Source organism: Micromonospora sp. NPDC049240, assembly GCF_040647835.1.
Classification (GTDB): domain Bacteria; phylum Actinomycetota; class Actinomycetes; order Mycobacteriales; family Micromonosporaceae; genus Micromonospora.
In genome coordinates, this window is sequence record NZ_JBEZCX010000006.1 from 229,937 (window position 1) to 287,607 (window position 57,671).

The following is a 57,671-nucleotide window of genomic DNA, read 5'->3' on the forward strand; positions in this document are numbered from 1 at the left end:
CGGCCGGCCCCCTGTCACCGGCCGGTCCCGGCCCGGTGGAGCGGCCCGGCCCGCGGCCCTGATCGCACCGTCACGCCGGGTCGCCACCGGGGGCCGGCCTCGGCCTCGTACGCGCCGCACGCGGACCGCGAGGCCCCGGTGGTCCCGGGTCGACGCCGGCGGCCGGACCGTGGCCGGGATCCGGCGCGGCGGGACACCCGTACCCGGGCGGATCCGCCGGTGCGGACATTCGCCGTCACTGCCGTTCGATCAGGAACGCGCCGCCATCTGACGGTCGGCGCAGAAGTCGCATTCCCATCCGCCCCCGACGTGATTCGGATCGCCTGCTCCGTGCCGATGACCGGCGCCATCGGGCGCGGCAACACCGAAGATGCAGCGATGTGGTCGCGGTGCGATTGTCGTTACGTCGGCAGCCGCTGTCCGCGCCCGAATACGCCGACGCCCACCCCTCACGCCACGGCCGAACGAGCCGCCACCGGCCTCATGGAAGCGAGAACTGCATGACGACGAATTCCGCACCGACCGGCGCCAAGACCGCGGACCAGGACGCGGACCAGGCCGAGATCGCCGCCCTCCCCGCCCGCATGATCAAGACGTGGGCGGCGCATGACGCCGACGGTTTCGCCGATCTGTTCGTCGAGGACGGAACGCTCATCCTGCCCGGCGTGTACAAGAAGGGCCGCGCGGAGATCCTGGAGTTCATGGCGGCCGGATTCGCGGGCCCCTACAAGGGCACCCGGGTGACCGGTCAGCCCATCGACATGAAGCCGCTCGGCCCCGGCGCGGTCGCCCTGATCAGTCAGGGTGGCGTCATTCCGGCCGGCGAGACGGAACTCCCGGACACGGCCGCGATCCGCGCCTCGTGGATTGTCGTGAAGCGCGACGGCCAGTGGCGTCTCGCCGTCTACCAGAACTGCCCGCGCAACCGTCCGGAGTAGCACGACCGAGCCCGGGTGTCGCGGCTGCCGGCGCGGTACGTCCCTCGGCCGACCGCTGCCGTCCGGCGTCCCGCCCCGGGCTCCCCGCAAAGTCGAAGTTGCGGCCCGTGCCGCGCCGCTGGGACGCTGACCCGAGCCAACTTCTCGTCACCATAAGAATTGACCCACAACGATAATGACGGAGGGTTGACATATGGCCAAGAAGACCGGTATCAGCGTGTGGTTGAGCGATCCCGCCAGTTACCGGATGGCGGATCAGCCGGACATCGCGGTGGCCGCTGCCCGCGAATTCAACGAGAAGCACCCGGAATATCTGGTCGAAATCAAGCCCCACGACTTCTACACGATGCCCGAGGCCGTGACCCGAGCCGTGGAGGAGGGGAATCCGCCCGACGTCGCGGAATTCCACTTCACGTTGACGCGGACCATGATGGACACGCTCAAGAGCGACGGCACGCCGCTGTTCACGTCCATCGACCAGGCCATCGCGGGGCGGACCGAGATCCTCGGCGAACCGGTCATGTTCGACGACATGCTGCCCACGGCGCGGGAGTTCTTCCGCTACGCCGGCGAGCTGGTCTCCGTGCCCCGGACGGCGTCCACCCTGGTGCTCTACGCCAACATGAGCATTCTCAACCGCGCCGGCGTGACCAAGCCCCCGCGCACCTGGCGCGAGGTGGAGGCCGCGTGCGAGGCGGTGGCGAAACTCCCCGACGGGCCCTCGCACGGCATCGCCTGGCCGAACTGCTACTGGTTCTTCCTGCAGTCCGTCGCCCAGCAGGGCGGCCTGATCGCCGACCACGACAACGGCCGTTCGGCGCGGCCGGAGAAGGTGAACCTCGCCTCGGACGAGATGATGGCCTACGTCGAGTGGTGGCGACGCCTCCACCGGAACGGCCACTATCTCTACACCGGGACGGCAGGTGACTTCCTCGGTTGCTTCAAGGCGTTCGAGAACCAGGAGATCGCGCTGCTCATCACGTCATCCGTCGACGCCACCCACCTGATCCAGCGAGGTGAGCGGCACGGGTTCACCGTCGCGGCCGGCCGCATGCCGTACAACGACGAGGTCCCCTTCGCGGGCAACAGCCTCGGCGGGTTCTCGCTCTTCCTCGCCTCGGGTCTCAGCAAGGAGAAGCAGGACGGCGCGCTGGCCTTCATGCAGTACCTGAACAGCCCGCGCTACGTCGCGGAATGGGCCAAGCTGCACTGGCGCATCCCCATCACCAAGCCGGCGCTCGACGCACTCGCCGCCGAGGACTGGTTCGCCCGCAACCCTAACCTGCTACCGGCCAGTGAGCAGGCGGCGGAGACGGACGGCTCGCCGGCGTCGCTCGGACCCCTCATGGGCGACCACGCCGCGATCGTCGCCAAGCTGGTCTCCGCGATGCAGGACGTCCTGGTCGACGACGCCGACCCGGCCGTCGCGTTCGCCAAGGCGAGCGAGGAGGCTCAGCAGATTCTTGAGGCCTACCACGCGTACGTCGACGGGCCGCCGCGTCGGACCCCGCGCGACTACACCGTCAGCATCTGATTTCGCGCCACCGTCGCAGCCGCCGGGCAGCATCGCAGACGAGTCGCCACCTTCCAGATATCCGGAGGGTGGCGACGGCGCTTTCACCGATCGACCGGGTCACCGGAGCCGGCCGGCCGGCGGCCGCGATGTCACCCGGCCACCCCGGCGCCGCTCGACAATTCCCGCACGGTCGGAGATGCCCGCCGGCGATGTTGCGGCTGGACTGAGATAGCACGTCGAAACCGTGAAAGGAGCTTCCACAATGACGACGTCGCTGGGGAGCCTCTCCACCCGCGTGCGACCGATCGTCGCACCACCCTGAGTGGACCCTGGGACACGGACACCACAGTGGATGGTGCCCGGCCCGCCCCTGACGCGCCGGCGTGCCGAGCGGGGGCACGTCGACATCCGAGCAACGGATCCACACCCATCCGGCCGCGGCGCGGCCTCGACCAACGAGGGAAGTCAGCATCGATGATTCTCGAGGACCAGTACTTTCTTGGCTACCGGAGCGCGGAGCACGATCGCCTGCGGGCGCAGGCGGAGGACTTCCGGTCCGAGGCGGCATGGTTGTTCGACCAGGTCGGTCCGCTCGACGGTAAGCACGTCGTGGAGCTCGGCGTGGGACCCCGTGGCTGCCTGGACGAGTTGGCCCGACGGGTGGGACCGACCGGGTCCGTCATCGGCGTCGAGCGCGACGCGGAGTCGGTCGAGCTCGCGCGCAAGTTCGTGGTGGACCGCACGCTTGACAACGTCGAGGTGCGCCACGGCGACGCGCGTGCGACGGGCCTCCCCGGCGACAGCTTCGACCTCGTCACCGAGCGACTGATCCTGCACAACGTGCCTCGGCCCGAGGAGATCGTCACCGAGGCGGTACGGCTCGCCCGCCCGGGCGGCTGGGTCGCGTTCCACGAGGGCGACCGGGTGGGGCAGGTGTGCGACCCGCCCGCCGAGTCGTGGACCCGGCTCATGGAGGTCTCCCAGCGGTACGCCGACCTCAACAAGATCAACCTGTTCGTGGGCAGGCGGATGCCCAACCTGCTCCGCCGCGCCGGCCTCGTCGACGTCCAGGTGCGGCCCGTCGTCTACATCGACCACGAGCCCGGACACGAGCGGCGGATGGTCCTCGCCGACTTCGCCGAGAACCTGCGGGACCGGCTCATCGCGAGTGAGCTCATCACCCGGGAAGAGTTCGACGAGCTGCACACGGCGTTGAGCAGTCACCTCGCCGATCCCGGCACCAGCGTGATCTCTCACCTGTACGTGCAGGCCTGGGGCCGCAAGCCCGAGTGACCGCGTCCTGGTCCAGCGGAAGCCGGCCCGCGACGGCCCCGCTGGACCATCCCGGGCGTCCCCGCACGGTAGAAGATGACCACCGGCGGTGTTGCGGCTGGACTGGGGTGGCGCGCCGACGCCCCGAGAGGAGCTGCCACCATGACCACGCCGCTGGAGAATCTCTCCACCGAGACGCGAACCTTCGCCCCACCACCTGACCTGGCCGCCCGAGCCAACGTCACGGCGGACACCTACGACGACGCCGCCGCCGACCCGCCGGCGTTCTGGGCCCGGCAGGCGGAGCGGCTCACCTGGGCGCGGGAATGGGAGCAGGTCCTCGACTGGAGCAATCCGCCGTTCGCCAAGTGGTTCGTCGGCGGTGCGCTCAACATCGCCTACAACTGCGTGGACCGCCACGTCGAGGCGGGCCGGGGCGACAAGGTCGCCATCCACTGGGTGGGCGAGCCCGGCGACACCCGCACGATCACCTATGCGGACCTGCTCAAGAGCGTCAGCCAGGCGGCGAACACGCTGACCGAACTCGGTGTGACGGCCGGCGACCGGGTGGCCATCTACCTGCCGATGATCCCGGAGGCCGTGGTCGCGATGCTGGCCTGCGCCCGCGTCGGCGCCCCCCACAGCGTCGTCTTCGGGGGCTACTCGGTGGACGCGCTGGCCACCCGGATCGAGGACGCGGGCGCGAAGGTCGTCATCACCGCGGACGGTGGCTACCGGCGCGGGGAGCCGTCGGCGCTCAAGCCCATCGTCGACGACGCCGTCGCCCGGTGCGCCAGCGTCGAGCACGTGCTCGTCGTCCGCCGGACCGGGGAGGACGTCACCTGGGGCGAGAAGGACCTGTGGTGGCACGAGACGGTCGAGCAGGCCGACGACAGGCACGAGCCGCAGGCGTTCGACTCCGAGCACCCGCTCTTCATCCTCTACACCTCGGGGACCACGGGTAAGCCGAAGGGCATCCTGCACACCAGCGGTGGTTACCTGACCCAGGTCTCGTACACCCACTGGGCCGTCTTCGACCTCAAGGCCGACACCGACGTGCACTGGTGCGCCGCCGACATCGGCTGGATCACCGGGCACTCGCACATGGTCTACGGTCCACTGTCGAACGGCGCCACCGAGGTCATGTACGAGGGCACCCCGGACACCCCGCACCCGGGCCGGTTCTGGGAGATCGTCGACAGGTACAAGGTCAGCGTCCTCTACACCGCGCCCACCCTGATCCGCACCATGATGAAGTGGGGCAGCGACATCCCGGCCAAGTACGACCTGTCGTCGCTGCGCATCCTCGGCAGCGTCGGCGAGCCGATCAACCCCGAGGCGTGGATGTGGTACCGCGAGCACATCGGGCACGACCGGACCCCGGTCGTGGACACCTGGTGGCAGACCGAGACCGGCGGGATGATGATTTCGCCGCTGCCCGGCGTGACCGCCACGAAGCCCGGCTCGGCGATGGGACCGCTGCCGGGCATCTCCGCCGACGTGGTCAACGACGACGCCGAGTCGGTGCCGAACGGTGGGGGCGGCTTCCTGGTGCTCCGCAAGCCGTGGCCGGCGATGCTGCGGACCATCTGGGGCGACGACAAACGCTTCGTCGACACCTACTGGTCCCAGTTCGGCGCCGGCGCCAACGCCGGTGACGAGTGGGTCTACTTCGCCGGTGACGGCGCGAAGCGCGACGAGGACGGCGCCCTGTGGCTGCTCGGCCGGGTCGACGACATCATGGTCATCTCCGGCCACAACATCTCCACCACCGAGGTCGAATCCGCGCTGGTGTCGCACCCGGCGGTCGCGGAGGCGGCCGTGGTGGGCGCGGCCGATCCCACCACCGGCCAGGCCATCGCCGCCTTCGTCATCGCCCGCAGCACCGTGGAGACCGCCGGCGAGAGTGGTGACCAGCTCAAGGCCGACCTGCGCAACCATGTCGCCAGGACGCTCAGCCCGATCGCGAAACCCCGTTCGATCATCTTCGTGGGCGAGCTGCCCAAGACCCGTTCCGGCAAGATCATGCGACGCCTGCTGAAGGACGTCGCCGAGAATCGCACGCTGGGCGACGTCAGCACGCTGATGGACTCGACGGTCATGGACATGATCCGGGCGGGGTCCGGAACCGCCGAGGACTGAGCCGGAACCCGTACGACGCGCCGTCGAGGCGCTCCGCGCCACCGGCGCCGGCGGTATCGCCGGCGCCGGTGCGCCGCGTGGACCTCAGCCGGCCGGGAGCGCGGCGGAAGCCGGGAGGGCGCCGGCCGCGGCGGGAACCGGAACGATCTCCGTCCCGTCCAGGATCCTGGACGGGACGGAGATCGCGGACCGGGCGCCCCGGCCGTGGTGACCGGGCGGGCGTCCCGCCCGAACGCTCAGCGTCCCCGCCAGACCGGGTCCCGCCGCTGGGTGAAGGCGAGCGGGCCCTCGGTCGCGTCGGCACTGTGCATGCGCTGCTCCTCCCAGGCGTAGCGGGTGGCGAAGGCGTCGGCGAGGCTCCGGGTCGCGGCGGTGGCCGCGGCCTCCTTGATCGCCCGCACCGACAGCGGGGCACAGCGCAGGATGTCCTCGACCCAGCTCGCCACGCTCGCGTCGAGTTCGGCGGCCGGCACCACCTCGTTGACCAGTCCGAGCTCGTAGGCGCGGGCGGCGTCGAACCGGCGACCGGTGATCAGGTGCCCGACCGCGACCCGGTAGGGCACCTGACGGGTCAGCCGGAAGACTCCGCCCGCCCCGGGGATCAGACCGAACCTGGCCTCGGTGAGCCCGAAGACCGACCGGTCCGAGGCGATGATGACGTCACAGGCCAGGGCCAGCTCGCAACCACCGCCGAGGGCGTACCCGTCGACCCGGGCGACCAGCGGTTTGGCGAGGCCGAACCGCTCGGTCAGCCGGGGCCAGCCCGGCTTGCCCCGGCTGCCGAAGGTGGACGGCGTGGCCCGGCCCTGCTCGGTCAGGGCCACCAGTTCCTTGAGGTCCTGACCGACCGAGAAGGCGCGCTCACCCGCTCCGGAGAGCACGCCGACCCAGATGTCGTCATCGGCTTCGAAATCGTCCCAGATCTCGGCGAGTTCCTCATGCGTACGCAGGTCCAGCGCGTTCAACACATGTGGCCGGTCCAGCGTGATGTAGGCGACCCGCTCCTGTTTCCGGTACCGAACGGTCACCTCGGCACAATCGACAGAGCGTGGTGGAACACGTTCCGCGGGTCGTACCGCTTCTTGATCTGCTGCAGACGCGGGTAGTTGGACTTGTAGTAGAGCTCCGCCCACGACGTCCCGGACGTGTTCCAGGCCGGGTCAGCGAGATCGGCGTCGATGTAGTTGATGTAGCTGCCGCCATTGATCGCGTTCGGCACCGGCACGCCGCCCGTCTCCGAGAAGACGTCCCGGTAGAACTCGCGAATCCACTTGATGTTCTTCGCGTCGTCGGCGGGCGAGGTCCACCGGCCACCGGTGAAGTACACCCGCAGGACGCAGTCGCGGTCCGCCGTCGCGGTCGCGTCCTTGGCCACCGCGTTGATTCTGCCGCCGTACCCGGACATGGTGAGCGCGGCGCCCGCGTTCGTGGGCTCCGGGTCGGTCAGCCGACGGTAGATGGTCGCGAGCTGGCTGTCCGAGAATCCCTTGCGCAGGTTGGCAGCCTTGTCCTTGGAACGCGAATCCGGCTCGCTCTGCCAGTTCCGGTCGTCCAGGTACGGCGCGAACTCGGTGGTGTCCGACGCGGGCTGCACGCCCACCCCGGACATGACCGCCTCGACGTGTGCGTCGACGAGGGCCTGCGCATTCGGCACCCCGCTGTCGACACCCACGATGAAACCGACCGGCCCGGCCGACTTGTGGAAGGTGAAGAACCCACCCCACAGATTCGCGTACGGCGAGTCGGGCGCGCTGTTCTGCTCGTACCAGTTGGTGTAGTTCCGGAAGAACTTCAGGAACGAGGTGCGGTCCAACTGGTCCCAGGACATCACGACCGCTCGCCGGATCATGGTCGCGGGCGCCCGGGGCAGCAGGTCGGCGGGGTCGGTGGAGTCCGTGCCCGGACGTCGCATCCAGTAGCGCGTCACGACGCCGAAGTTCCCGCCCCCGCCACCGGTGTGCGCCCACCAGAGGTCCCGGTTGGGGTCACCCTCGTCACGCGTCGCGACGACGATCCGGGGCTTGCCCGACTTGTCGACGGTCACGACCTCCACGGCGTACAGGTAGTCGGCCGCGAGACCGTACCGACGCGACAGGAAGCCGTAGCCGCCGCCGGCGATGTGGCCACCGACGCCCACGCCGGGGCAGATTCCGCCCGGAATGGTGACCGCCCACCCCTTGACGAGGGTGTCGTACACCTTGCCCAGCGTCGCGCCGCTCTCGATGGCGAACGCCCGCCGCTTGGGGTCGTAGTAGACATCCGACATCTGCGAGAGGTCGATCAGTTCCTGAATGTCAGGAGAGGAGGTGAGATTCTCGAAGGAATGGCCGCCGCTGCGAACCGCAAATCGCTTGTTCGCGGCGACCGCAGCGCCGACGACCTCGGCGACCTGCTTCGCGTTGTAGACCAGGTGCACATTCTGCGGGCTGCCCTCGAAACGCCTGTTCCACGGCGTGATGAGGCTCGGATAACGCGGGTCGTTGGTCCCGACCACCACCGCGTCGGGCGACGCGCACTGCGCACTCGTTGACGATCCTGCGTGGATAGCCGGCGGTGCCGCACTCGCGCTGGTCCCGTTCAGCCCAACGGTGATCCCCCCGGCAACCGCACCTGCTAGCAGCCCACGGCGACTTAAATCCGCCATCTTCAGTTCCCCCAATCGTCACAGTGACGGGGTACATGAGAACAGCGAGGTCACACAGGGGTCTACTTCAAAATTGCTCTATGCGGCGATTCAGGTAGCTCTTTTGGAGGTGTATCGCGAAGGGCCGGCCTGCGACAGTGACATGCACAAGTGGCTTCTGACGTGTGCCCCGACGCCCAATTAAGGCCGAATGCGAAGGAGTCGGGCGGCTGTGACACCGAGCATCAATGACCGGGTGACGCCCGACCAGCCGTCGCGCCCCGACACCCACCACCCGGCGCCGGCTTGACCACCAGTTCGTTGAACGCTAATCCACCCTCTAAGGAGCGGGCATGACGCAGCGAGAAGACCTGCGAAGCGACCCCAACGGGGCACTCTCAACGGACGAGCACCCGCGCGGCGAGACAGAGAGCACCATCGCGCGGATATTCGGCGAGATGCTCGGCATTTCCAGCCTGCCGCGCATGGCGTCCTTCTTCGATCTGGGCCTTGACTCCGTAGCGGTGACCGTCGCGTGCGCCCGGTTGGAACAGGCGACCGGGATCCGGGTCCGGTTCACCCAGCTCTTCCGGACCCCGACCGTCGCGCAGCTGGCGACGTGGATCGACGCCCACGACAGCGGGAACGGCGCGCCCCGCACCTCGGTCGCGCCACCGGCCGAGCGCAACGCCGAGCTCGTGGCGATCACCCCCATGCAGGCGCACACCGTTCCGATGGACATCGTGCCGCGGTTCGCCTGGTGGTTCGACGGCCAGGTCGACGACGTGGCGCTCGCCGCCGCCGCCACCGACGTGCACCGCCGTCACCAGGCCCTGCACGCCAAGTACCTCTACGAGCCGGATCTCGGCCTGGCCGAGGTGCCGGCCGATCCGGGCCAGGCGCGGTTCCAGCGGCTGCCGGAGCAGGACGACGACGGCGCGGCCGGCGACGCGCTCTGGGAGGCGCTGGAGCACCCGCTGCACATCGACCAGGGTGAGGTCTGGCGGTGCGTGATCGTGCACAGCAGGCAGAGCAATCGCACCCTGTTCGGGGTGGCCGCGCACCACGCCGCGTTCGACGGCCGTTCGCTGGAGATCATGACGGCGGAGCTGTCGGCGGCCTACTCCGCCCGCGCGGCCGGGAGGGCGCCGCAGTGGTCCGGCAGAACCGCGACGCTCGCCGAGATGGCCGCGGACTACCGTCACCAGCTCAGGACGCAGGACGCCGAGGCCCAGCGCCGGTACTGGCTCAACGAACTCCGCGACCTCCCGCCCTGTCGCCTTCCCGGGCGCAAGGACGGGCCGACGGAGCCGAGCGGACCCGCGGCCGACTTCTCCTTCACCGTGTCGAAGACGCGGCTGCGGGCCTGGGACGACTACGCCAGCGCCAACGGCATGCCGCCGTCGGTGGGGATGGTGGCGGTGTACGTCCAGTCCCTCATCCGGGCGGGCGCCCCGCACGACCTCGGCCTGATGGTGTCGATCGGGAACAAGGCCGGCGCGATGATCGACGCGACGATCACCACCCGGGTCGGCAACATCCTGCTGCGGCCGAACGGGCCGTTCCGGTCGGGCCCGCACCTCCTCGCCCGCATCCGTGACTCGTACCTCCAGGGCATGGCCGCGCGCGACGTCCTGCTGGACATGAAGCAGATGGCCAGCATCCTGGGCGCGTTCGGCGGGCTGGAGGCCATGTTCATCGGCAAGCCGGCCGTGGTCTACAACTCCGTGCCGACGCTCAGCCTCGGCAGCGTCCCCGGCGTGATGGATTCCCGGAACGACGACTGGACGGCGTCCGTGCACGACTTCGTGCTCGAGGTCCTGCCCGTCCCCGACGGCCTGGAGATGCACCTGGTGGTGCGGACCGACCTCTACGAGGGCAGCCTCGCCAACGAACTCGGCAAGCACTTCGCCGACATCATCGACAACGGGCCGAAGCAGCTCGAAGTGGAGACCGCGGGCTGACCGACGTCCCGAGGTCGGGCGCCACGTGCCGGTGGCCGCTCGACGCCGAGGTCTCCGGTCGCGGGGTCATCGACGAAGATGAACCCCGCCACCGGAGACCTCGTGGCATGCACGGGGGTGGCGAACGGCACGACCTGGTGCACGGCCCCCGGGTGCGACCGGCCGGGCCGTCCCGCCCGGGCCCGCGCCTCCCACGCCCCCGAACCTGGCGGTGCCGCCGGCGGGCCCGAAGGGCTCCGCCGGCGGCCGACCACCTACGTGGGGACGACGCCTAACCGATCAACTCCGGTATCACCTTGCCGGCGAACAGGTCCATGCTCGTCCGGTCGTAGGCGGCGTCCGCGAAGTAGGCGATCACGTAGCCGACCCCGGCGTCGGCAGCCTTGCGCAACCGCTCGACGATCTGCTCGGGGGTCCCGACCAGACCACGGCGGAACTCGCCGAGCCAGGATTCGAGCGCCTCGGGCGGCATCAGCGGCTCGTAGTGGGACCTCATCCGCGCCATGCTGTCGGCGACGTCCTTCTCGGTCTCGCCGATGGTCACGAGGTAGTAGGCCGAGCGGGTGATCGCGTCGAAGTCGGTGCCCACGTCCTTGCAGTGCTGGGCCAGGACCCGGGACTTGTGCGCGAACTCGTCCAGGCTCAACGTCCCGAAGTTCGTGTACTGCGCGTACTTCGCCGCGGTCCGCAGCGTCTTCTTCTCGCCGGAGCCGCCGATCCACAACGGGATCCCACCGGCCTGAAGCGGAAGCGGATTGCTGACCGCACCATCGAGCTGGTAGTGGCGTCCCGCCAGCGTGGCCGTGCCGGTCGTCCACAACTGCCGCATGATCTGCGCGCCCTCGTCGAGCATGCCGAGCCGATCGGCGACGCTGGGGAAACCGTAGCCGTAGCCACGCCATTCGTCCTCGAACCAGCCCGCGCCGAGGCCGACGTCCAACCGGCCGCCGCTCATCACGTCGACGCAGGCCGCCATCTTGGCCAGGTACGCCGGATTCCGGAAACCTATGCACGTGCACAACTGCCCGAGCCGCACCCGGGACGTGCAGACCGCGAACGCGGCCATCATCGACCACGCTTCGAACGCCGACTCGTTGCTCGGCGCCGGAATGGTGAGAAAGTGGTCGCTGACCCAGATCGAATCGTACGGCCCGGCGTCGGCGGCCTGGGCGATGTCACGAATCGTGGACCACTGCTCGGCCACCGGTATGTTGACGAGGTCGAGACTGTAGCCCTGCGGCAAGTGCACACCAAATCGCATGTTCAGACCCTTTCTATCGACATACCCGGATGCTGTCCCCGCGCGCCGGGGTCCCACGGCCGCCCTCACCCGTTGAGCGTCCGGTCCCGCACCTCGTGGAGATCGTCGAACGACGACAGGTCGGGCACCGTCCAACCGTCCAGGTCGTACTCGGAGAGGCACTCCTGCGCGAAGGCCTTGTAGTCGTCGATCTCACCGCTCGCGAGCTGCGCCGAGAGCAGCTCGACCCGGGTGTTCTCGTGATTGCCCGCGTAGTTGCGCTCGTAGAGCTCGTGCCGCCCGCCGAACTCGGTGCCGACGGCGTCCCACAACAGCTTCATGACCTTCATGCGCTCGACCGCGTCGCTGCCGTCGGAGCCGCGGAGATACTGGTCCAGGTACGGCCGGATCTCCGGGTTCTTGAAGTCCTCGGCGCTGGAGTTGATGTAGATCAACCCGCTGGCGACATCCTGCTGGATGATCTCCTTGATCCTCGGATAGCCGATCTGCATGAACCACCGGTATGCCATCCCGTACCGCGGGTTGGGCAGGACCGCGCCGTTGTGCCAGGGCACCGGGTTGCGGGCCGCCGCGTCCGAGAACGCCCAGAACAGGTTGCGCCAGGCCAGCACCTCGCCGATCCGGGTCTGCACGCCACGGAAGTCCTTGGCGCCGGTGAGTTCCACCGCCCGCGCGAGCAGGCCGGCGATGAACTCGAGTTTCACCGCCAGGCGGGTGCAGCCCTGGAACGTGAACCGCTCGGAGAAGCCCGACCGGCTGGGGAACAGTTGGACCTTTCCCAGATGGCCGTAGATGAACACGTTCTCCCACGGGATGAGCACCTTGTCCATCACGAGAATCGTGTCGTTCTCGTCCAGCCGGGAGGAGAGCGGGTAGTCGAACGGGCTGCCCATCAGTGCCGCGCTGGCCGTGTAGGACGGACGGCAGATCAGCTTCAGCCCGGGCGCCCCCATCGGAACGGTCGCCACGAGCGCGAACTTCTTGTCCTTGATCGGCAGGCCGTAGTGCGCGATGAAGTTGTAGTGCGTCAGCGCCGAGCCGGTGGCGACCACCTTGGCGCCGCTCACGACGAGCCCGGCGTCGGTCTCCTTCTCCACGTGCACGAAGACGTCACCGACCTCGTCCGGGGAGCGGTTCCGGTCGACCGGCGGATGCGCGATCGCGTGGTTCCAGTAGAGGACCTTCTCCTGGGACTCCGCGTACCACCGCCGCGCGTTCTCGTCGAACGGCTTGTAGAAGTCGGCGTTCGCACCGAGCGTGCCGAGGAAGGCGGCCTTGTAGTCGGGGCTGCGCCCCATCCAGCCGTAGCTCATCCGGGCCCAGGCGGCGATGGCCTGCTGGTGCTCGACCAGGTCCTCCGCCGAGCGGGGTGTGGTGAAGAACTTGTGGGTGAAGCCGTCGCTGCCCGTGTCGGTGGGCGAGGTGAGCACGTCACGCGTGCGCGGGTCGTGCAACGCGTCGTAGAGCCGCGCGGTCATCCGTACCGGGTTGTAGAACGCAGGATGACTGGTCATGTCCTTCACGCGATCACCGTAAAGATACAGACAGCGGTCGTCACGCAGCGATTCGATGTATTCGGCGCCGGTCATCGGCCGCGTTTTCCGCGGTTCATGCATCTTCTCTTGATCCGCCATTTCGTTCCTCCGAACAGGCGATCGACGACTGAGCATCAGGGCGTGAGGAAACTGCGTGCTGGGCGGCTTTTTACGCTCGAACGGGCGCTCCTCGGATCGGCAGGCGAGACGGCAGGAACCGGCTCTCTCGCACCAGTGGGGAGCCGGCCGCGCGGTCAGACGTCGGAAATGACGGCCACACCGCCGATTCTTCGCGAACTTTCGGGTAAGCGCATCTTCTGTGTTGCAGAGTGCTGCCCCGAAGCGCCGGCCACCGGAAAAATCCGGGTCGGCAGCGGAGAAGTAGTCCGCGCCCCGGTCGCCGGGTATGCTGCGCTGATTCGAGTCGGGAACGCCGGCCGAGGGCTCGCACCCGCATACCTCGTCCACCATTGTGTTGCCCCGGGGCGCAGCCCCGCACACTCGGCCGCCTTCATCGCGCACGAGACAACGCGTGGCCGCCCGGCTTCCCGGCCCGGTGTGCTCGGGAGTGTCCACCAGGCTGCACCGGCGACGCGGCGGCCCGCGCCGGTCAGCGAAGCCGGGCCCTCGCCCTGACGGTTTCAGGGCTCGCCCGGTTGGTTCACGTCAGCCGCCACCTCGGCGATCGGCTGGTCTGTCTCGCGGACGACCCGGGCGTCCCGCACGGGACTCCCGGGTCGAACCGCCACCTCTTCTCCAGGGACCGTGATCAGGTCGCCGGATCGTGCACTTCTGGCCGGATCAGATCACCTCAGTCGGCTACGGCCGGCGCTACCTCCGGAGCAGCCGGCGCGGCCTTCTCCTCCGACGGCTTCTCCTCCGACTCGGGCCTGGTCCGCTCGCCCCACCGCGCCACGGCGGGCGCCAACAGGCCCACCAGGGCGAAGAACACGCCGATGCCGACCAGACCCGGCCGGCCGAGGGTCAGGATGAAGCTGAGGAACAGCAGCGGGGCGAACGCCTCGCCGATGCCGGAGCCGATCCCGAGGAAGCCCATGTACTGCCCCTGTGCGTGCGCCGGCGGCAGGCCGAAGTTGAGGGCGAAGGAGCCCGCCATGTACCACAGCTCGCCGTAGGTGTGCACGAGGACGGCCGCGACCAGCAGGAGCACCGCGGCCCAGCCGGGAAGCCCGCTCGCGAAACCCATCCCGGCACAGCTGAACAGGAGGAGCGCACCGGCGCGCCGGATCGCGACGCCACCCTGCCGGATCGTCTTCACCTTGTTGCCGACGCGAACCATGAACAAGACGATCAACGTGTTGTTGATGATGTAGAAGACCGCAACCGTCCAGGTCGGAGCATTGGTGGCATCGACCACCCACAGCGGCAGCAGCATATTGATCATGAAGAGCTGGAGGTTCATGGCACCGGCGATCGCCGTCCACGCGACGAAGGGCCGGTCGGACAGCACACCCCAGCGGGACGCGGTTTCCGGCTTCGGCAACGGCTCGTAGTCGGGCAGCCGGGTGAAGACCAGCAAGGCGCCCAGGAAGCTGAGCGCGTCGAGGGCGATCATCAGGTGGTACGCGGTCGGCGTACCGATCTGGATCACGACGGCACACCCGGCGGTGCCCAGGCCCATGGCGACGAACTGGATCGCGTGCACCTGGGCGCGGAAGCCGACCGCCTCGTCGCCGGCCACCCGACGCAGCAGCGATTCGGACGCCGCCACGGACGCCTTCATCGCCAGCATGTCGAGGGTGGCGGCGATGACAAGTTGGGTGAAGTTGTCGATGAAGATGAATGTGGTAGCCGTCAGGGCCTGGATCACCAGCATGACCTTGACGGTCTTCACCGGACTCCACCGGTCGGCCAGGTTGCCGACCGGGACACCGCTGATCAGGCTGATGGCGACGCCGATGGTGAGGGCGAGACCCACCTGCGAGGCGGGCAGCCCCACGATTCGGGTGAAATACAGGCTCATACTGACGACCAGCAGCCCGAACCCGAACATGTTGATAAAGGTGCCCAGCGCGTAAAACCGCTTCGGCCCAGCCTCGGGAACAAGGGAGCGAAGCTCCTTGATCGGGTTAAACCTCGGCATGCAGTACCACCATCTCTCGCCGTCCGCCAGCGGATGCTACCTATTGGAACCAGACCTTACTACCTTTTAGGCACGGAACCTTCGGCACAACTTCCAGATTGCTCTCCCCAACAGACGAAACGCTCTCCGGTTTGCCTCCCGTCTATTGCGCGGCGGCCTCCCCGAGCAAGCCGCTGACCTGGAAGAAGACAAAGGAGAGTGGCGGGATTCCCACCCATCCGACGCTTCTCCCCTTTGGGGGGCGCCCGACTCGACCTCGTCGCGACCGCCCGGCGCGGCGGCGAGTCGGGCGCGCCGGGCGGGTTGACACACCGCCCGAAATCCGACAAAAAACCTAAGCTTCTGCATACACTCATCCCACCCAAGTAGTAAATATGGGGGGCAACTCCGGCACGTCCACCGCGCCTCATCAATGGGGCCGGCGGAGGGGCGCGACCGGAGGTCCCGAGTGGATCCCGAGTGCCGGCGCACCCATGGCGAGGGTTCGCGCCAGACGCGCACCAGATGGACGCCGCGCCGACGGAGGTCCGGGTGGTGGCAACCGATCATCGAGAGGTGGAGCATGGCAAAGCTGATCTACGTGACGAACGTGTCGCTCGACGGCTACATCGAGGACGAACGCGGCGACTTCAACCTGTTTCCGGTCGATGACGAGGTGTTCGTGTGCTACACCGACATCGTGCGGTCGGCGGGCACCTTCCTCTACGGACGGCGGCAGTACGAGGCGATGGCCGTCTGGGAGACCAATGACGCGCTGGCCGCGCAGTCCGACCTCACCGCCGACTTCGCCAACGCCTGGCAGGCTGCGAGCAAGGTCGTCTACTCCGGGAGCATCTCCTCGGCGTCAACCGCCGACACCACTGTCGAACGTCGTTTCGACCCCGGCGCGGTCAAGGAGATGAAGGCCGCGGCCGACAGCGACCTCACCATCGGAGGCGCCAATCTCGCGACGCAGGCCTTCAAGGCCGGGCTGGTCGACGAGTGCCAGCTGTTCGTCCTGCCCGTCGCCGTCGGTGGGGGCAAGCCGGGACTGCCGACCGGGATGCGTACCGACCTCGATCTCGTCGACGAGCGTCGGTTCCGCAACGGCGTCGTGCACCTGCGCTACCGCCCTCGCGAACAGGAAGCGACAGCCCGATCCGCACGGTGACCCACCGGCGTGGCCACACAGTCGTACGGTCGGGGTCGACGCGGACGCCCTCAGCGTCACCCTCGTCGACCCCGACCGCTCCGCCGGCCCGCTCCACGACCCGGCGGCTACCGACAGACGATCAGTGGACCGCGGCCGGAGCCTCGGTTGGTCGGGTTCGTCCCGGCCGGCCCCACCGCCGCATCACCGGACGCTCCACCAGGGAGTACAGGAGCCAGGCGACGAGCACACAGGCCAGATAGGAGCCGATGAGGAACGCTATCGCGGGCAACGTGGCGAACGGTCGCGAGGTGAACATCCCGCCCAGGCCCCACTGGTGGTTGAACGCGGCCTGAAGGGAGAAGAACACCGTGATGTGGACGAGGTAGAAGGCGTACGAGATCTCGCCCAGGAAGACCATGACGCGGGTGTTGAACAGCGTCCGGCGCCCGCCGAGGTCCGCCGCGGCCGTGCCGGTGATCGCCAGGGCGAGCGGGATGAGGAACGCCGTCTGGTACCCCTCCTCGAACAGCTTGAGCGGCAGGGTCGCCACGTACGCCGCCGCCACCACCGCCGCGATGAGCGACGGCCGGATGTTCGGCCAGCGGCCCGTGATCAGGATCCTGGCCATGACCATCCCGACCACGAACTCGAACATCCGGGTGACCGGGAAGTAGTAGATGAACCACAGCTGGGGCCAGGAGAGCGAGGCGGAGATGGGCGTCGCCGGGCTGTCGGGCAGGAGCAGCCGCGAGACCACCGGCATGAGCAGGGCGGCCAGGGCGGCCAGCCCGGCGTACAGCCACAGCCGGCCGGGCCGGATCCGGTTGATCACGATCAGCAGGAGCGGGAAGCACAGGTAGAACAGCAGCTCCACCGACAACGTCCAGGTCGGCGGGTTCACCGCGAGGAGCTGGTAGTCGAAGCTCGGCACCCACGCCTGCATGAGCGGGAGGTTGGCCAGCGCCTCGGGCCACAGGATGGTGCGCCCGGCCACGAACATCAGGACCAGCAGAATGGCGTAGACCACGAGGTGGTTCGGGAAGATCTTGAAAAACCTACGTCGGTAGTAGTTCTTCAGGCCGTCGCGCGGCTTGCCCGACCAGGTGAGGATGAAGCCGCTCAGCACGAAGAAGAACATGACGCTCAGCGGACCCAGGTTGCGGGAGAACTCGTTGTAGGCGTTCTGCACGCCCTGGTCGGAGAAGAGCGGCTGGAACATCGCGTGGTGGATGAACACCAGGGTCGCGGCCACGGTCCGCATCGCCGTCAGGGAGGGGAGTCTGATGCCCGGAGGTGTCGGGGAATCCGTTGCCCCGTCCACCCTTTCTTGCACTGTCATCGGCGGCTGTCCTTTCGCTCCGGCCGAGGATCCCACGCGTCCGTCGCGACCACGTCTTCGTAAATGCGTTCATGTCAGCGCGCGGGCGAGGCCGGGGCGGCGGGCCGACGAACGTGACGTGGATCGATGCCGGTCATCCGATCGGCGCGGCACTCGCCGACCCCGCGGGTCACGCCCGGATGACCGGCCCGTCGTCCCCTCGACTACGTCAGCGCATCCGTACCCGGGTGAGTTCCCGCACGGCCACCGTCGGCAGCAGGACGGAGATGCCCCCGTGACTGTGCAACATGGACATGTCGCGCCAGACGCGCTCGAGCCGTTCGCCGTGCCGGACCGAACTCGCGCCGGCGGTCGGCATCAGGTAGTTCGCCACCGCGTCCCAGCAGAGCTGGATCACGTGTCGGCAGATCGCCGAGATCCGCAGGTCCTCTTCCCGGGTGACCGCCGCGGGGCCACGGACACAGTTGTCGTGCCACTGCTGAACTCCGTTCAGCAACGCGGCCTCGGCGGTGCCGATCATGCCGACGGCGTCGCCGTACCAGAACTGGTAGTCGGGGTCGTGGTGTCGGGCCACGATCGGCGGGACCAGGGTCGTCCGCTCCCGTAGCAGGATCTCGTAGATGTCGAGCGCTCCCCGCGCGATGCCCACGGCCAGGGCCGCGTTGCCCAGATTCGTGAAGGAGAGCGGCCCGCCGCCGTACTCCGGATTTCCGTGCAGGTCCCGGCCCGGTGTGCCACCAGAGACGTTGGCCTCCATGATCTGCACGCCGGGCAGGGCAAGGTGCTCCGGAACGTAGGCGTTCTCCATGGTGATGCTGTGTGACCCGCTGCCGCGCAGGCCCAACTGCCGGCCCCAGTCGTCCAGCCGCGTCCACTGACTGCGTGGCGCGAGGAAGAACAGGGGTTTCGGCGACGCCCCGTTCACACCGGCGATCAGGGCGTGTCCGAGGAAATGCGTCGCGTAGGGCGACCCGGAGCAGTAGGACCACTTGCCGCTGATCGTCCAGCCGCCGTCCGCGGCGCGTTCGGCGGACCCGCTGGGAACGGCGGTGCCGGGGCAGATGAAGTCGCCGACGCCGAACACCTCCGATTGCGCCCGCTCACCGAACATCGTGGCGACAACCTGCGTGTGCATGGCCCCGAGGGTGAACATCCAGCCGGTCGACGGGCATCCGCGCAGCAGCGTCGTGGAGACCCGCACGAAAGTGTCGAGGCCGAATTCGTAGCCGCCGTAACGACGGGGCTGGAGAATTCGGTAGAAGCCGTTCCGGGCGAATTTCTCGTGGATGTCCTCGGCGTAGAAGCTGCGTTCCTCGACCTCTGCCTGACGGTCGACGAGCTCGGGGATCATCGCCTCGGCCCGCGCCACCATCTGGGCCGGGGTGAGGTCCGGCTCGACCGGGGCAGGAAGGTCGTGTTCGGCGGTGCCGCTGATTCGTGTCACGGTGCACGATCCTTTCGGCTGCTGACGGTTCTCCCGGTCAGATGCAGCGTGTCGGAGTCCAGTCCGCAGACGATCCTTATCGCCGAGATGGAGCTGATGCCACCTCGACAGCCTCGTCGAGTGTCCCAACTCCGACGGCCTGCCACATCTTTACGATTGCTGATCGACATCGACGCTCGTCGACGATTTGTAGCGCAGTCCTGAAGGCGAAATCGATCAGCGCCGGCGGTACGTTCCCTCTTGTCAGGTCGGGTCTGCGGACGAGTGGACGGAGATGAGGCGGCATGGGTTCCAGGTCCATCCAGGAGCAGTTCGCCAGGCAGGTGGCCCGGACACCAGACGCGCCGGCGCTGACCGGAGGGAGCGTACGGCTGACCTATCGCCAGCTCGACGAGCGCGCCAACCAGTTGGCGCATCGACTGATCGGCCTCGGCGTGCGGCCCGGCGAGCCGGTCGGGGTGCTGATCACGCGCTCACCCGAGCTGATCGTGGCGACCCTGGGCGTGCTCAAGGCCGGCGCGGTCTACCTGCCGTTGCACCACTCCCATCCGCTGGAGGCCAAGCAGCGGGTCATGGACAACGCCGGCCGGCCGGTGCTGCTGGCCGACGAGGAGACCCACCGCGCCGGCCTACCGGTCGGCAGGCGGACCGTGCTCGTCGACCCGGCCCCCGCGCGCCAGGACCCGCCGGTCGCCGCCCCGGACATCGACGTACGACCGGACGACATCGCGTGCGTCATCCACACCTCCGGGTCGTCGGGGCTGCCGCGGGGCGTCTGCGTGACCCACCGGGGCGTGCTGAGCGTCGCCCTGGACTCGTGCTGGGACAGCAGTCCCCAGGACCGGGTGCTCATGGTGGCGCCGTACGCGGCGGCGGTGTCGACGTACGAGATGTGGGTTCCCCTGCTGCGCGGCGGTCACCTGGTCCTGGCACCGCACGGTCGTCTGGACCTCGGCACGCTCCGGCGGCTGATCCGGGACCACGAGATCACCTCCGTCCAGCTCACCAGCGGCCTGTTCCGGGTGGTCGCCGACCAGGCGCCGGACTGCCTCGCCACCGTCGGTGAGGTCTCGACCGGTGGGGACGTCATCTCGCCGGGCGCCGTCGAGCGGGTGCTGAAGGCGTGCCCCGGCATCACGGTGCGACCCACCTACGGGGCGACCGAGGTCACGCTGTTCGCCACCACCACCACGGTGAGGGCGCCGTTCGTTCCCGCGACGCGGGTGCCGGTCGGCCGTTCGCTGGACAACGGCGAGCTGTTCGTGCTCGACGAGCGGCTCCGGCCGGTCGGCCCCGGCCAGGTCGGGGAGCTGTACGTCGCGAGCGAGCGCCTGGCGCGCGGCTACCTCGGCCGGCCGGGCCTGACCGCGGAGCGCTTCGTGGCGAACCGGTTCGGCGGCGCCGGGACGCGCATGTACCGGACCGGCGACCTGGTCCGCTGGGCCACCGACGACATGATCGAGTTCGTCGGCCGGGCGAACGACCAGGTGAAGATCCGTGGATTCCGGGTCGGTACCGCCGAGGTCGAGGCAGCGCTGACCGCCTACCCGGAGATCTCCGAGGCGATCGTCGTGGCCCGGCCGACCGACGACGGCGACCACCGCCTCGTCGGGTACGTCGTCGGCGAGACCGACGCGGTGGACCTCGCGGCGCTCCGCAGGCACGCGGAGAAGGTGCTGCCCGACTACTCGGTCCCCGCCGCGTTCGTGGTGCTCGACTCGCTCCCGCTCACGCCGAACGGCAAGGTGGACCGTCGGGCGCTGCCCGAACCGGTCCTCGCCGGTTCGTCGACCCACACGTCCCCCGGCACCCCGCAGCAGGAGATCCTGTGCGCCGCCTTCGCCAGCGCCCTGGGCGTCGCGGAGGTGGGACTCGACGACAGCTTCTTCGAACTCGGCGGGCAGTCGCTGAGCGGGATCCGGCTGGTTCAGACGGTCAACGAGGCGCTCGGTGTGGAGCTCACTCTTGACGACCTGTTCGAGCTGCCCACCGTCACCGAGCTGGACCAGTACCTCCTGGAACAAGCGGAACCAGTTGATAGGAGCCGGGATGAGCCCCACTAGGACCACAGGCGTCGACGCGCCGGAGACGATCCCGCTGTCGCTGAATCACCAGTTCGTCGACGTGTTCGACCACGGTGACGACGACGGCCCGTTCGGTCCCCGGTACCACGTGGTGGACGCGTGGCGCGTGACGGGCGGGCCGATCGACGTCGCCGCGCTGCGCGACGCGCTGCAGGACGTCGTCACGCGGCACGAGGCACTCCGGACGCGGATCGTCGGTACGACGGGGAATCGGCACCAGGAGATCTCGCCGCCCGGTCCGGTGCGCGTGGAGATCCGCGACCTCCCGGAGACGCCGGAGGCGGCGCGCGCGGCGCGCGCCGACGAGCTGCGGCAGGAGGTCGAGGACGAGACGATCGGCGTGGACGAGACGCCCGCCCTGCGGGTGGTGCTGGGCAGGTTCGACGACCAGGACACGGTCCTGGTCGTGATGATCCACCACATCGTCTCGGACGGCATGTCCATGGAGGTGGTCATTCGCGACCTGGTCAACCGGTACGTCGCGAGGACGGGTCAGACCGTCCCGGACCTGCCGGCGGCACCGCAGTTCCGCGAGTTCGCCGACTGGCAGCGGACCGGGGCCGGTGCGGGCACGGAGGCGAAGCGCGAATACTGGCGCCGCAAGCTCGACGGCGGTCTGTTCTCGGCGCTCCCCACGGACATCCCGCGATCCGCGAACCTGCCCGAGTCGACCGCGGCGCACTGGTTCCGGATCCCGGACGACGTGTTCTCGACCATCGACCGGCTGGCCAGAGCCCACCGCGCCACGCGGTTCATGGTCCTGGTCGCGATGTACAAGCTGCTCGTGCATCGGCGGACCGGCGCCACGGACGTCGTCATCGCGACGTTCACGCCGGGGCGTGGCGGGCAGCTGTTCGAAAACACCGTGGGCCCGCTCTTCAACTTCCTGCCGCTGCGCACCGACCTTGCCGGCTGCGCGTCGTTCGGGGACCTGCTCAAGCGGACCCGGACCACCTGCCTCGAAGCGTTCTCGCACGAGATGCCGACGCTGGAGATCTTCGGGCAGGCCCCGGAGCTGATGCGGACGGCCGCCTCCGACGACCACGCGGCGGCGGTGTTCCAGGCGGTGCCCGATCAGCGGCAGTACATCGAGGTGCCGGGAGAGGTGAAGTTCGGCCGGATCCCGCGGGCGACGGGCCTACAGCCGCGGAAGTCCGCCGTGCCGGACGGCGCGCTGTGGACGCTGACCAGGGAACCGTCGGGTGACGCCTCGGTGTGCCTCTCCTTCAAGCGCAACCTGTTCCGTGAGGAGACCATCGCCTCGATGGCCGCGGACTTCGCGGAGATCGCCCGGACCTTCAGTGCCTCGCCGGACGCGCCGCTGGGGCTGGCCTGACAAGGTTTTTTTCTACCACCGCGATTCCACCAGTCACCCGGAAGGACTGTCATGACGAACCCCTTCGAGAACGAGGACGCCACCTACCTGGTGCTGGTCAACGAGGAGAACCAGCACTCGCTGTGGCCGGCGGAGGTCGACGTGCCCGAGGGCTGGCGAACCGTGGTCGAGGCCAGTTCCCGTCAGGAGTGCCTGGCGTACGTGGAGGAGAACTGGACGGACATGCGCCCGACCAGCCTCATCGCGGCCACCGAGGCGGCCGGCTCCGCATCGGGCCGGTGAGGCACCCGCTCCGTCCGTCTCCACCGTCGGACATCTGACCGTCTCGCCACCCCCGCCCGCCTCGCCCGTCGGCATCGGTCTCGGCCACCGCGCCGAGCACGATGCCGACGTCGGCGACGTCCCGCCCGGCCTTCTGCGCGCCGGCTCGGGGACGCTCACGGATCGCGGGGCAACGCCCGGAAACCCGCCTGGTCCGCCACCGGTATTTTCGCTGCGATTATCGCGCATCGGGGCACGTCAGCGACGTATAGCCCGGCCGGAAACCTGAGCGCTATCGAAATATTCGGCGGAACGTTCCGTTCGGACGCCCGGTTCGTCGCTGCTGTCCGGCATTGCCCTGCCGTTTCTCCACCCTCCTCCGCAAACAGTGGGAATGCGGCGTCAATGAGCTGCGCCCACCCGGCGGACCGGGGCATGCCACCGGGGTCCCACGTCATCGCGTTTTGTCGGACCTGTCTGAACAGCCCAAACGCAACGATCCGCACGGTCTTCTGTTTCGGGCCTTGAATCACAGATCCCTGTCGTGCATGATCACCGCGAATGTGCGACGCGCGCCCGTCCCGGCGGACAGTCGGGCTAATTCCGCATGCGTGAGGAAGGCTCAGCAGTGTGTGGTTAGTCAAAAGCGGACCGATGATTCTCGACCCGGAGCTGGTCGGCCACAAGTTCGCCAGACAGGCGGAACTGGCCCGTGACGGATTTGCCGTACCGCCGTTACGGTGCGTGCCCGCGACCGTGTTCGACCAGGTCGTCGGCCCTCTCCTGACCGATATCCGCGCCGACACGGCCGGGTCGGCCCAAGCGCTGCTCAGCCACGCGGAAGCGCTTCGGCAGAGAGTCCGGTACCTGACAATTCCATCAGAACTCCTCGATGAAATAGACGCGCACTTCGACGAGATCGCCGGACCGGACGGACTGGTGGCGGTGCGTGCGTGTGCGGTACCCCGACCCAATCAGCAGGAGTCGGGCGAGGATTCGGCGGAGGATCCGTTCGCCGGGCTCAGTGACAGTTTCCTGTACGTTGGGCGGGCCGGTCTCGCCGAACGACTCGTCGCCTGCTGGGCGTCGGCGTTCAACCCGGAAGCGGTGCTCTACCGCGCCCGCCGGGGCCACGCCCCGTTCGCCGCGCGAATCGCGGTCGGGATTCAACGAATGGCCATGGGCACCCGGTCATTCGTCGCGTTCACCCGCGATCCGCGCGACGGCGCGGCCCGCCTGGTGATCGCCGCCGCCTATGGCATTGGCGAAGGGGTGGTTCAGGAAAAGGCCGATGTCGACCACTATTTCGTGGACCCGGCGACCGGCGCGGTCGAGCCCCACGTGACGGTCAAGACCAGGGCGGTCGGGTGGGATCCGGCCCGCGCCGACCAGGGACCGGTCGACCTGCCGGTACCCCCGGAACTGGCCACCGAGCCGGTGCTCACGGACGCCGACCTGGCGGCGATCGCGGAACTGGCGGCGCGGGTCGAGGCCCGCTTCCACGCACCCCAGGACATCGAGGGCACGATCACCGAGGACGGCGCGATCCACCTGGTCCAGGCGCGCCCGGTCGCCACGCCGGCACGCCCCCCGGACGAGGTGGGAAGCCCGGCCCTGCTCTGGGACAACAACAACGTCACCGAGAGCTTCCCGGGCATCAGCTGCGCCCTGACCTACTCGGTGGCCCGGGAGCTGTACGAGGTGGGGTTCACCGACCTCTACCGGCGGATGGGCGTGCCCGCCCGCACGCTGCGACGCGAGCGACCGACCCTGCGTCGGATGATCGGGCACCTGGACGGCCGGATCTACTACCAACTCGACTGCTGGTACCACCTGCACGGCCTGATCCGGTGCTTCCGCCCGCTCTGGTCCACCTGGGAACGGTCCCTCGGCCTGGCCGCGACCGGCAGCACCGGGCGGGACGGGACGACGGCCCGGCACGACGGCGTACCCGGCGGACGGCGCGGCTCCCGACTCACCGACGTACTCGACGTGCTGGAGATCCTCGCCCGGCTGGTCGCGCACCCGTGGCGGGTCCGCCGCTTCCTCCGCTGGTGGGACGGGTACCACGCGGGCCTCGCCGACGTGGCGGCCCGACGTCCGCACGAGATGGTCGACGCGTACCGGGCGCTGTGGGTGCAGGTGGCCCGGCGGTGGGGGGTCACCCTGGTCAACGGGATCTTCCTGTTCACCGCCACCCGGGCGACCGACGGGCTGCTGCGCCGGTGGGTGCCGGGGGCGGACCGGAGCCTGCTCAACGGGTTGCTGTGCGGCGGTCCGGAGAACCGCTCCACCGCGGCGCTGCACTCGGCGATCGCGCTGGCGGCGACCGCCGCGGAGGACCCGGACACGCGGGCGGCGCTGCGGTCCGGCGCGGACCCGCGGCGGATCTGGGACGACCTGGTCGCCGGCCGGCACGGCGCCCGGTTCCTGGCGGCGCTGCGGGAACACCTCCGTGACCACGGCGACCGGGGCATGCACGACCTCAAGCTGGAGACGCCCGCCCCGCGGGACGAACCGTGGACCGTCCTCCAGCCGGTGCGGGCCTACCTGGCCCGGGGACTCACCGTGTCGGCCAGCCGCGCCGCCGGGCGCCAGGCGCACGACCAGTCCGTACGCGAGTTGCGCGAGCGGTGCCGCAACCCGGTGAAACGGGCCGTGCTGCGCGGGCTGGGCCGGACGATGCGTACGCTGATCAATGTTCGGGAGAACACCCGGTTCTGCCGCAGCCAACTCTTCGGCGACTCCCGGGTGCTGCTCACCCGCCTCGGTGCGGAGCTGGCCGCGCGGGGCCGCCTGGACCGGCCGGGCGACGTCGTCGACCTCACCGTCGACGAGGTGCTGGGCGCCTTCGACGGCACCCTGGCCGGGGCCGACCTGCGCGGGCTGGCGGCGGTCCGGGCCGCCGAGCGGGCCCGCTGGACGGACGCCGACCCGCTGCCCACCCGGCTGCGCACCGATGCCGACCTGCCGCTCGCGGTGGCGCTGGCCGGGGCACGCGTCGCCGGCGGGGCCGCCGCACCCGGGCCGGGAGCACCCGTCGGACCGGACGCGGCCGTCCTCACCGGGTTGGCCTCCAGCTCGGGCGTCGTCCGCGGCCCGGCCAAGGTCGTGCTCGATCCGTCGATCGACGCCGAGCAGTGCCGCGACCACGTCCTGGTCGCCCGGGAGACCGATCCCGGCTGGCTCTACCTGATGCTCTCGGCGAGGGCGCTGGTGGTGGAACGGGGCACCCTGCTGTCGCACACCGCCATCACCGGACGCATGCTCGGCATCCCCACCGTGGTCGCGGTGGACCGGGCCACCGACCGGATCACCGACGGCAGTCTCATCGAGGTGGACGGCACGGCCGGCACGGTGCGGATGCTGGACGGAGTCCGATGACCGGCCGCTGGGGCCGGTACGTGGCCGCCGCGTACCCGCCGGCGGTGCACGTGCCGTTCATGCTCTCCTGGGCGATCGGCCTGACCGCCCTCTTCGCGGCGGTCGGCGGGGTGCCGCGCTGGCGGCCCGACGGCGGGCTCGCCGTCACCGCGGTCACGCTTGTGGTCGGCATGCTGCTGCTGCGGGCCATGGACGACATCCGGGACCACGAGTACGACCGCCGGCACAACCCGCACCGGCCGTTGCCCGCCGGGGTGGTCCGGGAGCGGGACCTGATGGTCCTCGTCGTCCTCGGCGCCGCCGCCCTGCTGCTGCTCAACGCCGGCCGGGGCGTGGTCCTGGCGGCGCTGGCCGGGCAACTCGGCTACACGGCAGTGGTGATCACCCTGGACCGGGTGTACGGCTGGCCCGCCGGCGACCGGTTGGCCCTGCACCTCGCCGTGAACCTGCCGATCCAGCCGCTGCTCAGCATCTACGTGTACACCGCCTTCCTGCACGCCGAGGGGCGGCGGCCGGACCTGGGCGGGGTGCTCGCCATCGTGGCGGTCACGCTCAGCGGGGTGTGCCTGGAGTTCGGCCGCAAGGCCACCCGCCGGCCCCGACCCGGGGAGCGGACGTACAGCACGGTCCTCGGCCCGTGGGGGACCACGGCCGTCGCGCTCGGCGCCGCCGTGCTCGCCACCGGCATCGTGCTGGTACTGCTGCGGCCGTGGCAGTCCGGCGCCGGACACGCCTGGGGCTGGCTGGCGCTGGTGCCGCTGGCGTGGTCGGTGGCCGCGGCGTCCCGGTTCGTCACCGGCGCGCCCCGCTGGCCGGTGGGCCTCACCATCGCCTACATCCCGGTGACGTACGCGAGTTATCTCGCGGTCGGGTGGCTGACGAAGGGAGCACCGGCGTGAGCCGCTCCGACGGCACCGGGTTCTGGGCCCTGCTCGGGCCGGACCTCGCCGGCAAGTCGACGGTGTTGCGCCGGCTGCACGACGAGCACGGCTGGCGGGTCGTCTCCTACGACGACCGGTATCTCGGGCCGTACCCGCTGATCCATCAGCTGCGCAGGAGCTGGATCACCGACGCGTTCGGGTGGGCCGGGGAGCGCTACTCCCCCGAGCTCGTGGTGTCGGTGCTGACCCCGATCGTGCTGCACCTGCGGGAGGAACTGGCGCGGGCCGCCGACGCGGACCGGGTCATCATCGACTCGTACTACTACAAGCTCCTGGTCAAGTGTCGGCTGCTCGGGGTGGAGCACACCCCCACGTTCGACTACTGGCGCTCGTTCCCGCAGCCCGGCCGCGTGCTCTACCTGGACGTGCCGGCGGAGACGGCCTGGGCGCGCAGCGGCGACGGTGCGCGGGTCAACCGGTTCGAACACTACGGGCCGGCCGTCGACCGAGCCGATTTCGTCAGGTTGCAGACGGACCTGCGCGCGGCGCTGCTGGCCGAGGTCCGCGACCTGCCGGTGCGGATCGTCGACGGCGCGGCGCCACCGGACGAGGTGGTCGCGGCGGTGCTGACGACGACCAGTGAGTCCACTATGGACTCCGTGGCGCACCGGGCGGCGTCCCCGGCGGTGGACCGGTGAGCGCCCCGGTGGACCTCGACGGCGCACCGTCGGAGAGCCGGCTGGCCGAACTCCTCGCCGCACGCGCCGCCTGGGTGGGCGCCGAGCCGCACCGCGCCGCCGACGACACCGGGGGTTGCACCGTGCTGGTGCTGCTGCGCAGCGTCGACCTCGACGACCTGGTACGCGGCGCCCGGTGCTTCGCCGCCGGGCTGTCCGACGGGGAGGCGGACGCCTGGCGCCGGTCCTGGACCCGGACCCGCTTCCTGTTCGGCAACTCCGCCAACCTCACCGCCCGGAACCCGGCCCGGGTCGTCGCCCCGACGGGCAGCGCGGCCTGGTTGGGTCCCTTCCCGGCGGGCCGGCTACCGGGGCTGAGCCGCCTGCTCAAGCCGGTGACCGGGGTGCTGCCGGCCCTGCCGGCGGAGCTCGACCTCCCGCCGGTCGCCGGGCCGGCGTCGGCCCACCCCGGCGCTCCCCGCGAACTGCACGTGGCCGTCCGGGCGCTGACCCTGGCCGAGTACCTCGTGCACCTGCACCACACCCTGGCCGAATCGGTCCTGCGCGGCAGCCTGCGCGCCGACGAGCCACTCCGCCTGATCCACCGGACCGACCTCGACGCCCGACTGGTCCGCACCGAGCCCGGCTACGCGCGGGTCCACCACGCGCGCGGCGACTCCCCGGCCCTTCGCCTGTTCACCTGGCTCTCCCCCGAGCCGAGGCGATAGGGCGCCCGACCAAATGAAGAGGACCCACATGGACACACCGGACTTCACCGCGGCCGACCTGTCCCGCCTGGCGTTGTCCGCGCGGTTGCAGGCCCTGTCCGAGGCGCTGCGCCTGGCGGTCGCCGCCCCCGACGGGGAGGAGCCGCTGGCCCCGAGGCTGTGGAGCCTGCTCGGCACCGAGGTCCCGGAGTTGCACGACGCGATCGTCGGCTACCTGCGCGACACCGGCGGATCCTGGCGGGACGTGGCCGACCTGAGCGGCCTGACCGACGAGCAGGCCCGGGAACGCTGGGCCGACGCCGCGACCCCGCACCTCACCGATCCGGCCGCGACCGCCGCCGAACTCGACGCCTGGTACAGCCGGCACGCCCAGCTGGAGCCGCTGGCCCGGGTCCGCGACCCGTTCACCCGGCTGCTCAGCGGGCGCACGCCCCAGGAGCGCCAGTGCCTCGTCTGCGCCAAGTACGCCGGCCTGCCGGTGCCCGCCTGGGCCGGCTTCCCGGTGCCGCCCGGCGGGCACCTCGTCGACGACGGCATCTGGCGGGTGGGCCACGGGCCCACGCCGTACTGGCCGGTCGGCACCCTGCTCATCGAGTCCCACCGGCACTTCCTCGACTACGCCGACTTCACCGACGAGGAGGCGGCCGGCATCGGCACGCTGGTCCGGCGGTTCACCGGCCCGCTCAAGGAGGTGACCGGGGCGCCGCGGATCCACATCTTCTCCTGCATGGAGGGCACCGAACACTTCCACCTGTGGCTGGTGCCCCGCACCGTCGGCGGCGTGGCCGGGCGTACCTTCATCGCGGACCCCGGCTACTGCACGCCGGTGGAGGCCGAGGAGGTGGTCGGCCGCCTCCGGAAGGCGCTGGCGGAGTCGGCGGCGGCCCGATGACCCACCCGATCCCGCCCGGCGCCGGATCGCGGATCCTGCTGGCGCCGGTCACGGTCAGCCCCACCAAGCCGTTGACGCCGACCCACCTGAAGTACCTGCTCTCCCTGGACGTGATCGTCCGGGTCAGCGCGGTCCTCGCCGACGTGACCGTCGCCTACCAGCACGGGGCGTACGCGGGCAGCCAGCAGGTGGCGGGATTCTGGGACCACCTCGACCGGCACCACCCCGGGACGGCGTACGCCGGACTGGACGAGGTCGAGATCGGCGAGCTGTACGTCGCGTACCACCGGACCCCCCGGCTGCCGTTCGCCGCGATCGAACCGACGGTACGACGTGCCGAGGCCGGTTGGCTCCACCCGGCCAGCGCCCGGCTCCTGGACATCTGGCGGGGCCACTACGAGCTGCTGGGGATGTTCGACCCGGACCTCGGCCGGCACGGGCCCGAGCTGATGGCCGAGGCGGACCTGCTGGACCTGCTCGTCCGCCGGAACCTCTGCATCGACGGCCGTCCGGTGGGCGCTCCGGTGTACCTGGACGCGACCGCGGCGGGCCACCCGCTGCGGGTCGTCCTCGGCGCGGACGGACAACCCAACTACCTGCTCTATCTGCTCCGGGAGCTGGTGCCGCTGCTGGCCGACCACGACCTGGTGGTGCTGGCCCACGACGAGCAGTTGCGCGCCGACTACCAGACGGTGGGCCACGTCCTCACCGCGCTCGGCGCCCGGGTGGTCCGGTTCGAGGTGCCCCGGGTGCCGATCGACGGCGTCAGCACGTCCACCCGTTTCGGCGGCTGGCAGGGGTACACCCTGGACGCCATCGCCGACCGGTTCGTCGACGACCACGGCGTCGACGCGTTCCGGCTCGGCCTGCGGCTGTACCTGATCGCCGGCCTCGGGCGCACCGCCCGGGAGAGCTACTCGGCGCACCAACTCAGCCGGTGGATCCGACGCGCGCGGCGACTGCTCGACGTCCACGCCGGTGCGGACGACCACGACGCCGGGGAGCGGTTCCCGGCCGAGCTGTGGGGCACGCTGGTCGCCCGGCGCGGCTACGCGGACCCGTACCGGGTGGCCACCATGCTGATGAGCCGGCAACCCACCGTGCCGGTGGGCGCGCTGCTGGACGTGGTGACCGGCCCGGTCCGCACCCGGGCGACCGTGGGCGGTGCGCGGTGACCGGGACCGCCGGGGCGACCGCCACCGGCGAGCGGGAGCTGCTGGCCGCCGCGGAGTCGCTGGACTTCGCGCGTACCGTCGACCGGTCCGTGGTGCACCGGCGGAACCTGACCGAGGTGTTCCTGACCGACGTCCGACCGGTCGGCCCGCACGGTTTCGTCGCCGCCGCGCTGCTGCCGGCCGGCCACCCGCACTACACCGGACACACCGGGGCGGCCAACCGGCGGCTCGATCCGCTGCTGCTCGTCGAGTGCTGCCGGCAGGCCGAGACGTACGCCGCCCACGTGCTCTTCGACGTCGAGCCGCGCGCGGCCTTCGTGCTGCGGGGCTGGTCCGCCGAGCTGTTCCGGCCCGGGTTCGCGGCGGTGGTCCGGGACGCGACGTCCGGCCCGACCGAGCTGCGGATGACGGTGACCACCGGTGTCCCCCGTCGGGTGGGGGGCCGGGTGCGGGGGTTGGACTACGAGTTCACCCTCCGGGTCGCCGGTCACCGGATCGGCGTGGTGCGCCTGGCGGTCGGCTACCTGGCCCCGGAGGCGTACACGGTGGTCCGGTCCCGGGGGCGCGGCGGCCCGCCGCCGACGTCGTCCCGGCTGGGCCCGGCGGCCGTCGTCGGCGGGCTGACGGCGCCGGACCGCGTCGGCCGTCGCCGCGCCACCGACACCGTGCTGCTCGACGTGCGGACCGCCGAGCGGGCGGTCACCGCCGGCCTGCGGGTGCCGGTGGAGAACATCAGCTTCTTCGACCACGACCACGACCACGTGCCGGGGATGGTGCTCCTGGAGGCCGCGCGGCAGGTGGCCACGCTGGCCACGGCGCACTGGGGCGGCGACGCGCCGGACCGCACCGTGATGTCCCGGATGGCCGCGTCGTTCGCGGCCTACGCGGAACTCGACCAGCCGGTGACGCTGACGGCGGTACCGGCGGACGCGGCGGACGCGGCCGGGCCGGCGGCGGAACCGGACCGGGCCGGCGGGTCACCCCGACCGGTCGACGTGACGTTCCACCAGGGCGGCGCCGAGATCGCGCGGATGGGTCTCACCGTGGCGCCCGACGCCGACGGCACCGCGACGACGGACCGGGAGCGGGTGGCCTGATGGGGCGAGCGGCGGTGGTCGCCGGGCTGGGCGCCTGGGTGCCCCCGAGGGTCGTCACCAACGGGGATCTCGCGGCGCGCCTGGGCGTCGACGAGGACTGGATCGTCACCCGCACCGGCGTCCGGCAACGCCACGTCATCGCGCCGGGCGAGGCCACCAGCGACCTCGCGGTCGAGGCGGGCCGCCGGGCCCTGGCGTCCGCCGGCGCCGCCGGCGCCGACGTGGTCGTGGTCGCGACCAGCACACCGGACCGGCCCTGCCCGGCGACCGCACCCGAGGTGGCCAGTCGACTCGGCCTGGGCGGCGTACCGGCGTTCGACGTCGCGGCGGTCTGCGCGGGGTTCGTCTACGCCCTGGCGACCGGGGCGGGCCTGATCGCCGCCGGCACCGCGTCGAGTGTGCTGGTCATCGGCGCGGACACGTTCTCCACCATCCTCGACCCGGACGACCGGACGACCCGGGCCGTCTTCGGGGACGGGGCGGGCGCGGTGCTGCTGCGCAGCGGCGCCGCCGACGAGCCGGGCGCCCTGCACGGGTTGAGCCTGGGCAGCGACGGCAGCCGCAGCGACCTCATCGAGGTACGCGCGGGGGGATCGCGCCAACGGTCCACCGGGCTGCCGGTCAAGCCGGAGGACACCTACTTCGAGATGCAGGGGCGGGCGGCCTTCGCCGAGGCGGTACGCCACATGTCGGCCTCGATCGGACGGACCACCGCACTCGGCGGCTGGGCGACGGCCGACGTCGACCGGTTCGTGCTGCACCAGGCCAACCTGCGGATCATCGCCGCGGTCGCGACCCGGCTCGGGCGGTCGGTCGACCGGTTCGTCACCAACATCGACCGGGTGGGCAACACGGTGGCCGCGTCCATCCCCCTGGCCCTGGCCGACGGTGTCGCGGCCGGCACGGTACGCCCCGGGCACCGGGTGGTGCTCGCCAGCTTCGGGGGCGGACTCACCTGGGGGTCGGTGGCGCTCGTCTGGCCGGAGTGCCGGGCGGTACCACCTCACGGAACTGACCACAGCTAGCGGGAGCACACGGATGAAGGCAATCGAAGACCGGATCATCGACGTTCTGGCGACCCAGTTGAAGCTGGTGCCGGACGGCATCGAGCCGGACATGACGTTCGAGTCACTCGACATCGACTCGCTGGTGATCGTGGAACTCGGGCTGTTGCTCGACGGCGTGTTCGACATCGCCATCGACGACGGCGAACTCACCAACGAGATGACGATCCGGGACGCGGCGCGGCTGGTCGAGACCAAACAGGCGGTCGCCTGATGGCCGAGCACCCGGACGCCTTCGGCGTGGCGGTCACCGGGCTCGGCCTGGTGACGCCGGCCGGCATCGGCGTGGCGGCGAACTGGGAGCGGATCCGGTCGGGCCTGAGCTGCGCGCGGGCCGACGACACCCTCCGTGGCACGCCGACCGCCCTGAGCTGCCGGGTGCCCGGATTCGAGCCGGAGGCCGCGCTCGGCGGCTTCGCGTCCTGGCAACTGGAACGGTTCGCGCAGCTGGCGATCGTGGCCGCCCGGGCCGCCGCCGAGGACGCCGGCTGGCAGCCCGGCGGTTGGGACGGCGCCCGGGTCGGCGTGGTCCTCGGCAACTCGCTCGGCGGGGCCGGCGCCCTGGAACGGCAGCACACCGCGCTGACCGGGGGCGGGCCGCGAAAGGTGTCCCCGTTCCTGATTCCGATGTACATGGTCAACATGGCCGCCGGGTACGTCGCGCTGGACCTGGACGCCCGCGGTCCCAGCCTGGTCACCGCCACCGCCTGCGCGTCGGGGACGACGGCGGTCGGCGTGGCGCGGGACCTGCTCCGCGCCGGGGCCTGCGACATCGTGCTCGCCGGCGGCGCCGAGTCGGCACTGACCCCGCTGGTCGTCGCCGGGCTCGGCCGGATGGGCGCGCTGTCGCGGCGGGCGGACGCGCCGGCCGAGGCGTCCCGGCCGTTCGACGCCGACCGGGACGGGTTCGTGGTCGCGGAGGGCGCGGGCGTGCTCGTCCTGGAACGGATCGAGGACGCCCGGGCCCGGGCCGCCCGGACCCGGGCGGTGGTGCGCGGCTACGGCGCCGCGACCGACGCCTACCACGCCACCGCGCCGGATCCGCGGGGACGCGGGATCGAGCAGGCGTTGCGGGCCGCGCTGGCCGACGCGGGGCTCGGCCCCACCGACGTCGACCACGTCAACGCCCACGGCACCTCGACCCCCCTCAACGACGTCACCGAGGGTCGGATGCTGCACCGGGTGCTCGGTGACCGGCCGCTGGTGACCTCCACCAAGGGGGTGACCGGACACACCCTGGCGGCAGCCGGCGCGATCGAGGCCGGGTACACCGCGCTCGCCATCGAACACGGCAGCGTCCCACCCACCGCGAACCTCGGCCGGCTGGACCCGGAACTCGACATCGACGTGGTCAGCGGGGCGCCGCGACCGGCCCGGATCGACGTGGCGGTGAGCACGTCGCTGGGCTTCGGCGGGCACAACGCCGCACTCGTGCTGACCGCGGCGTGACCGCCGCCCGACCGCACCGACCGACCCATCGGACCGACCGTCTGGAGAAGAAGTGAGCAAACTGGACAAGATCCGCCTCGTCGCGCTCGACAGCGACGGAGTGGTGCTGAACGACACCTACAGCCCGGTGATCGAGAGCTTCGTGACCATGCACGGCGGGGCGTACACCGCCCACGTCGAACGGCACGTCTGGGGTTCGCCGCAACTGGCTGCCGGCCAGAACATGGCCCTGGCCTGCAAGCTTCCCTGGACGGCGAAGGAGACCATCGCGGCGTTCTTCGCGCACCGGGAGGAGTACCTGAGGACGCACCCGGTCGAGGTGACCGAGGGCGCCGAGGAACTGCTCGCCACGCTGCGGGAGGTCGACGTGCGCGTGGTGTGCTACGGCGGCCGGAACCGCGAGTACACGTTCGACAGGTACCTCGGCCACCTCGCCGGCTACTTCGACGCGGAGATCCCGTACGTCGACGTGAACGACGTCCGGCCCGGCACCAAGGAGATCGTCCGGGACATCTTCGGCTACGAGTTCGACGAGGTCGTCTTCGTCGACGACATCAACCGGGTGGCCGAGGTCACCAGGGCGCTGGGCGCCGGCTTCATCGGCGTACCGGCCAGCATGCCGCACAACTTCCAGCGGGAGGAGATGGTGGCCACCGGGGTGCGACACCTGGTCGACGACATCCGGAAGATCGACGTCGACCTGCTCCACACCGTCGACCAGGAACTCGCCGCCGGCACGCACTGGTCGGGCCGATGACCCGATGACGGAACGGACGCTGCGGCCGGTCGCCCTGGGCGCCGCCGGCCCACCGGTCGGCGCGCAGGGACTCGGTTGCATGGGCATGAGCGAGTTCTACGGCCCGAGCGACGTCGAGGAGTCGCGGCGGACCCTCGACCGGGCGCTGGAGCTCGGGGTGACGCTCTTCGACACCGCCGACGCGTACGGGTACGGCCGGAACGAGGAGCTGCTCGGGCCGTTCGTCCGGGCCAACCGGGACCGGGTCGTCATCGCCACCAAGTTCGGCCTGGTCCGCAGCGTGGACGATCCCCGGCACCGGCGCATCGACAACTCGCCCGGTTACCTCCGCCGCGCCGTGGAGGCGAGCCTGCGCCGTCTCGGTGTCGACGTCATCGACCTCTACCACGTGCACCGGGTCGCCCCGGCGACGCCGGTCGAGGAGACCGTCGGCGCCCTGGCCGAGCTGGTCGACCGGGGCAAGGTCCGGCACCTGGGGCTCTCCGAGGTCACCGGGGCACAGCTACGGGCCGCGCACGCGGTGCACCCGATCGCCGCCGTGCAGTCGGAATGGTCGATCTTCTCCCGGGACGTGGAGACGACAGTCGTCCCGACGGCGGCGGAACTCGGCGTGGCGCTGGTGCCGTACGCGCCGTTGGGCCGCGGCTTCCTGACCGGCGCCGTCACCGGCGTCGACCGGCTCGCCCCGGACGACTCCCGTCGGCACATGCCGCGCTTCACCGGTGACCGGGCCCGGCACAACGCCGCGCTGCTCAGCCCGATCCACCGGATCGCCGCCGCCCGCTCCGTCACGCCGGCACAGGTCGCGTTGGCCTGGGTGCACCAGCGGGCGGTCGTGCACGGCCTGCCGGTGGTGCCGATCCCCGGCACCCGGAGCCCGGCCCGGCTCGCGGAGAACGTGGCCGCGGCCGGTCTCGTGCTCACCGGGGCGGAACTGGCCGAGCTGGAGCCGATCGCCGCCCGGGTGGCCGGTTCCCGGGACGCCGGGCTGACCATGTCGGCGGTCCGCCGGGACTGACCCTGTGCCGGCTCCCCGACCCGTCGGGCGGCCGGCCACCGCCACCGCACCCGTCGGCGCTGACGGGTGCGGTGGGGTGGATCCGGCCGGCGACGCGGTCACGCCGGACGGGCTCCGCGCCGCCGGGCGCTGTGGCCGGCGGCCGGGAATCACCAGGTCACGGGCAGCTTCGACACGCCGTAGACGGCCGCCTCACGCTGGAAGGGAAGCTGGTCGAGCGGCACGGCCAGCCGCAGGTCCGGAATCCGGCGCAGCAGCGTCTCGATGACCGCCTCCATCTGGATCTTGACCACGTGCTGCCCGAGGCACCGGTGCAGTCCGTGCCCGAACGACACGTTGCCGGCGTGGGTCCGGCGCATGTCGAGCGAGTCCGGGTCGTCGTACCACTGCGGATCGAAGTTCGCCGTCGGCAGGTAGACCAGCACCGCCTCGCCGGTCTTGATCTCCTGCCCCCCGATCCGGGTGTCGCCGACCGCGATCCGGGGCAGCCCGGTGTGGAAGTTGGTGCTGTAGCGGAGCAGCTCGCCCAGGCCGCCCGCGATCAGGCTCGGGTCCTCGCGCAGCAACGCCAACTGGTCCGGGTTGAAGAACAGCGCGGCCAGGCCGAGGGAGACGCCGTGCACCGCCGGCTCGTACCCGGCGACGATCAGCACGCGGGCCATGCCGATGATGTCGGCGCGGGTGAGCGCGCCGTTCGCCTCCTGCTCGGTGATGAGGCGGCTGAGCAGGTCGTCGCCGGGATTCGCGGCCTTGGCCTCGAGGACCTCGACGATGACGTCGGTCAGCTCGTCGCTGGCCCCGTCGAGCTTGTCCTGGCCGACGTAGTGGTCGGCGAACGTCGAGGCGACCCGCAGGAAGAGGTCCTTCTCGTACGGGATGTCGAGGATCAGGCACATCACCTGCGCCGCCAGCGGCTCGGCCAGTTCGGCGACCAGGTCGGCGGGCGGCGACTTCGCCAGCAGGTCGTCCACCAGCCGGTCGACGATCTGCTGGATCCGCGGCCGCCACCGGGCCGACGAGCGCTGCGTGAAGTCGGCGTTGACCATGGCCCGCTGCCGGGTGTGCTCCGGCGGATCCATCCGGGCGAACGTCGGGTTGTCCTCGGTGAGCGTCTCCGACCCGGCGCTCAACAGCGGGAAGCCCGGCCGGCGGTTGTCCGCGCTGAGGCGCTCGTCCGCGAGCGCGGCACGCACGTCGTTGCGCCGCGTGATGAACCAGACCTTGCTGCCGTCCCACATGGTGACCTGGCTGACCGGGCTCTCGTCGCGGAGCGTCTGGTACCGGACCGGCGGGTGGAACGGTGACCTGCCGTCGCGCTCGGCCCGGTAGTCGTAGATGTCGGTCACGTCGGTTCCTCTGCCCTCGCTCATGCCCCGCTCCATTCGCCCGCCTCCCCGCAGCCGGAAGGTGCGTCGCTGTACACCTGTTCGATCAGCCTCACCGTCGGCACCTTTCGTCCGCATCTCCACCGTTGCGGGGCCTGCGGCGCGGCGCGGGCGACCCGGTCCGGGCCCGACACAGAGCACGATCCATGGAATGCGGCCGCCATCCATATGGGATGGTGGGCGCGCGGCGTCCGAACACGCCGTCCGGTCCGGGCCTCCGCGACGGCAGGAGCATGACCCGGCCGGCGCCACGGTCACGACTGGAGGCAGCACAGCATGGCGCACATCGATCTCGGGATCGACGAGAAGCAGTTCCCCGGCATCTCCGGTCCCATGCGGTACCGCCCGGAGACGGCGAAGCCGCTCAACGAACTGGCCGAGGTGCTCCTGCGCGCCCCGCACACGCTCCCGGCCGGGGAACGCGAACTGATCGCCGCGTACGTCTCGGGACGCAACGAGTGCAATTTCTGCTGCGCGTCGCACTCGGCGTTCGCCGCCGCGCAGCTCGACGACGGCATGACCCTCGTCGACCAGGTCCGCGCGGACCTCGACAGCGCGCCGATCTCGGCGAAACTGCGGGCGCTGCTGAGGATCGCCGGCGCGGTCCAGATCAGTGGCCGCAACGTCACCCCCGAACTCGTCGCCGACGCCCGCGCCCAGGGCGCCACCGACCTGGAGATCCACGACACCGTCCTGATCGCGGCCGCGTTCTGCATGTACAACCGCTACGTCGACGGCCTCGGCACCTTCGCGCCCGAGGGGCCGGACGCCTACTCCGAGACCGCCCGCCGGATCATCGAGGTGGGCTACGGATCGTCCGCTCCGCTGCGGTCGACCACCGCGCCGACGAGCTAAGCACGGACGAGGAAGACCACATCCGGTCCCCCTGCGACGGTGAAATAGGCGGGCATCATATCGAACCCGTCAACCACGCAGTTGGAGGGACCAATGGGCCGAAAACGCTCGCTACTCGGCGCCGCGGAGCAGTACCAGGCGGACATGGTCGACCGGCTGGGCACGCTCGTCTCCTGCGAGTCGGCGCCGGGCTCGCTGCCCCACCTCGCCTGCTGTGCCGACCTGCTCGCCCGCTGGGGCGAGCAGGTCCTCGGCCGGCCCGCCCAGCGGGTCGAGATCGACGGCCTGCCGCACCTGCTGTGGCCGGCCGTCGATCAGCGCGTGCTGCTCCTCGGCCACTTCGACACCGTGTTCCCGGTCGGCACCGTCCGGTCCCGGCCGTTCACCGTCCACGGGGACGTCGCGACCGGCCCCGGTGTGTTGGACATGAAGGCCGGCATCGTGCAGATGTTCACGGCGCTGCGCCTGATCGAGGACACGTCGGCGGTGGGCGTGCTGCTCACCTGCGACGAGGAGACGGGTTCCGGCACGTCCCGGCCGCTCATCGAGCGGGAGGCACGGCGCTCGGGTGCGGTCCTGGTCTGCGAGGCGGCCACCCCCGAGGGGCACCTGAAGGTGGCCCGCAAGGGCGGCTCGGTCTACCGCCTCACCGTCTCCGGCCGGGCCGCCCACGCCGGCGTCGAACCGCAGCGCGGGGTCAACGCCACGGTCGAGGTCGCCCACCAGGTTCTCACGTTGGGCCGCATCGGCACGGCGGACAGTGACGGCACGTCCGTCACGCCGACGCTGCTCTCCGCCGGCACCACCACGAACACGGTGCCCGACTCCGCCTGCCTCGCCGTCGACGTGCGGGCCTGGACCCGGCACGAACTCGAACGCGTGGACCACGCCATCCGCGGGCTCGCGCCGGTCCTGCCCGAGGCGACGCTGGACGTGCAGGGCGGGATCAACCGCTATCCGATGTCCCCGGAACTCGCCCGCCCGCTGCTGGAACTGGCCCGGTCGGTGGCCCGGCAGATCGGCGTCCCGAGCCCCGACGGCGCGTACGCCAACGGCGCGTCCGACGGGAACTTCACCGCCGCGATCGGGGTGCCGACCCTCGACGGCCTGGGTGCGGTCGGCGGCGGGGCGCACGCCGACGACGAGTACGTCTGCCTGGACCGGATGCCCGAGCGGACGGCGCTGCTGGCCGGCCTCGTCGACACGCTGTCCATCGTGGAGCGAATCGTGCCGTCACCGGAGGACGACATCCCGTAACCTGCTCTACGTCGGCGAACGACCGGCAGCGAGGGGTCGGCGGCGTGGTGACTTCGGAACAGGGCGTGCCAACCTCCGTACCCCGGCTCGGTGTCGAGGAGGAGTTCCTCGTCGTCGACGCCGCGCACCGCGGGGTCGTGCCGGAGGCGGCCACCGTCGTCGACCGCGCCCGCCCGGCCCTCGGCCCCCGGGTCGACGGTGAGATCACCAAGTTGCAGGTCGAGACCCGGACGGACCCGTGCCGGAGCCTCGACGTGCTGCACGCGCAACTCGTCGACGGACGGGCCGCGATCCAGTCCGCGGCCCGGTCCGCGGGCCTGCGGGTGATCGCCAGCGGCTCGCCGGTGCTCGGTCGCGCGGTGCCGCCACCCGTCACCGAGGGGCCCCGCCAGGACCGGGGCACCGCCACCTTCCGGGGGCTGCACGACGAGCTGGCCATCTGCGCCCTGCACGTCCACGTGGAGCAACCAGACCGGGACCGCGCCGTGCTGATCGGCAACCACCTGCGCCCGCTCCTGCCGGTGCTCCTCACCCTCACCGCCAACTCGCCCTACTGGTCCGAGCGGGACACCGGCTACGCGAGTTGGCGCACCATCACCTGGGGGCGCTGGCCGGTGGCCGGCCCACCGCCGTACCTGACCTCCGCGAAGCAGTACGACGACCACGTGGACGCGCTGCTCGAAGCGGGCGCGCTCGTCGACCACGGCACCGTCTTCTGGGACCTCCGCCTGTCGACGAGGCACCCCACGATCGAGGTGCGGGTGGCCGACGTCCCGCTCACCGCGCCCGAGTCCGCGGCGTTCGCCGCCCTGGTGCGGGCGTTGACGGTCGTCGCCGGGAAGGCCGTCGACCGGGGCGACGAAGGGCCACGCCCGGCCCCCGAGCTGATGCGACTGGCGTACTGGCGGGCCGCCCGGGACGGGATGGGCGGCCAGGGCGTCGACGTCGCCACCGGCCGCCCCCTGCCGGCGGCGACGCTCGCCGAGCGGCTGGTGGAGCGCGCCCGGCCGGCGCTCGACGAGGCGGGCGACCGCGAGCGGGTGGAGGGCTGGCTGGCCGGGCTCGCCCACGGCGGTGACGGCGCGACCCGCCAGCGGGACGCCCGGGCGCCGCGCGGGCGTCTGACCGACGTGGTCGACACGATCGCCAGGCACACCGCGCCCGAGCGCGAGGAGCGCACCTCTGAGTAACGACACGGCGGCCACCGCCGGGACATGCTGGACGCACCTGATCAGGGAGGTTCCAGGTGAACGACACGAGCCTGCTGCCCACGGTCCCCGTCCGGCACCGTCGCCGTCCGCCGGCGGACATGGTGCGCGAGGCGGAGGCGTTCGCCGATCGGATGGCCCAGCGCCGCTCGGTGCGCGACTTCTCCGGTGACCCGGTGCCCGCCGGGGTGGTCGAGGCCGCGATCCGGGCCGCCTCGACCGCGCCCAGTGGCGCCAACGTCCAGCCGTGGCGCTTCGTCGTCCTGACGGATCCGGTCCGCAAGCGCCGGCTGCGCGAGGCCGCCGAGGCCGAGGAGCGGGCCTTCTACGACCGCCGCGCCTCGCCGGAGTGGCTGGCGGCGATCGCCGGGATCGGCACCGACTGGCGCAAGCCGTTCCTGGAGACCGCACCGGTCGTCATCGTCGTGTTCGAGGTCCATCAGGGACCGAACAGCCCGAAGCCGTACTACGTCAAGGAGTCCGTCGGCATGGCGGTCGGCGTGCTGATCACCGCGCTGCACCACGCCGGCCTGGCCACCCTGACCCACACGCCCAGCCCGATGCGGTTCCTCAACGAGGTGTGCGAGCGTCCGCCGGAGGAGCGTCCGTACGTGGTGATGCCCGTCGGGTACCCCACCCCGGACGCCCGCGTCCCCGACCTGACCCGCAAGCCGCTCGACGAGGTCATGGTCTGTCGGTGAGGTCCTCGGTCAGGAAGTCGACCAACGGCCCGACGTGCCGGTCCGGGCGTCGCCACTCGGCCAGCAGGTCCTCCAGCAGATGCTGCTCGGCGAGCAGTTCGGCGCCGCGGTAGCGGCGGATCACCGGGTGGATGAAGGCGCTCTCCCGGGCCCGGTCGGGTGTCGGGTGCCGGTCGATGGCGAAGACGTCGCCGTAGTCGTCGCGGCCCCACCGCAGCGCGAGCGTGTACCAGTGCGTGGCGGTCCCGAAGCGTTCGACGGCGTAGTCCTCCGGCAGGTCCTCGTAGTGGTGGAAGTCGCCGGTCACGTCGTCGCGGACGAAGACGTCGCAGAGGTACTCGAACTGCGTCCACAGCGCCGAGGACCAGTTGACCCGGTCGAGCATCAGCTTGGTCAGCGACGCGGCGTCCGCCGGCGTCGTCGCGTACGGCAGCGGCACGTCGTCGTACCGCTCCCGCAGCATCCGGGTGAACGTCCGGAGGTTGTACCGGAATCCGTCGATGAACGGTGAGGACGCGTGTTTGACGTCCCGGTCCTGGGCGATGGTGCCGGCGAAGTACAGGCCGTCGACGTTGCGCGACTGCCAGTCCGGGCGCAACCCGGGCATCCGACCGTCGCGCACCATCTCGGGACGGCACGACTCGTCGAACATCGACGTGTCCATCCGGAAACCGGTGCACCTGAGCACGGTGTGGTAGTCCAGCTCGGCGGTCTCCCCCTCGGCATGGGTGTACGTGATCGACACCCGGAACCGCCCGTCGACGGGCCGGATCTCGTCGATCGTGCAGTCCAGCACCGAGTGCAGCGTCTTGAACTGGTAGCTGTCCAGGATCGCGCCGTACTGGCCCCGGACGTCGCCCGGATGCTTGGTGTTCCACGCCAGTCGCAGCGGCTGCCGGCTGGCGAGGTGCACCATCGAGGCCCGGCCGAGGATCGCCGACGCGGTCTCGAAGGCGGAGTTGCCCTTGCCGATGATCAGCACGCGTTGGCCGTCGTACGCGGTGGGATCGACGACCATGTCCTCGTACCCGACGGCATGTTCGATCCCCTTGATCGCCGGCACGAACGGCCGGCCCCAGCCGGTCGCGACGATGAGGCAGCCCGCGCGCACGTCGCCCCGGTCGGTGCGCACGGTGAAGCCGTCGCCGGTCCGGGTGATCCGTTCGGCCGTCGTGCCGTAGCGGACGTTGAGCTGGTGCACCCGCTGGAACTCGGCGAGGTAGCGCACCAGGTCGTCGGCCGCCGGCAGGTACTCCTCGCTGAATCGCGGGAAGAGCAGGTCCGGCGCGTCGTTGAGCAGCGAGTTCCAGTCCCAGCGCAGGCGGATCTCGGGGTCGGTGCTGTCGGTGTGCACCTTGTTCAGGGAGATGAGGCGACGGTGCCGCGGGAACCGTCGGAAGAACCCGCCGGGGGCGTCACCCCGTTCCAGCGTCAGGTAGTCGGCGCCCTGCCGCTGGAGGTAGTAGCTCAGTTGCAGGCCGGCAGGCCCCGCCCCGACGATCACGTACCGGTGTTCGCTGCTGACCATGCCGCGCCCTTCGACGGAGAGGTGATTCCATCGACCATGGAATGTGGAGCGAGGCGTGTCAATGCCGGACGGGTTCCGCGTCGCCCTCACCGGTCGGCGCGGTCGGTGCAAGGGCCGCGGGCGGGGTGGCCATCCGATGGTTCTGGCCGGGAACCCGGAAGTGGTGGAACGTGACGGTGGCGCTGAGGTCGAGCGCGTGCACCCAGTGCCACCAGCCGACGGGGATGAGCAGCATCTGGCCCGGTTCGAGGATGGTCTCCAGCACGGTGGCCTCGGCGTAGCGGGGATGCCGGTCCAGGTCGGGCCGGGCCGCGTCCACCGCGCTGAACGTCCCGCCGCGCGGATAGACCAGGTGCCGCTGGTACGACGGAACCAGCCGGACGTGCTTGCGGCCGAGCACCTGGCAGAGCAGCACGGTGCTGTTGTCGACGTGCAGCGGGGTCACCGTGCCGGCGGGGCCGAGCAGCAGGTGTCCCCCGCCGGCGGGATCGACGAGATGGCCCGGTGGCCGCACGTCCTCGGCGAGCGCCCGCAGCGAGCCGTTCCAGTTCTCGTTACGGGGCACCATGTAGTAGTCGTTGGTGCGCGTGCCGGAGCTCAGCAGCATCAGGTAGTCCCGGAACGGCATGGTGGTGCGGTGCCGGTCGTACTGCCAGGCGTGGTCGGGGTTGGCCTCCCGGCCGGTCATCACCTCGACCACCGCGTCCGGGCACCGGCGGGCCATCGCGTCCAGCGTCCAGTTCCGCGCCGGCCAGTCGGCCATCAGGCCGTCGAGGACGACCGGACGGTTGGCGTAGTAGTAGCGGCCGAAGAACTCCGCCGCGGTGAGGTCGGTGCGCCGTTCCAGCTCACGACCGCCGTCGTCGTCGCGCAGCACCCGGTAGGTGTCGAGCACCGACTCCATCCAGTCGTGACGCAGCGCGAGCCGTCGGCAGACGGCGAAGTACGGGTGCGCCTCCAGGGCCGCCAGTTCCGCGTCGACGGCGTCAGGATCCGCACCCGCGGCGACGGCCGCCGCCCGGGCCTGCCCGGCGGCGACCCCCATCGCCAGGTTCTCGGCGAGCCACTCCCGCCAGGCGGGAAGCAGGCCCGGCGCGGCGGCCACGGTCACCGGACGACCGCCAGACGCACCGGTGCCGGCGGTACGGTCTCGTCCGCGCCGGCCACGGTCGGCGGCGGGGTGAGCCGGGGCGCCCGGGTGTACTCGGAGCAGTTGACGTAGGAGTTCTTCACGTGGGCCGGGATGTGGTCCGGCGTGGTATCGGTCATGCCGCGTAGTCAATCGCCGCGCCGTCCCGTCCACCAGGGACGCCGGTCCCGGCCGACCCGGGACGACGACACCTGACCGGACGGTGGAGGTCCCGCGTCCCGCCCGGATGGGACATCCACACCTGGCCGACGGGACACCATCGGACGCAGGCTGCGCTGCGCGTCCACCGACCCCCGGCGGACGCGGAGCGATCCGGAGGAAACCCAGTGGGTGTGATGGTGTGGGCTCCCCGCCGCCGACGGCGGTGGCGGGCGCTGGTAGCCGCGGTCGTGGCGGCGGTGGTGGTGATGTCGCCGACGCCGGCCGTGGCGGCGGAGGACCCGGTCGACTTCCAGGCGGCGAAGTTCCACGACGGCGTGTTCGCCGCCTACCTGCGAGCGCACAACGGCGGCGTCGCGGGCCTGAAGAACCTGGTGCTCACCGCCGAGCTGCTGGACTGGCGGGAGCGCAACCCCGGCTCGTCCCGCGACGACGTGGTGCGGCACCTGGTCGCCACGCGGCAGGCGGTCAACGCGGCGGGCATCTCCGACACCACCGCCCGCACCACGTACGCCACCATGATCAAGGTGATCGACGCGCTGTCCGGCATCCCCGGGGTCAGCATCGGCGCGCCGATGGTCAAGGGGCTGCTGGACGCCACCGTCGGCGGCACGATCACCGCCTCGGCCGAGGTCGAGGACGCGGTGACCAGCGCCTACCAGAACTACCGGTGGATGGACGCGCTCTACGCGCAGCAGGAACGCGCGTGGGGCCAGCTCACCCGGGCGGCGGCCCAGGACGCGGACCTCGCGGCGGCCTGGGACGGGGAGATCGGCGCGCAGCTCAACGTGCGCGCCACCGCGACCACCGAGCAACTGCTCGCCGACCCGCTGCTCGCCTCCTTCGTCAACACCGAGGCGATCCTGGAGCACCTGGGCAACGAGCAGGCCTACCTGGCGGCGCTGCGCGCGCAGCTGAGCGGGGCGCTGGACCAGGTCGCCGCGCAGAACTCGCAGATCATCGACAAGCTGGCCGCCGCGGACCTGAAGTATCCGGTCGGTCCCGGCCCGAAGCCGACGCCGCAGGACTACACGGCCGCGCTGGCCGAGGCCGCCAACCGGCAGGTGGCGATCGACGCCGCCGACTCCGCGGTGACGATCCTGGCCACACTCGCCGGGTTCGCCGACGCGAAGGCCGGCAAGGACGTGCTGGCGATCGGCAAGGCCGCGGTCGGCATCGCCACCGCCATCAACAAGTACCTGCCGACGGTGGCCGGGCTCAGCCTCAGCGACGCCATCGGGTCGCTGAGCACGGTGGTGCTCACCGGCAACGTGCTGGGCGCGGTGATGACGCTACTGCCGATCTTCATGGGTTCCGGCCCGAGCGAGCACGAGCTGGTGATGCAGGAGATCGGCAAGCTGCGCGAGCAGGTCGGCGAGCTGCGTGCCGAGATGCACGAACGGTTCGACCGGGTGGAGGCGATGCTCTCGGCGATCTACGACGACGTCATGTCAGTCCTGCTGAAGATGCGCGACGACATCGGCGTCGTGATGCGCGACATCGAGGCGATCAAGCACCAGATCTACGGCCTGGAGACCAAGGTCGACCAGCTCAGCCTCTCGATGCAGGAGGCGCTGAAGAAGAACGCGCTCGCCGACGCCGAGTACGTCATCAACACCTTCGTCGGATACAAGGCGCGCACGGGACGTACCCTCTCGGTGGCCCAGTACGACGAGACGGAGGGCAAGCTGTTCACCGCCGCCACCTCCACGGCCGCGGGCGCGCCCTTCGTCCTCACGCCGGCCGAGTGGTCGCAGTCCACGATCGAGCCGGTGAAGGTGCTCGACGAGAAGACCCCCTACGGCGCCATCGACTACCTGTCCTACCTGGCCCGGAGGTGGGATCCGGGGTATCCGGCCACGGTGAAGACGCCGCACGCCGGGGCCTGGACGATGTCGACCCGGCCGTTCACCGCGCTGGCGTTGGAGAACCCGACGCTGGCCGGCGACATGATCGGCGACGACTCCTTCGCCGCCCGGATCGGCCGCTCCGGCCAGCAGATCCTGGACGCCAGCAGCCGGTTCAGCCGGCCCACCGCGGACGGGCACCGCAACGCGTTGTTCACCGGCCTGGTGGAGAACTACAAGAGCGCGGTCAACGCCCAGTCCGCCGAGCTGCGCAAGCTGCGCGACGAGGCCACCGGCGGCGGCTACAACCCGTGGTACGGCCCGGACCAGGCGCCCCCGACGCGGCTGACCAACACCCGCTCGTACTGGGCCGCCGACAAGGAGCACAACTACAACGCGGACGCCAAGATGTCGAGCTGCGACCCGGCGCATCCGCTGCCTCGGGTACGCATCCCGGCCAACGTGAACCTCGGCGACCTGCCGAACGCGTTCCAGCTGCTCAGCCACGGCACGAACAGGCAGTTCGAGCCGCACTTCCAGATCTGTTACGACGCGGAGCTCGTCAACCACACGACCACCACCGGGCCGCGCGCCGAGATCACCAAGGCCGACCTCCAGTTGACCGTGCACGCGCAGATGAGCGTCAACCAGGGCGGCTTCTGGATGGACGTGCGGACCTGGCGCAACACCAAGAGCGCCGGCATCGTCTGCTCGTGGAGCACCCGGGACAACCCGCCCACCGGCTACTGCTACGACGAGGTCTACTACATGACCTACAACGACGAATCGGTGCACCTGCCGGCGTTCGAGACGGGTGCGCGCTCGGCCGACAACCCGGAGCGGCTGACCATCGCCCGTACGCTGGGCGACCGGATGTTGTGGGGCAAGCAGAAGCGCTACTACCAGTTGGTCAACCAGAGGTTCGGCGACCCGACCTCGGAGCTCCGCAAGGCCGGCAACAAGGTCACCGAGGCGTTCCGGCTGCTTCAGGCGTACACCAAGCTCGGCTTCCCGGTGGCGTTGGACTCCGACGCCTCGCTCAGCGGCTATCTGCTCGGCGGGAACCTGCTGCCGAGCGGCTACCGCCACCCGGGCGCGCCGGTCGGGCGGGAACTGCCGGACACGCACATCGGTCGGGCGTACGAGATCGCCGAGGCCGACTACGCGCCCTGTACCCAGCCGATGCCGGGTGACCCGTGCCCGGAGTCGATCTCCGAGATCGACCCCCGGGTCGGGCAGGCGCCCATCTTCAACACGGCGTGCTCGGGCGCGGACAGCCCGAACTCGCCCAACGAATATCTGGGCAACTGCATCCACGCGGTCGCCATCGAACGGGCGGGTGAGCTGGCGGCGGTCTACGAGACGTACTCGCAGCGTCTCGCCGCGAACGTCTACCGGGAGCGGTTGCCCGACGTCGCCACCGTGGTCGACCAGCTGAAGGTCAGCGGCAAGGCCGTCGCGCAGAGCTGACCCCCGGACGACGGGCCGGTCGCCACGACCGGCCCGTCGTCCGGCTCACGCCGTTTCGGTGGTCCCGCCGACGGCACCGGACTGACACAGTGGACCCGACATGTCGAACGCACCCGGGACGCGGCGGTGGGCCGCGTGGACCGTCCTCGCCCTCACCGCCCTGCTCAGCCTCGGCGCGGTCGCCGCCTGGTCCGTGGCGACTCCCCCGTTCACCGCCACCGGGCTCTACTCCCTCGTCGACCTGCTCGACGGCCTCGTCTACGGGGCGGTGGCCTGGTTGATCCTCAGCCGGCAGCGCACCGGCAGCCGGCTGCCCGGTGTGATCGCCTGCGCGGCGGCGCTGGGCAGCGCGCTGTCCGCGTGCGTCGCCCAGTGGCAGCTCGCCGTCGGCGGACCACCGCTGCTGGCCGTCCTGCACCACGTGGCCTGGGTGCCCGGCCTCTACGCACTCGTCGTGGTCATGCCCTGGTTGCTGCCTGACCGGCCACTCGGCCGCCTCGACCGACTCGCCGCCGCCACCGGTCTCGGCTACGTGGCGTTGACGACGGCCGTGCTCGCCACCGCGCCACCGCCGCTGGGGGCGCTCCCGCTACCGCCCGAGCTGCGCGAGGTTCGGGCCGCGCTGCTGCGCCCGCTGGCACCGGTCCTGTCGTGGGCGCTTGTCGGTCTCGGCCTGCTGGCCTGCGCCGGGTTGGCGTGGCGGTGGCGGCGGGGTCCCGCACCGCAGCGCCACGGCCTCGGCTGGGCGACCGCCGGCAGCGCGCTGCTCACCCTCAGCTTCGCCGCCTCCCTCCTGCCACCCGTTGTCCCGTCGACCGTGCCCGCGCTGCTGATGCTCGCCTCGCAGGCGTTCTTTCCCGCCGCGGTGGCGGTGGTGGTGCTACGCCAGCAGCTGTGGGGGCTGCGGGTGGCCGTGCGCCGCACCCTGGTCTGGTATCTGATGACCGCCGTGGTGATCGCCGGCTACTGTGCCGCGGTGGCCGTGCTCGACCGGTTGCTGCCGCGTGCCCTGCCGCTGCCACAGCTCGTCGTGACCGCCGCGCTCGCGGCGGCCTTCCAGCCGATCCGCCAGGCGGTGCAACGACGGGTCGACCGGCTCGTGCACGGCGAGGCGCCCGAACCGCTGCTACAGCGGGTGGTGCACAGCGTCGGCAGCACCACCGACATCGGCGCGACGATCGCCGCCGCACTGCGGCTGGCCGAGGTACGCATCACCGAGCACGGCCCACCACCCCCACCCCACGACCACGGCCCTCCGGTCGCCGTGCCGCTGACCAGCGGCGACCGACTGGTCGGCTACCTGCACGCCTGGCCCCGGCCCGGCGAGCTGCTCGACGGCCGGACCCGTGAGTCGCTCGCCGTCCTCGCGCCGGTGGTCGCCGCCGTGGTGGACCTCGCCGGCACCAACCGGGACCTGGCCCGGTCGCGGCAACGGCTGGCGGAGGTACGCGACGAGGAACGCCGCTCCCTGCGCCGGGACCTGCACGACGGCCTCGGCCCGGCGCTGAGCGGCATCGGGTTGGGGCTGGCCGCCACCCGCAACCTGCTGCGCCGCGACCCGGACCGGGCGGAGGACCTGCTGGACCGGTTGACCGACGAGCTGACCGCACGCGCGGCGGAGGTCCGGGAACTGGCACACGGTCTGCTGCCCCCGGTGCTCGCCGACGGCGGCCTGGGCCCCGCCCTGGACCTGCTCCGTGACCAGTACGCGCGGGCCGGTCTCCACGTCGTGGTGCACGGTCCGGCCGCCCTGGACCCGCTGCCGGAGCTGATCGCCACCGCCGCCTACGGCGTCACCGCCGAAGCGATCCGTAACGTACAGCGGCACGCCGGCGTGGACCGGTGCACCGTTTCGCTGGACCGGCTGCCCGACCTGTTACGCGTCACCGTCACCGACGACGGTCGGGGCGTGCCGGCCGGGCCCACCAACCACGGGGTCGGCCTGCATGCCATGCGGGAGCGGGCACAGGCGGTGGGTGCGACCCTGACCGTGGGACCGGCCGGGGCCCGCGGCACCACCGTCTGCCTGACGATCCCCCTGGAGCGGCCGTGAGCGACAACCCGATCCGCGTCGTCGTGGTGGATGACCACCCGGTCTTCCGACTCGGCATGAGCGCGTTGCTCGACACCCTGGTCAGCATCGAGTGCGTCGGGGAGGCCGCCGACGCCGCCGACGCTCGCACCCTCGTCGCCCGGGTACGTCCCGACGTGGTGCTGATGGACCTGCACCTCGGCCAGGGCTCCGGGATCGAGGCGACCCGCCTGCTGCGCCGTGACCACCCGGCGGTCCGGGTCCTGGTGGTGAGCATGCTCAACGACGACGCCTCGCTGGTCGCCGCGCTGCGCGCCGGAGCGCGCGGCTACGTGCTGAAGGGCGCGTCGGCCGCCGACGTGGAGCGCGGCATCCGGGGCGTGGCGGGCGGCGACCTGGTCCTCGGCGGGCCGCTCGCCGACCGGGCGGGCGTGCTGCTCGGCGTCCGTGCCGACGCCCCGTTCCCGCAGCTCACCGACCGGGAACGCGAGATCCTGGTGCTGCTCGCCCGGGGCCTGGCGAACCCGATGATCGCGCACCGGCTCGGGCTGAGCGCCAAGACCGTGCGGAACAACGTCTCGGCGATCCTGGTCAAGCTGCACCTGGGCAGCCGGGCCGAGGCCATCGCCCTGGCCCGTGACCACGGGCTGGGCGCGCCCGGCCCCGCGGAGGCGCCGCCGGTCGAGGGCCGGCGCGCGTGACCCCCCGGCACACCGTCCCTCGGCGGACGGCCTCCTGACGGTCGGTCCGTCAGATCACCCGCTCGTTCCCGCCGTCCACGCTGATCTGCGCCCCGGTGGTGGCCGCGAACGGCTCCCCGCAGAGGGTGGCGGCCAGCTCCCCCACCCGGGCGCTGGTGATCTCGGCGCCGAGCAGGTTCCGTCGCTTGTACTCCGCCACGGTCAGCCCGTAGTGCCGGGCCCGGGCGTCGAGCACCTCCGGGCTCCACAGCCCGGTGTCGAAGACCGCGTCGGGGTGCAACACGTTCACCCGGATGCCGTCGCCCGCCCATTCCAGCGCCGCCACCCGCGCCACCTGTGTCACCGCCGCCTTCGAGGCGGAGTAGGCGACCGCGCCGGGGCCGGGGGCGAGGGCGTTGCGGGAGGCGATCACCACCACCCGGCCGCCCCGGGGCGCGAGCGCGAGCAGCGGGTGGGCCCGGCCGAACAGGTGGGCCACGGACTCCGCGTTGACCGACATGGTGCGCTGCCATCCGGCCGGGTCCAGGTCGGCGATCGCCCGGCTCGGCGGGAAGATCCCGGCCGCCGCGACGACGATGTCCACCCCGCCGAAGCGATCGACGGCGGTGTCCAGGGCGGCGTCCACGGCCGCGGCGTCGGTGACGTCGACGGTCAGGCCGAGGCGGGCCGGCCCGTCGGACACGCCGACCGACGGGTCCCGGTCCAGGCCCACCACGCAGGCCCCGCGCGCCAGCAGCGCCTCGGCGCAGGCCCGGCCGATGCCGGAGGCCGCCCCGGTCACCACCGCCACCTCGCCGGCGAACTCCGGCGTCGGTCCGCCCCGCCGCAGCTTCGCCTGCTCCAGCTCCCAGTACTCCACGTCGAAGATGTCCTCCGCCGGCAGCGCCCGGTAACCGCTGACCGCCTCGGCTGCCTCGATCACGTCGACCGTGTGCCGGTAGATGTCCCGGGCCATCAGCGTCTCGGCCGCCGACCGGCCGGTGGTGAGCATCCCCAGCTCCGGGTCGAGGATCACCCGTGGCGCCGGGTCGAGCATGGTCAGCGTGGTGCGGGCCCGGGAGCGGTGCTGCTCGACGTACCGGCGGTAGGCGTCGGCGTAGCCGGCCGGGTCGGTGCCGACCAGCGGGATCCGTTTGGTGCGCAGCACGTGGTCCGGGGTGACCGGGCCCCGGGTGGCGACCGCCGCCAGGTCGGGTCGGTCCAGGAAGGCCCGCACGGCCGGGTCCTCGTGGCGGCTGAGCAGCATCGGGGCGTCCGCCGTGGCGGAGACGTCCCGGCGCAGCCGGGCCAGCCGGACCCGGTCCACCGGCGGGAGCGGGGCCGGCGCGACCGGGGGTCGGGGCAGCCCGACCCGCTCCTCCGCCCGGCTGATCAGGTCGATGTGCCGGCGGTACGCCTCTTCGGCGTCCGCGCCGAAGGTGAAGAGCCCGTGGTGGAGCAGCACCATGCCGACCGTCCCGGCGTGCGCGTGGGCCGGGTAGAGGTCCGCGCACCGCCGGGCCAGGTCGAACCCCGGCATCACGTACGGCACCACGACGACGCTGTCGCCGTAGAGTTCCTCGACCAGCCGCGCGCCGTCCGGCTGGTTGGTGAGGGCGAGCAGCGCGTCGGCGTGGCTGTGCAGCACGACCGGGTGCGGCAGCAGCGCGTGCAGCAGCGTCTCCACGCTCGGGTCCGGCGCCCGCGCGTCAAGCCGGGCACAGCGCAACTCGTTCATCATGTCGCTGTCGCCGAGGCGCTCCAGCCGCAGCAGCGCCCGCAGCCGCTCCAGCCGCAGCGCGGTGAACCCGGACGAGTCCATCGTCGCCAGGTCGGAGCCGCTGCCCTTGACGTGCAGCACCGCCACCGGCTCCCCGGTGAGGTCGGTGACCGTCGTCTTGACCGAGGTGTTCCCCCCGCCGTGCAGCACCAGGCCGGTGTCGGACCCGAGCAGCCGGGACGCGTACACGAGTCGCGCGATCGGGGCGGAGCCGTCCGGGGCGTCGGCGGCGGACCAGCGGTTACGCATCGGGGTGTGCACTCCTCGGGTCGGTGGGTCAGCTCCGGCCGATGGGGTCGTCGGGGCGACCGCCGGCGGCCGGCAGGATGATCCGACGCTCGGTGACGATGGCGGTGACCAGGTCCGCCGGGGTCACGTCGAAGGCGTAGTTGAGCGTGCCGGTGCCCTTCGGGGCCAGCGCCACCGCCCCCAGGGCGGTGATCTCCTCGGGGTCGCGGACCTCGATGTGCACGTCCCGGCCGGACGGCGTGGCGAGGTCCACGGTGGACTCCGGGGCGGCGACCACCATCGGCACCCCGGCCCGGGCCGCCGCCAGCGCCAGCGGGTACGTGCCCACCTTGTTGATCACGTCGCCGTTGGCGGTGATCCGGTCCGCGCCCACCACCACCGCGTCGACCCGGCCCTGGGCGAGCACCGACGCGGCGGCCGAGTCCACCACCAGGGTGTGCGCCGCGCCCATCTGGGCCAGCTCCCACACGGTCAGCCGGGCGCCCTGGAGCAGCGGGCGGGTCTCCGAGGCGTACACGTGGGTGAGCGCGCCGTGCTCCTGGAGGGACCGGACGACCCCGAGGGCGGTGCCCCACTCGACGGTGGCCAGCGCGCCGGCGTTGCAGTGCGTCTGCACGGCCACCTGCGGTCCGACGGTGTCGACCAGCCAGCGGGCGCCGCGTTCGCTGAGTTCCCGGCAGCAGCGGACGTCCTCCGCCAGCACGGTCAGGGCCTCGGCGAGGGCCGCCTCGGCGCCCTCGGCGTCGAGGCGGGCGCGGACCCGGTCGACGCCCCAGGCGAGGTTGACCGCGGTGGGGCGGGCGGCGCGGAGCGCGTCGACGGCCTGGCGCAGCTCGGTCGGGTCCGGGTGCCGGCGGGCGGCGAGCGCCACGCCGAGCGCTCCGGCGACGCCGATCGCGGGCGCGCCCCGGATCGCCAGGGACCGGATCGCGGCGATCAGGTCCTCGACGGTGTCGATCTCCAGGAACTCGACCTCGTGCGGCAGCCGGGTCTGGTCGATCGCGACGATCCGGTCGTCCCGCCAGTCGATGGTCCGCATCCGTACCCCTCACCGCCCGGGTTGCCGATCATACGTCGAACACAGCAGGAGAGTTCCCCACGAATCGAGAGCTGTCAACAGCTCGTGCCGGACCCCGCACGCAGCGATGTTCCCGCCGGCCGGCGACCGCGACCTACCCCGGGGCCCCGGCCGGGGCACCCCGGTCGGACAGCTTTGCGGAAATGGTTCCCGCCCCGGCGAATCGCTCTGTTCGCCGCCATACAGCGACACTCCTTTCAAAAGCACCGGCACAGACCATTCATCGCGCAATCCGCTTTGTTCGACGACCCGCCGTCGCACCACGACAGCACATCAGCAAAAACCACCAAAGTGGATCATAAGCGGGAAATTGCGTAACCCAGCGCACTTCAGTGAACACGTCCGGTGCATCAAACGGAAGATCCAAAGAAAAATACAAGACTGTAAATTCGTTGCGATCCTTCTTAAGCTGACCGTTCCCGGAACCGCCGGTCCCGATTCCTACGACCCCGGTCGGATATGCGTCACGACGCTTCGAGGCTGACCAGGCGTTCCGTTCTTGTTCCGAGACAGGGAGGTGCCATGCTCAGCGGGAGTAATTGTTCACTGCCCGCCCTGGTCGCCCGCGACCACCAGCGGGACCTGCTGCACGCGGCGGTGGACCGGGCCCGGCAGGGGCACGGCGGCTGCGTCTTCCTGGTCGGCGAGGACGGCACGGGCAAGACCCGGCTGGTCCTGGAGGCCGCCCGTCGGGCCTGGCAGTCCGGCATGTCGGTGCTGCCGGGGCGGGCGGGCAGCACGGGACCCGTCGTGCCGCTGCGCCCCCTCACCGAGGCCCTGGCGCACCTGTCCCGCAGCGAACCCATCCTGGAGCATCCCCGCCTGCGCCCCTACCGGTCCGCCCTGGGCGGGCTGCTCCCCGAGTACCGCTCCCCCGACGCCGCTCCGGCGCCGACCTCGCCGGTGCTCCTCGGCGAGGCGGTGCTGCGGCTGCTGTCGGTCGCGGGCGCCGAGCGCGGCTGCCTGTTGGCGCTTGAGGACCTGCACGACAGCGACCGCAGGACGCTGACGGTGGTGGAGTACCTGGCCGACAACCTCGTCCACCAGGGCACCCTGTTGCTCGCGACCGTGCGGCAGGGCCCGGGGCCGGCATGGGACCTGACCCAGTCGCTCGGCCGGCGGTGCCGCGGCGCGGTCCTGCCGCTGGACCCGCTGGACCCACCGGCGGTCCGCCTGCTCGCGGCGTCCCGGCTGCGGCTGCTCCCCCACCAGGTGCCGGAGACGGTCGTGACCCGGCTCTGCCGCGACAGCGCCGGCAACCCGTTCCTCGCCACCGAACTGCTACAGGCCATGGTGGACAGCGGCGCCCTCGTCGTGCACCCGGGCGGGTGCCGGCTGGTCGACGAGGTCCCCACCGCCGTGCCGTCGAGCGTCCGGCACACCGTCGCCGGCCAGGCGACCCGGCTCGGGCCCGCCGGCCGCCGCCTGCTCACCGCCGCGGCCGTGATCGGCGAACGGTTCCCCATCTCGGTGCTCGGGCAGGCCCTGCGGCTGGACCAGGACGACCTGCTCCGGCACGTACGCGCGGCGGTCGCCGCCGGGCTGGTCGTGCCCGGCCCCGACGACCACGACTGGTACGCCTTCCGCAACCCGACCACCGCCCTGGCGCTGCTCGACCTGCTCACCCCGGCCGATCGGGCCGTCCTGGCGCAGCGGGCGACCGAGGCGGTGCACGAGCTGCACCCGGAGCTGACGGGGGGATGGTGCGCGTTCGCCGCCCGCCTGGCCGGCCGGGGCGGCGACCCGGCGCGGGCGGCCCGGCTGCTGACCCTCGCCGGCCGCCGGGCGCTCGCCACGGGCCGGCTGCACGCGGCCGTCGAGACCCTGGAACAGGCATGGCGACTCGCCGAGACCGCCCCGGACGCCCCGCTGCGCGCCGAGGTGCTGCACGAGCTGCTCTGCGCGCTGGTGGAGACGGGCGACGCCGAACGCGGGCTGCGGCTCCTCGACAGCCTCGACGACCTCTGCCACCCGGGCGTCCCGCCCGAACGGCTGGCCGGCGTGCACGTGCAGCTCGCCCGGCTGGCCGGCCTTGCCGGGCGGTGGGCCGACGCGGTCGTCCAACTGGAGACGGCCCGGGCGGTGCTCGGCCCGGACGCCCCCGGGCCGCAGACCGCGTACCTCGACGCGGTCGCGGCCCACCTCGCGGTCGGCGCGCCCGAGCAGGCGGTCCGGCTCGCCGAGCGGGCGGTGGACGAGGCCGAGCACGCCGGGCTGCCGGCGGCGGCCTGTCTCGGCTGGCAGGTCCGTGGCCTGCTGGCCCGCCGGTGGGAGACCGACGAGGCGCAGACGTGCTTCTTCCGGATCCGGCAGCTGGCCGACCGCCACCACCTGCCGCTGTGGCGGGCCCGAGCCACCCTCCTGCTCGCCGAGCACCAGTGGTTGCTCACCGGTGACGCCGACGCCCTGCGCCACAGCGCGGAACGGAACGGACGGCTCGGCTCCCCGGCGCTGCGCCACACCGGGCACGCCCTGCTCGCCTGGCACCACGCCCTGCGGGGCCGGTACGACGAGGCGGAGCGCCTGGTCGCCGTGAGCGTGGCGGAGGCGGGGCGGCTGGGATTGCGCGAGGTGCTGGTCCGGTTCTCGCTGGTCCGCGCGATCTGCGCCGGGCACCGGGGCCGGCGGCCGGAGCTGGACGAGGCGCTTGTCGACCTGCGGCGCCACGGGGACACCGGCTCGCCGTACCTGGCGCTGGCGCACGGGATGGCGTACGCGGTCTGCGCGCTGCTGGAGGAGGACCCGGACCGGGCGCGCGACGAGCTGGCCCGCGCGGCCCGGTACGACGCGGACCGGCCGGCGCCCTATCCGCTGGCCGGCGAGCACGGGCTGGGGTTGCTGCTGGACGTGTTGGGCGGTGCGGCGAGCTGGTGTCGCGGGCGCGCGACGAGCGGCAGCGACGCGGGTCGCCTGCACTGGAACCGGCAGTTCGGGTCGCTCGCCGAGGCCGTCCTGCTGGGCCGGCAGGGCCGGCGCGAGGAGGCCGCGGCGGCGGTGGCGGCGGTGCGCCGGGACGCGCACGCGCACCCGATCGCCGTCCACCTCGGCCTGCGCCTCGTCGCCGGGGCGGCCCGGACGGACCGCTGGGGAGACCCGGTCACCTGGCTGCGCCAGGCCGAGGAGCACTTCCGCCAGGCCGGGCTCGGGGCGCCCGCTCGGGCCTGCCGGGCCGAGCTGCGCCGGTGCGGCGTGGTGGTGCCGCACCGCCGCGACACCAGCCGGGTGCCACCGCCGCTGCGGCTCAAGGGGGTGACCGAGCGGGAGTACGAAGTCCTCGAACTGATGGCGGACTGGTCCGACAACCGCAGCATCGCCAACGAGCTCTTCATCTCCCCGCGCACCGTGGAGAAGCACGTGGCGAGCCTGATCGCCAAGACCGAGCAGACGAACCGGGCGGCGCTCAACCGGTACGCCGCCCGGTTCCGCGAGCGGGTCAATCCGGACTGACCGCCCGGTACCCTCCGGCGAAGAAGACGGCCGGCTCCACGCCCGCGCGGCTCTCGCACCAGTACGGCGCCCCCAGCACCAGCGCGTGGTCGGCGACCCCGATCACCTGGCTCACGGTGCAGACCGCGACCGCGAGCGCGCCGTCGAGCAGCGGCAACCCGTCCCGGTCGCGGTACGGCACCCCGGCGAACCGGTCCGGCGCGCGGCCGGCGAACTGGTCGGCCAGGTGGCACTGCCGCCGGCTCAGCAGGTTCACCGCGAACCCGCCCTCGGCGGTGAGCGCGGCCAGCGTGCGGCTGGCCCGCCCGAGCGAGACGAGCAGCAGGGGCGGGCTCAGCGACACGGAGGTGAACGCGTTGACCGTGCAGCCGACCGGCCGCCCGTCCGCGTGACTGGTGACCACGGCGACACCGGTGGCCCAGTTGCGCATGAACTCGCGCAGCAGCGGGCCGCTGACCCCGCTGGGCCGGGCCGGGTCGCCGGCCCGGTTGCCGGCGGGCGCGGGCGGGTCGGCGGCCGGGCCACCGGCGGGCACGGGCGGGGCCGCGTCGCCCACCGGGGAGCGGTCGGCGGCCCCGACGGTCGGGGAGCGGTCGGCGGCCCCGACGGTCGGGTGGGACGCGTCGGGCTGCGGCCCGACCGCTGTCGAGTCCCTGATCGAGGCCGTGGTGGTCATCGCGCGCCGGCCAGGTCCAGCCGCTCGGCCGCGCCGGCCGTCTCGTCGGCCCGGGCGGCCTCGGTGTCGCCGAGCTCCGTGTGACACCGGGCCCGC

The 57,671-nt window shown here is 71.6% G+C and carries 44 protein-coding genes (1 of these 44 cut by a window edge); 29 read left to right on the forward strand and 15 right to left on the reverse strand.

The window, feature by feature from the left end; translation table 11 throughout:
• The first annotated feature begins 500 nt into the window (after window positions 1-500).
• The 4 genes from AB0B02_RS11470 to acs all read left to right on the forward strand — a co-directional run bounded on the left by AB0B02_RS11470 (window position 501) and on the right by acs (window position 5,868).
• A complete protein-coding gene (locus tag AB0B02_RS11470; protein ID WP_281942716.1) occupies window positions 501-938 on the forward strand; it encodes an SgcJ/EcaC family oxidoreductase in 438 nt (145 codons plus the stop codon).
• A 193-nt stretch (window positions 939-1,131) separates the two neighbouring features.
• Complete coding sequence (locus AB0B02_RS11475; RefSeq protein ID WP_281942527.1) at window positions 1,132-2,472, forward strand: extracellular solute-binding protein; 1,341 nt, start codon at window positions 1,132-1,134, stop codon at window positions 2,470-2,472.
• Between the two features lie 456 nt (window positions 2,473-2,928).
• On the forward strand, window positions 2,929-3,747 hold the full coding sequence (locus tag AB0B02_RS11480; RefSeq protein WP_281942529.1) for a methyltransferase domain-containing protein: 819 nt from the start codon (window positions 2,929-2,931) through the stop codon (window positions 3,745-3,747).
• A gap of 141 nt (window positions 3,748-3,888) precedes the next feature.
• A complete protein-coding gene (gene acs / locus AB0B02_RS11485) occupies window positions 3,889-5,868 on the forward strand; it encodes an acetate--CoA ligase (RefSeq protein ID WP_357299475.1) in 1,980 nt (659 codons plus the stop codon).
• Window positions 5,869-6,104: 236 nt separating this feature from the next.
• On the opposite strand, the gene dpgD is transcribed toward acs, so the two are convergent.
• Both dpgD and AB0B02_RS11495 read right to left on the reverse strand, forming a co-directional pair.
• Window positions 6,105-6,896 (reverse strand): enoyl-CoA-hydratase DpgD, encoded by a 792-nt coding sequence (gene dpgD, locus AB0B02_RS11490; protein ID WP_357299478.1) that lies wholly within the window; start codon window positions 6,894-6,896, stop codon window positions 6,105-6,107.
• Window positions 6,893-8,365 carry an FAD-binding protein gene (locus AB0B02_RS11495; RefSeq protein ID WP_281942536.1) on the reverse strand — a complete coding sequence of 491 codons (1,473 nt, stop codon included), beginning with the start codon at window positions 8,363-8,365 and terminating at the stop codon, window positions 6,893-6,895. Before AB0B02_RS11495 ends, dpgD begins: the two co-directional genes overlap by 4 nt.
• A 479-nt stretch (window positions 8,366-8,844) precedes the next feature.
• Here AB0B02_RS11495 and AB0B02_RS11500 point away from each other — a divergent pair, with 479 nt between their 5' ends.
• Complete coding sequence (locus AB0B02_RS11500; protein ID WP_281942538.1) at window positions 8,845-10,455, forward strand: condensation domain-containing protein; 1,611 nt, start codon at window positions 8,845-8,847, stop codon at window positions 10,453-10,455.
• 271 nt (window positions 10,456-10,726) lie between these two features.
• Here the strand turns inward: AB0B02_RS11500 and AB0B02_RS11505 are convergent, their stop codons facing one another.
• The 3 genes from AB0B02_RS11505 to AB0B02_RS11515 form a co-directional block, all read right to left on the reverse strand.
• Entirely contained in the window at window positions 10,727-11,716 is a 990-nt protein-coding gene (locus AB0B02_RS11505; protein WP_281942540.1) for an LLM class F420-dependent oxidoreductase, read from the reverse strand.
• A gap of 65 nt (window positions 11,717-11,781) precedes the next feature.
• Window positions 11,782-13,350, reverse strand: a complete 1,569-nt coding sequence (locus AB0B02_RS11510; protein ID WP_281942542.1) for a 4-hydroxyphenylacetate 3-hydroxylase N-terminal domain-containing protein — start codon at window positions 13,348-13,350, stop codon at window positions 11,782-11,784.
• Window positions 13,351-14,062: 712 nt separating this feature from the next.
• Window positions 14,063-15,355, reverse strand: a complete 1,293-nt coding sequence (locus AB0B02_RS11515) for an MFS transporter (protein ID WP_281942544.1) — start codon at window positions 15,353-15,355, stop codon at window positions 14,063-14,065.
• Between the two features lie 562 nt (window positions 15,356-15,917).
• Here AB0B02_RS11515 and AB0B02_RS11520 point away from each other — a divergent pair.
• Window positions 15,918-16,505 carry a dihydrofolate reductase family protein gene (locus AB0B02_RS11520; protein ID WP_281942545.1) on the forward strand — a complete coding sequence of 196 codons (588 nt, stop codon included), beginning with the start codon at window positions 15,918-15,920 and terminating at the stop codon, window positions 16,503-16,505.
• 121 nt (window positions 16,506-16,626) lie between these two features.
• Here AB0B02_RS11520 and AB0B02_RS11525 read toward each other — a convergent pair whose 3' ends face one another.
• Both AB0B02_RS11525 and AB0B02_RS11530 read right to left on the reverse strand, forming a co-directional pair.
• On the reverse strand, window positions 16,627-17,748 hold the full coding sequence (locus AB0B02_RS11525; protein WP_357299486.1) for an acyltransferase: 1,122 nt from the start codon (window positions 17,746-17,748) through the stop codon (window positions 16,627-16,629).
• Between the two features lie 286 nt (window positions 17,749-18,034).
• Window positions 18,035-19,198, reverse strand: coding sequence for an acyl-CoA dehydrogenase family protein (locus AB0B02_RS11530; RefSeq protein WP_357299609.1), 1,164 nt, complete (start codon window positions 19,196-19,198; stop codon window positions 18,035-18,037).
• A gap of 356 nt (window positions 19,199-19,554) precedes the next feature.
• Here AB0B02_RS11530 and AB0B02_RS11535 point away from each other — a divergent pair, with 356 nt between their 5' ends.
• The 15 genes from AB0B02_RS11535 to AB0B02_RS11605 all read left to right on the forward strand — a co-directional run bounded on the left by AB0B02_RS11535 (window position 19,555) and on the right by AB0B02_RS11605 (window position 36,073).
• Window positions 19,555-21,333, forward strand: a complete 1,779-nt coding sequence (locus AB0B02_RS11535; RefSeq protein WP_357299489.1) for a non-ribosomal peptide synthetase — start codon at window positions 19,555-19,557, stop codon at window positions 21,331-21,333.
• Window positions 21,320-22,690: a condensation domain-containing protein gene (locus AB0B02_RS11540; protein ID WP_357299492.1), complete on the forward strand. Its 1,371-nt coding sequence runs from the start codon at window positions 21,320-21,322 to the stop codon at window positions 22,688-22,690. The genes AB0B02_RS11535 and AB0B02_RS11540 overlap by 14 nt, the downstream gene beginning before the upstream one ends.
• Before the next feature lie 51 nt (window positions 22,691-22,741).
• On the forward strand, window positions 22,742-22,972 hold the full coding sequence (locus AB0B02_RS11545) for an MbtH family protein (RefSeq protein WP_281942553.1): 231 nt from the start codon (window positions 22,742-22,744) through the stop codon (window positions 22,970-22,972).
• A gap of 633 nt (window positions 22,973-23,605) precedes the next feature.
• On the forward strand, window positions 23,606-26,335 hold the full coding sequence (locus tag AB0B02_RS11550) for a PEP/pyruvate-binding domain-containing protein (protein WP_281942555.1): 2,730 nt from the start codon (window positions 23,606-23,608) through the stop codon (window positions 26,333-26,335).
• On the forward strand, window positions 26,332-27,234 hold the full coding sequence (locus AB0B02_RS11555; RefSeq protein WP_281942556.1) for a hypothetical protein: 903 nt from the start codon (window positions 26,332-26,334) through the stop codon (window positions 27,232-27,234). Before AB0B02_RS11550 ends, AB0B02_RS11555 begins: the two co-directional genes overlap by 4 nt.
• The gene (locus AB0B02_RS11560; RefSeq protein ID WP_281942558.1) at window positions 27,231-27,914 is read left to right on the forward strand and encodes a hypothetical protein; all 684 of its coding nucleotides are present in this window, start codon (window positions 27,231-27,233) and stop codon (window positions 27,912-27,914) included. The genes AB0B02_RS11555 and AB0B02_RS11560 overlap by 4 nt, the downstream gene beginning before the upstream one ends.
• On the forward strand, window positions 27,911-28,621 hold the full coding sequence (locus AB0B02_RS11565; RefSeq protein ID WP_281942560.1) for a DUF6182 family protein: 711 nt from the start codon (window positions 27,911-27,913) through the stop codon (window positions 28,619-28,621). The genes AB0B02_RS11560 and AB0B02_RS11565 overlap by 4 nt, the downstream gene beginning before the upstream one ends.
• Before the next feature lie 28 nt (window positions 28,622-28,649).
• Window positions 28,650-29,513 (forward strand): hypothetical protein, encoded by an 864-nt coding sequence (locus AB0B02_RS11570; RefSeq protein WP_281942561.1) that lies wholly within the window; start codon window positions 28,650-28,652, stop codon window positions 29,511-29,513.
• Entirely contained in the window at window positions 29,510-30,688 is a 1,179-nt protein-coding gene (locus AB0B02_RS11575; RefSeq protein WP_281942562.1) for a hypothetical protein, read from the forward strand. Before AB0B02_RS11570 ends, AB0B02_RS11575 begins: the two co-directional genes overlap by 4 nt.
• On the forward strand, window positions 30,685-31,785 hold the full coding sequence (locus tag AB0B02_RS11580) for an AfsA-related hotdog domain-containing protein (protein WP_357299501.1): 1,101 nt from the start codon (window positions 30,685-30,687) through the stop codon (window positions 31,783-31,785). The genes AB0B02_RS11575 and AB0B02_RS11580 overlap by 4 nt, the downstream gene beginning before the upstream one ends.
• Window positions 31,785-32,810: a beta-ketoacyl-ACP synthase III gene (locus AB0B02_RS11585; protein WP_357299504.1), complete on the forward strand. Its 1,026-nt coding sequence runs from the start codon at window positions 31,785-31,787 to the stop codon at window positions 32,808-32,810. The genes AB0B02_RS11580 and AB0B02_RS11585 overlap by 1 nt, the downstream gene beginning before the upstream one ends.
• 13 nt (window positions 32,811-32,823) lie before the next feature.
• The gene (locus tag AB0B02_RS11590; RefSeq protein ID WP_281942566.1) at window positions 32,824-33,063 is read left to right on the forward strand and encodes an acyl carrier protein; all 240 of its coding nucleotides are present in this window, start codon (window positions 32,824-32,826) and stop codon (window positions 33,061-33,063) included.
• Complete coding sequence (locus AB0B02_RS11595; protein ID WP_357299508.1) at window positions 33,063-34,298, forward strand: beta-ketoacyl-[acyl-carrier-protein] synthase family protein; 1,236 nt, start codon at window positions 33,063-33,065, stop codon at window positions 34,296-34,298. Before AB0B02_RS11590 ends, AB0B02_RS11595 begins: the two co-directional genes overlap by 1 nt.
• Before the next feature lie 52 nt (window positions 34,299-34,350).
• Window positions 34,351-35,055: an HAD family hydrolase gene (locus AB0B02_RS11600; protein ID WP_357299511.1), complete on the forward strand. Its 705-nt coding sequence runs from the start codon at window positions 34,351-34,353 to the stop codon at window positions 35,053-35,055.
• 4 nt (window positions 35,056-35,059) lie between these two features.
• Window positions 35,060-36,073, forward strand: a complete 1,014-nt coding sequence (locus AB0B02_RS11605; protein ID WP_357299514.1) for an aldo/keto reductase — start codon at window positions 35,060-35,062, stop codon at window positions 36,071-36,073.
• Between the two features lie 149 nt (window positions 36,074-36,222).
• Here the strand turns inward: AB0B02_RS11605 and AB0B02_RS11610 are convergent, their stop codons facing one another.
• Window positions 36,223-37,443: a cytochrome P450 gene (locus AB0B02_RS11610; RefSeq protein WP_281942575.1), complete on the reverse strand. Its 1,221-nt coding sequence runs from the start codon at window positions 37,441-37,443 to the stop codon at window positions 36,223-36,225.
• 291 nt (window positions 37,444-37,734) lie between these two features.
• Here AB0B02_RS11610 and AB0B02_RS11615 point away from each other — a divergent pair, with 291 nt between their 5' ends.
• From AB0B02_RS11615 to AB0B02_RS11630, 4 genes are all read left to right on the forward strand, one after another.
• Window positions 37,735-38,313, forward strand: a complete 579-nt coding sequence (locus AB0B02_RS11615; RefSeq protein WP_281942577.1) for a carboxymuconolactone decarboxylase family protein — start codon at window positions 37,735-37,737, stop codon at window positions 38,311-38,313.
• Window positions 38,314-38,406: 93 nt separating this feature from the next.
• Window positions 38,407-39,570, forward strand: a complete 1,164-nt coding sequence (locus AB0B02_RS11620; protein WP_357299519.1) for a M20 family metallopeptidase — start codon at window positions 38,407-38,409, stop codon at window positions 39,568-39,570.
• 65 nt (window positions 39,571-39,635) lie between these two features.
• Window positions 39,636-40,760 (forward strand): glutamate--cysteine ligase, encoded by a 1,125-nt coding sequence (locus tag AB0B02_RS11625; RefSeq protein WP_281942581.1) that lies wholly within the window; start codon window positions 39,636-39,638, stop codon window positions 40,758-40,760.
• A 119-nt stretch (window positions 40,761-40,879) separates the two neighbouring features.
• Window positions 40,880-41,479 carry a nitroreductase family protein gene (locus tag AB0B02_RS11630; protein ID WP_357299612.1) on the forward strand — a complete coding sequence of 200 codons (600 nt, stop codon included), beginning with the start codon at window positions 40,880-40,882 and terminating at the stop codon, window positions 41,477-41,479.
• Here the strand turns inward: AB0B02_RS11630 and AB0B02_RS11635 are convergent.
• From AB0B02_RS11635 to AB0B02_RS11645, 3 genes are read right to left on the reverse strand one after another with little or no spacing between them, the layout of a single operon-like run.
• Window positions 41,463-43,007, reverse strand: a complete 1,545-nt coding sequence (locus tag AB0B02_RS11635; protein WP_281942583.1) for an NAD(P)-binding domain-containing protein — start codon at window positions 43,005-43,007, stop codon at window positions 41,463-41,465. The two genes, AB0B02_RS11630 and AB0B02_RS11635, sit on opposite strands and share 17 nt — an antisense overlap.
• 58 nt (window positions 43,008-43,065) lie before the next feature.
• A complete protein-coding gene (locus tag AB0B02_RS11640) occupies window positions 43,066-44,118 on the reverse strand; it encodes a cupin-like domain-containing protein (RefSeq protein WP_281942585.1) in 1,053 nt (350 codons plus the stop codon).
• Window positions 44,115-44,276, reverse strand: a complete 162-nt coding sequence (locus AB0B02_RS11645) for a hypothetical protein (protein WP_281942586.1) — start codon at window positions 44,274-44,276, stop codon at window positions 44,115-44,117. The genes AB0B02_RS11640 and AB0B02_RS11645 overlap by 4 nt, the downstream gene beginning before the upstream one ends.
• A 207-nt stretch (window positions 44,277-44,483) precedes the next feature.
• Between AB0B02_RS11645 and AB0B02_RS11650 the strand changes: the two genes are divergently transcribed.
• From AB0B02_RS11650 to AB0B02_RS11660, 3 genes are all read left to right on the forward strand, one after another.
• Window positions 44,484-47,633 (forward strand): hypothetical protein, encoded by a 3,150-nt coding sequence (locus tag AB0B02_RS11650; RefSeq protein ID WP_281942588.1) that lies wholly within the window; start codon window positions 44,484-44,486, stop codon window positions 47,631-47,633.
• 100 nt (window positions 47,634-47,733) lie between these two features.
• Entirely contained in the window at window positions 47,734-49,686 is a 1,953-nt protein-coding gene (locus tag AB0B02_RS11655; protein WP_281939313.1) for a sensor histidine kinase, read from the forward strand.
• Complete coding sequence (locus AB0B02_RS11660) at window positions 49,683-50,366, forward strand: response regulator transcription factor (protein ID WP_357299525.1); 684 nt, start codon at window positions 49,683-49,685, stop codon at window positions 50,364-50,366. The genes AB0B02_RS11655 and AB0B02_RS11660 overlap by 4 nt, the downstream gene beginning before the upstream one ends.
• Window positions 50,367-50,415: 49 nt before the next feature.
• Here AB0B02_RS11660 and AB0B02_RS11665 read toward each other — a convergent pair whose 3' ends face one another.
• The gene (locus AB0B02_RS11665) at window positions 50,416-52,374 is read right to left on the reverse strand and encodes a bifunctional aldolase/short-chain dehydrogenase (RefSeq protein ID WP_357299528.1); all 1,959 of its coding nucleotides are present in this window, start codon (window positions 52,372-52,374) and stop codon (window positions 50,416-50,418) included.
• A 28-nt stretch (window positions 52,375-52,402) separates the two neighbouring features.
• Complete coding sequence (gene mtnA, locus AB0B02_RS11670) at window positions 52,403-53,413, reverse strand: S-methyl-5-thioribose-1-phosphate isomerase (RefSeq protein ID WP_281939308.1); 1,011 nt, start codon at window positions 53,411-53,413, stop codon at window positions 52,403-52,405.
• Between the two features lie 561 nt (window positions 53,414-53,974).
• Between mtnA and AB0B02_RS11675 the strand changes: the two genes are divergently transcribed.
• Complete coding sequence (locus AB0B02_RS11675) at window positions 53,975-56,899, forward strand: LuxR family transcriptional regulator (RefSeq protein WP_281939306.1); 2,925 nt, start codon at window positions 53,975-53,977, stop codon at window positions 56,897-56,899.
• Here AB0B02_RS11675 and AB0B02_RS11680 read toward each other — a convergent pair.
• Both AB0B02_RS11680 and AB0B02_RS11685 read right to left on the reverse strand, forming a co-directional pair.
• On the reverse strand, window positions 56,886-57,575 hold the full coding sequence (locus tag AB0B02_RS11680; protein WP_357299532.1) for a flavin reductase family protein: 690 nt from the start codon (window positions 57,573-57,575) through the stop codon (window positions 56,886-56,888). The two genes, AB0B02_RS11675 and AB0B02_RS11680, sit on opposite strands and share 14 nt — an antisense overlap.
• On the reverse strand, window positions 57,572-57,671 hold the 3' end of the coding sequence (locus AB0B02_RS11685; protein WP_357299535.1) for a tetratricopeptide repeat protein. The gene runs 2,021 nt beyond the window's last position; 100 of the gene's 2,121 nt are visible here — the last part of the coding sequence; the start codon falls outside the window, past its right edge; it ends in the stop codon at window positions 57,572-57,574. The genes AB0B02_RS11680 and AB0B02_RS11685 overlap by 4 nt, the downstream gene beginning before the upstream one ends.

Coding starts and splice junctions, on each gene's coding strand:
- AB0B02_RS11575 (WP_281942562.1), top strand. CDS start 29,510: ATGACCCACCCGATCCCGCCCGGCGCCGGATCGCGGATCCTGCTGGCG.
- AB0B02_RS11530 (WP_357299609.1), bottom strand. CDS start 19,198: ATGGTGGCGCGGGCCGAGGCGATGATCCCCGAGCTCGTCGACCGTCAG.
- AB0B02_RS11555 (WP_281942556.1), top strand. CDS start 26,332: ATGACCGGCCGCTGGGGCCGGTACGTGGCCGCCGCGTACCCGCCGGCG.
- AB0B02_RS11610 (WP_281942575.1), bottom strand. CDS start 37,443: ATGAGCGAGGGCAGAGGAACCGACGTGACCGACATCTACGACTACCGG.
- AB0B02_RS11680 (WP_357299532.1), bottom strand. CDS start 57,575: ATGACCACCACGGCCTCGATCAGGGACTCGACAGCGGTCGGGCCGCAG.
- AB0B02_RS11665 (WP_357299528.1), bottom strand. CDS start 52,374: ATGCGTAACCGCTGGTCCGCCGCCGACGCCCCGGACGGCTCCGCCCCG.
- AB0B02_RS11510 (WP_281942542.1), bottom strand. CDS start 13,350: ATGGCGGATCAAGAGAAGATGCATGAACCGCGGAAAACGCGGCCGATG.
- AB0B02_RS11585 (WP_357299504.1), top strand. CDS start 31,785: ATGGGGCGAGCGGCGGTGGTCGCCGGGCTGGGCGCCTGGGTGCCCCCG.
- AB0B02_RS11615 (WP_281942577.1), top strand. CDS start 37,735: ATGGCGCACATCGATCTCGGGATCGACGAGAAGCAGTTCCCCGGCATC.
- AB0B02_RS11570 (WP_281942561.1), top strand. CDS start 28,650: ATGGACACACCGGACTTCACCGCGGCCGACCTGTCCCGCCTGGCGTTG.
- AB0B02_RS11590 (WP_281942566.1), top strand. CDS start 32,824: ATGAAGGCAATCGAAGACCGGATCATCGACGTTCTGGCGACCCAGTTG.
- AB0B02_RS11620 (WP_357299519.1), top strand. CDS start 38,407: ATGGGCCGAAAACGCTCGCTACTCGGCGCCGCGGAGCAGTACCAGGCG.
- AB0B02_RS11475 (WP_281942527.1), top strand. CDS start 1,132: ATGGCCAAGAAGACCGGTATCAGCGTGTGGTTGAGCGATCCCGCCAGT.
- AB0B02_RS11675 (WP_281939306.1), top strand. CDS start 53,975: ATGCTCAGCGGGAGTAATTGTTCACTGCCCGCCCTGGTCGCCCGCGAC.
- AB0B02_RS11525 (WP_357299486.1), bottom strand. CDS start 17,748: ATGCGGACCGTGGCCGCGACCCTGGTGTTCATCCACCACGCGATGTTC.
- AB0B02_RS11605 (WP_357299514.1), top strand. CDS start 35,060: ATGACGGAACGGACGCTGCGGCCGGTCGCCCTGGGCGCCGCCGGCCCA.
- AB0B02_RS11550 (WP_281942555.1), top strand. CDS start 23,606: ATGATTCTCGACCCGGAGCTGGTCGGCCACAAGTTCGCCAGACAGGCG.
- AB0B02_RS11505 (WP_281942540.1), bottom strand. CDS start 11,716: ATGCGATTTGGTGTGCACTTGCCGCAGGGCTACAGTCTCGACCTCGTC.
- mtnA (WP_281939308.1), bottom strand. CDS start 53,413: ATGCGGACCATCGACTGGCGGGACGACCGGATCGTCGCGATCGACCAG.
- AB0B02_RS11470 (WP_281942716.1), top strand. CDS start 501: ATGACGACGAATTCCGCACCGACCGGCGCCAAGACCGCGGACCAGGAC.
- AB0B02_RS11635 (WP_281942583.1), bottom strand. CDS start 43,007: ATGGTCAGCAGCGAACACCGGTACGTGATCGTCGGGGCGGGGCCTGCC.
- AB0B02_RS11595 (WP_357299508.1), top strand. CDS start 33,063: ATGGCCGAGCACCCGGACGCCTTCGGCGTGGCGGTCACCGGGCTCGGC.
- AB0B02_RS11480 (WP_281942529.1), top strand. CDS start 2,929: ATGATTCTCGAGGACCAGTACTTTCTTGGCTACCGGAGCGCGGAGCAC.
- AB0B02_RS11645 (WP_281942586.1), bottom strand. CDS start 44,276: ATGACCGATACCACGCCGGACCACATCCCGGCCCACGTGAAGAACTCC.
- AB0B02_RS11535 (WP_357299489.1), top strand. CDS start 19,555: ATGGGTTCCAGGTCCATCCAGGAGCAGTTCGCCAGGCAGGTGGCCCGG.
- AB0B02_RS11540 (WP_357299492.1), top strand. CDS start 21,320: ATGAGCCCCACTAGGACCACAGGCGTCGACGCGCCGGAGACGATCCCG.
- AB0B02_RS11520 (WP_281942545.1), top strand. CDS start 15,918: ATGGCAAAGCTGATCTACGTGACGAACGTGTCGCTCGACGGCTACATC.
- AB0B02_RS11545 (WP_281942553.1), top strand. CDS start 22,742: ATGACGAACCCCTTCGAGAACGAGGACGCCACCTACCTGGTGCTGGTC.
- AB0B02_RS11500 (WP_281942538.1), top strand. CDS start 8,845: ATGACGCAGCGAGAAGACCTGCGAAGCGACCCCAACGGGGCACTCTCA.
- AB0B02_RS11630 (WP_357299612.1), top strand. CDS start 40,880: ATGGTGCGCGAGGCGGAGGCGTTCGCCGATCGGATGGCCCAGCGCCGC.
- AB0B02_RS11515 (WP_281942544.1), bottom strand. CDS start 15,355: ATGCCGAGGTTTAACCCGATCAAGGAGCTTCGCTCCCTTGTTCCCGAG.
- AB0B02_RS11655 (WP_281939313.1), top strand. CDS start 47,734: ATGTCGAACGCACCCGGGACGCGGCGGTGGGCCGCGTGGACCGTCCTC.
- acs (WP_357299475.1), top strand. CDS start 3,889: ATGACCACGCCGCTGGAGAATCTCTCCACCGAGACGCGAACCTTCGCC.